Annotated in this window: 52 protein-coding genes (1 of these 52 only partly in view); 26 read left to right on the top strand and 26 right to left on the bottom strand. The window is 62.2% G+C overall.

Features of this window, described 5'->3' with window-relative positions:
* Nucleotides 1-261: 261 nt before the first annotated feature.
* From K7H91_RS04520 to K7H91_RS04480, 9 genes are all read right to left on the bottom strand, one after another.
* Nucleotides 262-1,323 (bottom strand): ABC transporter ATP-binding protein, encoded by a 1,062-nt coding sequence (locus K7H91_RS04520; protein ID WP_230719006.1) that lies wholly within the window; start codon nt 1,321-1,323, stop codon nt 262-264.
* Between the two features lie 46 nt (nt 1,324-1,369).
* Nucleotides 1,370-2,686, bottom strand: coding sequence for a D-tagatose-bisphosphate aldolase, class II, non-catalytic subunit (locus tag K7H91_RS04515; protein ID WP_230719005.1), 1,317 nt, complete (start codon nt 2,684-2,686; stop codon nt 1,370-1,372).
* Nucleotides 2,683-3,633: an SIS domain-containing protein gene (locus K7H91_RS04510; RefSeq protein ID WP_230719004.1), complete on the bottom strand. Its 951-nt coding sequence runs from the start codon at nt 3,631-3,633 to the stop codon at nt 2,683-2,685. Before K7H91_RS04510 ends, K7H91_RS04515 begins: the two co-directional genes overlap by 4 nt.
* 12 nt (nt 3,634-3,645) lie before the next feature.
* Entirely contained in the window at nt 3,646-4,479 is an 834-nt protein-coding gene (locus K7H91_RS04505; protein WP_230719023.1) for a carbohydrate ABC transporter permease, read from the bottom strand.
* A gap of 23 nt (nt 4,480-4,502) precedes the next feature.
* Nucleotides 4,503-5,417 (bottom strand): carbohydrate ABC transporter permease, encoded by a 915-nt coding sequence (locus K7H91_RS04500; RefSeq protein WP_230719003.1) that lies wholly within the window; start codon nt 5,415-5,417, stop codon nt 4,503-4,505.
* Nucleotides 5,414-6,670, bottom strand: coding sequence for an ABC transporter substrate-binding protein (locus tag K7H91_RS04495; protein WP_230719002.1), 1,257 nt, complete (start codon nt 6,668-6,670; stop codon nt 5,414-5,416). The genes K7H91_RS04500 and K7H91_RS04495 overlap by 4 nt, the downstream gene beginning before the upstream one ends.
* Nucleotides 6,671-6,699: 29 nt before the next feature.
* Complete coding sequence (locus tag K7H91_RS04490) at nt 6,700-7,647, bottom strand: N-acetylglucosamine kinase (RefSeq protein WP_230719001.1); 948 nt, start codon at nt 7,645-7,647, stop codon at nt 6,700-6,702.
* Nucleotides 7,644-8,438 carry a DeoR/GlpR family DNA-binding transcription regulator gene (locus tag K7H91_RS04485; RefSeq protein ID WP_230719000.1) on the bottom strand — a complete coding sequence of 265 codons (795 nt, stop codon included), beginning with the start codon at nt 8,436-8,438 and terminating at the stop codon, nt 7,644-7,646. The genes K7H91_RS04490 and K7H91_RS04485 overlap by 4 nt, the downstream gene beginning before the upstream one ends.
* 137 nt (nt 8,439-8,575) lie before the next feature.
* Entirely contained in the window at nt 8,576-9,892 is a 1,317-nt protein-coding gene (locus tag K7H91_RS04480; protein ID WP_230718999.1) for an alpha-glucosidase/alpha-galactosidase, read from the bottom strand.
* 94 nt (nt 9,893-9,986) lie between these two features.
* Between K7H91_RS04480 and K7H91_RS04475 the strand changes: the two genes are divergently transcribed.
* On the top strand, nt 9,987-10,844 hold the full coding sequence (locus K7H91_RS04475) for a helix-turn-helix domain-containing protein (RefSeq protein ID WP_230718998.1): 858 nt from the start codon (nt 9,987-9,989) through the stop codon (nt 10,842-10,844).
* Nucleotides 10,845-10,919: 75 nt separating this feature from the next.
* Here K7H91_RS04475 and K7H91_RS04470 read toward each other — a convergent pair whose 3' ends face one another.
* On the bottom strand, nt 10,920-12,167 hold the full coding sequence (locus K7H91_RS04470; protein ID WP_230718997.1) for a hypothetical protein: 1,248 nt from the start codon (nt 12,165-12,167) through the stop codon (nt 10,920-10,922).
* A 169-nt stretch (nt 12,168-12,336) separates the two neighbouring features.
* Between K7H91_RS04470 and parC the strand changes: the two genes are divergently transcribed.
* Nucleotides 12,337-14,616: a DNA topoisomerase IV subunit A gene (gene parC, locus K7H91_RS04465; RefSeq protein WP_230718996.1), complete on the top strand. Its 2,280-nt coding sequence runs from the start codon at nt 12,337-12,339 to the stop codon at nt 14,614-14,616.
* Between the two features lie 138 nt (nt 14,617-14,754).
* Here parC and K7H91_RS04460 read toward each other — a convergent pair whose 3' ends face one another.
* From K7H91_RS04460 to hemB, 7 genes are all read right to left on the bottom strand, one after another.
* Complete coding sequence (locus K7H91_RS04460) at nt 14,755-15,384, bottom strand: LysE family translocator (protein ID WP_230718995.1); 630 nt, start codon at nt 15,382-15,384, stop codon at nt 14,755-14,757.
* 97 nt (nt 15,385-15,481) lie between these two features.
* Nucleotides 15,482-16,549, bottom strand: a complete 1,068-nt coding sequence (locus K7H91_RS04455; protein WP_230718994.1) for a hypothetical protein — start codon at nt 16,547-16,549, stop codon at nt 15,482-15,484.
* Complete coding sequence (locus tag K7H91_RS04450) at nt 16,539-17,087, bottom strand: ImmA/IrrE family metallo-endopeptidase (protein ID WP_230718993.1); 549 nt, start codon at nt 17,085-17,087, stop codon at nt 16,539-16,541. Before K7H91_RS04450 ends, K7H91_RS04455 begins: the two co-directional genes overlap by 11 nt.
* 297 nt (nt 17,088-17,384) lie before the next feature.
* The gene (gene mscL, locus K7H91_RS04445) at nt 17,385-17,852 is read right to left on the bottom strand and encodes a large conductance mechanosensitive channel protein MscL (RefSeq protein ID WP_230718992.1); all 468 of its coding nucleotides are present in this window, start codon (nt 17,850-17,852) and stop codon (nt 17,385-17,387) included.
* A gap of 124 nt (nt 17,853-17,976) precedes the next feature.
* Nucleotides 17,977-18,729, bottom strand: a complete 753-nt coding sequence (locus K7H91_RS04440) for an arginyltransferase (protein ID WP_230718991.1) — start codon at nt 18,727-18,729, stop codon at nt 17,977-17,979.
* Nucleotides 18,730-18,824: 95 nt separating this feature from the next.
* Complete coding sequence (locus K7H91_RS04435; protein WP_018067659.1) at nt 18,825-19,292, bottom strand: RDD family protein; 468 nt, start codon at nt 19,290-19,292, stop codon at nt 18,825-18,827.
* An 80-nt stretch (nt 19,293-19,372) separates the two neighbouring features.
* Nucleotides 19,373-20,395 (bottom strand): porphobilinogen synthase, encoded by a 1,023-nt coding sequence (gene hemB / locus K7H91_RS04430; protein ID WP_230719022.1) that lies wholly within the window; start codon nt 20,393-20,395, stop codon nt 19,373-19,375.
* A gap of 40 nt (nt 20,396-20,435) precedes the next feature.
* Between hemB and K7H91_RS04425 the strand changes: the two genes are divergently transcribed.
* The 5 genes from K7H91_RS04425 (at nt 20,436) to nusB (ending at nt 24,833) form a co-directional block, all read left to right on the top strand.
* Nucleotides 20,436-20,909 (top strand): DUF6163 family protein, encoded by a 474-nt coding sequence (locus K7H91_RS04425; protein ID WP_230718990.1) that lies wholly within the window; start codon nt 20,436-20,438, stop codon nt 20,907-20,909.
* Nucleotides 20,910-21,031: 122 nt separating this feature from the next.
* Nucleotides 21,032-22,318, top strand: coding sequence for a L,D-transpeptidase family protein (locus tag K7H91_RS04420; protein WP_018067662.1), 1,287 nt, complete (start codon nt 21,032-21,034; stop codon nt 22,316-22,318).
* Between the two features lie 153 nt (nt 22,319-22,471).
* Nucleotides 22,472-23,776 (top strand): serine hydroxymethyltransferase, encoded by a 1,305-nt coding sequence (gene glyA / locus K7H91_RS04415; protein WP_230718989.1) that lies wholly within the window; start codon nt 22,472-22,474, stop codon nt 23,774-23,776.
* The gene (gene nrdR / locus K7H91_RS04410) at nt 23,776-24,258 is read left to right on the top strand and encodes a transcriptional regulator NrdR (RefSeq protein ID WP_018067664.1); all 483 of its coding nucleotides are present in this window, start codon (nt 23,776-23,778) and stop codon (nt 24,256-24,258) included. The genes glyA and nrdR overlap by 1 nt, the downstream gene beginning before the upstream one ends.
* A gap of 107 nt (nt 24,259-24,365) precedes the next feature.
* Complete coding sequence (gene nusB, locus K7H91_RS04405) at nt 24,366-24,833, top strand: transcription antitermination factor NusB (protein ID WP_230718988.1); 468 nt, start codon at nt 24,366-24,368, stop codon at nt 24,831-24,833.
* A 248-nt stretch (nt 24,834-25,081) separates the two neighbouring features.
* Here nusB and ggt read toward each other — a convergent pair whose 3' ends face one another.
* A complete protein-coding gene (gene ggt / locus K7H91_RS04400; RefSeq protein ID WP_230718987.1) occupies nt 25,082-26,884 on the bottom strand; it encodes a gamma-glutamyltransferase in 1,803 nt (600 codons plus the stop codon).
* Between the two features lie 155 nt (nt 26,885-27,039).
* Here ggt and K7H91_RS04395 point away from each other — a divergent pair, with 155 nt between their 5' ends.
* On the top strand, nt 27,040-28,698 hold the full coding sequence (locus tag K7H91_RS04395; RefSeq protein WP_230718986.1) for an FAD/NAD(P)-binding protein: 1,659 nt from the start codon (nt 27,040-27,042) through the stop codon (nt 28,696-28,698).
* A gap of 4 nt (nt 28,699-28,702) precedes the next feature.
* On the opposite strand, the gene K7H91_RS04390 is transcribed toward K7H91_RS04395, so the two are convergent.
* Together K7H91_RS04390 and K7H91_RS04385 are read right to left on the bottom strand one after the other, a co-directional pair.
* Complete coding sequence (locus tag K7H91_RS04390; protein WP_230718985.1) at nt 28,703-29,488, bottom strand: MOSC domain-containing protein; 786 nt, start codon at nt 29,486-29,488, stop codon at nt 28,703-28,705.
* A gap of 3 nt (nt 29,489-29,491) precedes the next feature.
* A complete protein-coding gene (locus tag K7H91_RS04385) occupies nt 29,492-30,970 on the bottom strand; it encodes a PLP-dependent aminotransferase family protein (RefSeq protein ID WP_230718984.1) in 1,479 nt (492 codons plus the stop codon).
* Nucleotides 30,971-31,093: 123 nt separating this feature from the next.
* Between K7H91_RS04385 and K7H91_RS04380 the strand changes: the two genes are divergently transcribed.
* The 6 genes from K7H91_RS04380 to xsc all read left to right on the top strand — a co-directional run bounded on the left by K7H91_RS04380 (nt 31,094) and on the right by xsc (nt 37,828).
* On the top strand, nt 31,094-32,095 hold the full coding sequence (locus tag K7H91_RS04380) for a TRAP transporter substrate-binding protein (protein WP_230718983.1): 1,002 nt from the start codon (nt 31,094-31,096) through the stop codon (nt 32,093-32,095).
* Nucleotides 32,096-32,311: 216 nt separating this feature from the next.
* Nucleotides 32,312-32,869, top strand: a complete 558-nt coding sequence (locus tag K7H91_RS04375; RefSeq protein WP_230718982.1) for a TRAP transporter small permease — start codon at nt 32,312-32,314, stop codon at nt 32,867-32,869.
* A complete protein-coding gene (locus K7H91_RS04370) occupies nt 32,869-34,209 on the top strand; it encodes a TRAP transporter large permease (RefSeq protein ID WP_230718981.1) in 1,341 nt (446 codons plus the stop codon). Before K7H91_RS04375 ends, K7H91_RS04370 begins: the two co-directional genes overlap by 1 nt.
* Before the next feature lie 16 nt (nt 34,210-34,225).
* Nucleotides 34,226-34,630, top strand: coding sequence for a nuclear transport factor 2 family protein (locus K7H91_RS04365; RefSeq protein WP_230718980.1), 405 nt, complete (start codon nt 34,226-34,228; stop codon nt 34,628-34,630).
* 12 nt (nt 34,631-34,642) lie between these two features.
* Complete coding sequence (locus K7H91_RS04360) at nt 34,643-36,034, top strand: NAD(P)/FAD-dependent oxidoreductase (RefSeq protein ID WP_230718979.1); 1,392 nt, start codon at nt 34,643-34,645, stop codon at nt 36,032-36,034.
* A gap of 12 nt (nt 36,035-36,046) precedes the next feature.
* Nucleotides 36,047-37,828 carry a sulfoacetaldehyde acetyltransferase gene (gene xsc, locus K7H91_RS04355; RefSeq protein ID WP_230718978.1) on the top strand — a complete coding sequence of 594 codons (1,782 nt, stop codon included), beginning with the start codon at nt 36,047-36,049 and terminating at the stop codon, nt 37,826-37,828.
* Nucleotides 37,829-38,293: 465 nt separating this feature from the next.
* Here xsc and K7H91_RS04350 read toward each other — a convergent pair whose 3' ends face one another.
* The 3 genes from K7H91_RS04350 to K7H91_RS04340 all read right to left on the bottom strand — a co-directional run bounded on the left by K7H91_RS04350 (nt 38,294) and on the right by K7H91_RS04340 (nt 40,620).
* A complete protein-coding gene (locus K7H91_RS04350; RefSeq protein WP_230718977.1) occupies nt 38,294-39,604 on the bottom strand; it encodes a DNA polymerase IV in 1,311 nt (436 codons plus the stop codon).
* A 69-nt stretch (nt 39,605-39,673) separates the two neighbouring features.
* Nucleotides 39,674-40,327 carry a hypothetical protein gene (locus K7H91_RS04345; protein ID WP_230718976.1) on the bottom strand — a complete coding sequence of 218 codons (654 nt, stop codon included), beginning with the start codon at nt 40,325-40,327 and terminating at the stop codon, nt 39,674-39,676.
* Nucleotides 40,324-40,620 carry a DUF3572 domain-containing protein gene (locus tag K7H91_RS04340; RefSeq protein WP_230718975.1) on the bottom strand — a complete coding sequence of 99 codons (297 nt, stop codon included), beginning with the start codon at nt 40,618-40,620 and terminating at the stop codon, nt 40,324-40,326. Before K7H91_RS04340 ends, K7H91_RS04345 begins: the two co-directional genes overlap by 4 nt.
* Nucleotides 40,621-40,754: 134 nt before the next feature.
* Between K7H91_RS04340 and K7H91_RS04335 the strand changes: the two genes are divergently transcribed.
* Both K7H91_RS04335 and K7H91_RS04330 read left to right on the top strand, forming a co-directional pair.
* Nucleotides 40,755-41,126 carry a response regulator gene (locus tag K7H91_RS04335; protein WP_018066640.1) on the top strand — a complete coding sequence of 124 codons (372 nt, stop codon included), beginning with the start codon at nt 40,755-40,757 and terminating at the stop codon, nt 41,124-41,126.
* Nucleotides 41,127-41,136: 10 nt separating this feature from the next.
* Nucleotides 41,137-42,411 carry a hypothetical protein gene (locus tag K7H91_RS04330; protein WP_230718974.1) on the top strand — a complete coding sequence of 425 codons (1,275 nt, stop codon included), beginning with the start codon at nt 41,137-41,139 and terminating at the stop codon, nt 42,409-42,411.
* 462 nt (nt 42,412-42,873) lie between these two features.
* Here the strand turns inward: K7H91_RS04330 and msrB are convergent, their stop codons facing one another.
* A complete protein-coding gene (gene msrB, locus K7H91_RS04325; RefSeq protein WP_230719021.1) occupies nt 42,874-43,287 on the bottom strand; it encodes a peptide-methionine (R)-S-oxide reductase MsrB in 414 nt (137 codons plus the stop codon).
* Nucleotides 43,288-43,510: 223 nt separating this feature from the next.
* Between msrB and K7H91_RS04320 the strand changes: the two genes are divergently transcribed.
* The 10 genes from K7H91_RS04320 (at nt 43,511) to K7H91_RS04275 (ending at nt 51,434) form a co-directional block, all read left to right on the top strand.
* Nucleotides 43,511-45,874 (top strand): putative monovalent cation/H+ antiporter subunit A, encoded by a 2,364-nt coding sequence (locus K7H91_RS04320; protein ID WP_230718973.1) that lies wholly within the window; start codon nt 43,511-43,513, stop codon nt 45,872-45,874.
* Nucleotides 45,871-46,290, top strand: a complete 420-nt coding sequence (locus K7H91_RS04315) for a Na(+)/H(+) antiporter subunit B (RefSeq protein ID WP_018066636.1) — start codon at nt 45,871-45,873, stop codon at nt 46,288-46,290. The genes K7H91_RS04320 and K7H91_RS04315 overlap by 4 nt, the downstream gene beginning before the upstream one ends.
* Entirely contained in the window at nt 46,290-46,667 is a 378-nt protein-coding gene (locus tag K7H91_RS04310; RefSeq protein ID WP_230718972.1) for a Na+/H+ antiporter subunit C, read from the top strand. The genes K7H91_RS04315 and K7H91_RS04310 overlap by 1 nt, the downstream gene beginning before the upstream one ends.
* Before the next feature lie 23 nt (nt 46,668-46,690).
* Nucleotides 46,691-48,244: a Na+/H+ antiporter subunit D gene (locus K7H91_RS04305; RefSeq protein ID WP_230718971.1), complete on the top strand. Its 1,554-nt coding sequence runs from the start codon at nt 46,691-46,693 to the stop codon at nt 48,242-48,244.
* Nucleotides 48,241-48,714, top strand: a complete 474-nt coding sequence (locus K7H91_RS04300; RefSeq protein WP_230718970.1) for a Na+/H+ antiporter subunit E — start codon at nt 48,241-48,243, stop codon at nt 48,712-48,714. The genes K7H91_RS04305 and K7H91_RS04300 overlap by 4 nt, the downstream gene beginning before the upstream one ends.
* A complete protein-coding gene (locus K7H91_RS04295; protein WP_330165986.1) occupies nt 48,714-49,106 on the top strand; it encodes a cation:proton antiporter in 393 nt (130 codons plus the stop codon). Before K7H91_RS04300 ends, K7H91_RS04295 begins: the two co-directional genes overlap by 1 nt.
* A gap of 4 nt (nt 49,107-49,110) precedes the next feature.
* A complete protein-coding gene (mnhG, locus tag K7H91_RS04290; RefSeq protein ID WP_230718969.1) occupies nt 49,111-49,452 on the top strand; it encodes a monovalent cation/H(+) antiporter subunit G in 342 nt (113 codons plus the stop codon).
* Between the two features lie 352 nt (nt 49,453-49,804).
* Nucleotides 49,805-50,227 carry a MucR family transcriptional regulator gene (locus K7H91_RS04285; protein WP_230718968.1) on the top strand — a complete coding sequence of 141 codons (423 nt, stop codon included), beginning with the start codon at nt 49,805-49,807 and terminating at the stop codon, nt 50,225-50,227.
* A gap of 297 nt (nt 50,228-50,524) precedes the next feature.
* Nucleotides 50,525-50,947: a helix-turn-helix domain-containing protein gene (locus K7H91_RS04280; RefSeq protein WP_230718967.1), complete on the top strand. Its 423-nt coding sequence runs from the start codon at nt 50,525-50,527 to the stop codon at nt 50,945-50,947.
* Nucleotides 50,937-51,434: a DUF6456 domain-containing protein gene (locus tag K7H91_RS04275; protein WP_230718966.1), complete on the top strand. Its 498-nt coding sequence runs from the start codon at nt 50,937-50,939 to the stop codon at nt 51,432-51,434. Before K7H91_RS04280 ends, K7H91_RS04275 begins: the two co-directional genes overlap by 11 nt.
* A gap of 6 nt (nt 51,435-51,440) precedes the next feature.
* Here the strand turns inward: K7H91_RS04275 and K7H91_RS04270 are convergent, their stop codons facing one another.
* Nucleotides 51,441-51,866 (bottom strand): SufE family protein, encoded by a 426-nt coding sequence (locus K7H91_RS04270; protein WP_230718965.1) that lies wholly within the window; start codon nt 51,864-51,866, stop codon nt 51,441-51,443.
* Nucleotides 51,867-51,956: 90 nt separating this feature from the next.
* On the bottom strand, nt 51,957-52,106 hold the end of the coding sequence (locus tag K7H91_RS04265) for a DUF5330 domain-containing protein (protein WP_230718964.1). The gene runs 360 nt beyond the window's last position; only the last 150 of its 510 coding nucleotides appear in the window; the start codon falls outside the window, past its right edge; the stop codon is at nt 51,957-51,959.

Genomic DNA, 52,106 nt, shown 5'->3' with positions numbered 1-52,106 from the left:
GTGACGTAACGGCGACGCATCAATCGTGCCCGGTTCGTCGCCGCATAGCCCCCCAATCTTCTCGCCCCGGAGGGGAGAGATGTCGCGAAAGCGACAGTGAGGGGGGAGACTATCCCCGCGAACGCCCTCACGAGTTGAGTTGCCGCGCCACCCTCACTGCCCCTGTCGGGGCATCTCTCCCGCCAGCGGGAGAGAGTATTGGGGGCTATGCGGCGAGGCCATGCACGATGGCCTTGCCCGTAATGTTCCAACCTGAAGCCGTCAGATACGCTCGCCGGTCTCCGCGTCGAACAGGTGGATCTTGTCGATATCCGGCTTGATGGTGAGGCGGTCGTGGGCATCGACCGTCAGCCATTCGCGCTGGGCGACCATGATGTCGTCCTCGCCGATGCGGCAGATGATCTGGGTTTCGGCCCCGGTCGGCTCGACCACCACAACCTCGACATCCACGCCGCTGTCGTCGAGCGCGATGTGCTCCGGACGGATGCCGTAGATCACCTTCCGGCCGGGCGCGGCCGCGCAAGCGGGCGGAAGCGGCAGCCGCCCGCCGCCATTAGCGATAAATTCCGGCTGCCCGTCCGTGCTGACGCGGCCTTCGATCAGGTTCATGCCCGGCGAGCCGATGAAGCCCGCGACGAACACGTTTCTCGGCGTCGCGTAAAGCTCGAGCGGCGTGCCGAACTGCTCCACATGGCCATCACGCATCACCACGATCCGGTCGGCCATGGTCATGGCCTCGATCTGGTCGTGGGTCACGTAGACGATGGTGGTCTTGAGCCGCTGGTGGAGCTGCTTGATCTCTGAGCGCATCTGCACGCGCAGCTTGGCGTCGAGATTGGACAGCGGCTCGTCGAACAGGAACACCTGCGGCTGGCGCACGATCGCGCGGCCCATGGCGACACGCTGGCGCTGGCCGCCGGAGAGGTTGCGGGGATAGCGGTCGAGCAGCTTTTCCAACCCGAGGATCTGGGCGGCCTCGCCGACGCGGCGCTTGATCTCGTCCTTCGGCGCTTTTGCCAATCGCAGCGAGAAGCCCATATTGGCCTCCACCGTCATGTGCGGATAGAGCGCGTAGGACTGGAACACCATGGCGATGTCACGCAGCTTCGGCGCGACATCATTGACGACCTTGCCGCCGATCGCGACCTCGCCGCCGCTGATCTCCTCAAGTCCCGCGATCATGCGCAGGAGCGTCGATTTTCCGCAGCCGGACGGGCCGACCAGAATGACGAACTCGCCCTCCTGAATGTCGATATCCACGCCATGCAGGACTTCCACATGTCCGTAGCTCTTGCGGACCTTTCTTACGTCTACTGAAGCCATATCGGTTTCTCACTTGCCAGATTGCGGCGCGTAGCACCTGTCATGTTCATGCGGCCTGCCTCGTCCTTGAGCCGGTGGCGTGGGCATAGGGCAGAAGGGCCGCGTCGATCGCGGCAAGGCACAGATCGCGCGCGTGCGGCGCGACCCTGCCGGCGACCACGTCCGGATAGATCCGCGCCATATGCTGGCTGATCAGCGTTTCGGGAATATCGCCCTCAAGGCGCGCAAACAGCGCATCGATCGCGGTGGCGGCTTCCTTTTCCGGCCAGTAATAGCGGATCCGGTCGCTGTAGCTGAAATGGCGCTGCAGCCGCTGTTCGGCATCCGAGCCGGTGTAGTGGGAGCGCCAGTGGCCGGGTTTTTCCAGCATCAGGCTCTCCATGGCCGAAAACAGTGTCCCGTGGCCATCTTTGCCATCAAGCGTGGCGGCTATGGCATCAAGCCCGTACAGCGCCTCGCGCAAGGCGAAGGTCAGGCCGGGCCCGACCTTGAGGATCGCGAAGCCGTCATCGACGAGCTGAGCCAGCGCCTCCATCGGCTGGTAGTCGGTGGAATGGGCCTCGTAGATCAGGCCGGGCAGACCATCCAGTGCGCCGACCAGCGCACGGGCCCGCTCGGGCTTATAGATTGCAACATTGGCATTGCCGAATTCGACGCCCGGCTGAACCACGATCCCGACGACCCGATCAAGCGCCGTGGCAATGCCGGCATCGGTGAACGCATCGCGGTGGACCGCATAGGTGTTCTTCACGGCGTCGGCATCGGTTGGCTCGATGTCGTCAAGGGCGTGGGTCGCCCCGCCCGGCGGCGGCACCTCGGTGCCGATGATGTAGACCGGCGGGCGGTGGCCTGCGTCTTGCGCCGCCTGTTCGGCGACCTTCGCGAGCCTTGCTGCGCGTTCCGCCGTCAGGTCGTCGGCAAGGGCCGCCGGTTCCCCGGCGCAGCCCATCGAGGTGTCGAGATGGAGCTTCTCGAAGCCCGCCGCGGCATAGGCGGCGATCATGGTTTCGGCGCGGGCCATCGCCTCGTCCGCGGCAAGGCTTTTCCACGGATTGGGGCCGAGATGATCTCCGCCGAAGATGATGCGCTCGGTTGGAAAACCGATCGCGCCGGCGATCTTTTCGATGAAGGCGCGGAAATCCCGCGGCGTCATGCCGGTATAGCCGCCGTACTGGTTGACTTGGTTGCAGGTGGCCTCGATCAGCGCGACCGCGCCATCGGCCGCAGCGCGCCTGAGCGCTGCCTCGATCACCAGCGCATGGGCGGAGCAGACCGAGGTGATGCCGCGCGGGAGCGCGCCGCTGCGCCCGCCGAAAAGGCGGGCGAGCGCGTCGTGGCGGTTGTGTTCAAGCGGTGCCGTCATGCGAGCTTCACCACCTTGGTCAGATGGCGCGGCGCGACGGTGTCGAGACCTTTCATCTGTGCCACCCGCTCGCCGAGGATCTGCAGTGCCGGCAGCATGGCAAGCCCCGCAAGCGAAAGGCCGGTTTCGAGATCGAGGGCGAGGTCGCCCGGCCCGCCGAGGCCGATCACCACCGCGCCCTTGTCCTGAAGCTCCCTCACAACCTTGGCTTCCTCTGCCTTCTGGTCGGAATAGAGCATGACCACGGCGGTTTCCTCGCTGACGAGGCTGATCGGGCCATGGCGGTATTCCAGCGGGTGGAAGGCCTGGGTCACGGTCTGGCTCATCTCCATCAGCTTCAGCGCGCCCTCAAGCGCGATGCCGTAGAGCGGGCCGCCGCCGAGGAAGACGAAATGCGAGCGGTTCTCGATGAGCTGCGGAAGGGCGGCGTCGAGATCGTCCATCAGCCTGCGGGCGGTATCGATGATCGCGGTCGTCATATCCTGGCCGATCATGCGCTGGCCGAGCAGCAGCATCAGGCTTGCCGACACCGACATCACGATGCCTTCGTCGGGATGGGAGGGCGAGACCACCAGCGTATCGCAGTTTTTCGCAAGCGGGCTTTCCGGCTCGACGGTAATGGCGGTCACATGGGCGCCGGCGGCGCGGCTCGCCTTGGCGGCGGCGACCGTTTCGGTGCTTTCGCCGCTGCGCGACAGCGCGATGACATGGGTATTCTTCCAGTCCGGGAAGAAGGCCTCCGGCCGGCTCAGCCATTCGGCGCCTGGCACCGCGATCGCGGCGCGGCCTGCGAGATTGAAATAGGCCGCAAGCGACAGCGCAAGGTTATAGGATGTGCCGCAGCCGACGATGACGGTCAGCGCCGCGTCATGCGAACCGGGTTTCCAAGTGATCGCCTTTTCCCAATAGGGGAATTGCTCGAAAATCACTTTTTCAGTCGTGTTCATGTTGTCTCCGGTTTATTTGACCGAGCCTGCCAGCAGACCGCTGACGAGGTACCGGTTCAGGAAAATGACGACGAGGGCGGGGATGATGATGGCAACGGAACCGCTTGCCGTTATCAGGCCGTAGTCGACGAAGTTTTTGGTGACGAATTCGGGGATCAGCACCGTCAGCGGCTTGGTTTGCGCCGGCGAGAAGATCAACGGAATGAGGTACTGGCCCCAGGCGCCGAGGAAGGTGAGGATGGCGGTCGCCGTCAGTCCAGGCCCCGCCAGCGGCAGCACGATGTTGAAGAAGATGAAGAGCCGTCCGGCGCCATCGAGCTGGGCCGCTTCCTCGAGCGCGATCGGAAGCGACTCGAACACGCTTCTGAGCAGCCAGAGCGACAGCGGCAGATAGGCCGAGACGTAGATCAGCGCGATGCCCGTATAGGTGTCGATCATGTGCAGGCTGATCAGGATCCGGTAAAGCGGGATCAGCACGGCGTAGGCCGGGATCGCGAGCGTCGCTACCACCAGGATGAACAGGGTCTTGCGGCCCGGAAAATCGAGCCGGGTGAAGGCATAGGCCCCGAGCGCGGAGATCGCCACGCACAGCACCGTCGCCAGCGCCGAGGTCACGATGGAGTTGAACAGCGCCGCGCGGAACTGCGCCCAGACCTCGACCCCGCCGATGCGGTCGATGCCGATGCCGAAAATGCGGGCGAAGTGATCGAAGGTGATGTTCTGCGGGAAGAAATGGATCGGGCGGGCCGAGAAATCCTCGGTCGGCGTCAGCGCGCTGGCGAAGGTCCAGTAGACCGGTCCCAGCGACCAGATCAGCAGCACGGCAAGGCCGGCCCAGATCATCATGCGATAGGCAAGAGACTGTTTCATCAATCATACCGAGTGTTGCGATAGACGCGGAGCACATAGACCAGCGACACCAGAAGCGAGACGAAGGTGATCGTCAGCGACAGCGCCATGCCGTAGGAAAAGCGCAGGTTCTGGAAGGTCTCGAGATAGATCTGCACCAGCACGGGCCGGGTTTCGAGGCTCGCCCCGGCAAGCACCCATGCCTCATCGAAAAGGTTGAAGGCCTGCACGGTAGCGTTGGTCATGGAAACCGCGATCGCGCTGCGCACCAATGGAAGCGTCACCAGCGTCAGCATCTGAAAATTGGTCGCGCCGTCGATGCGAGCGGCCTGATAGAGATGGTCGGGAATGCTCTGCATGGCGGCAAGCACGATGACGATGGTAAGCGGCATCATCCGCCAGACATGGACCACGGTGACGGCCATGATCGCGCTGGTGCGGTCGTTGAACCAGATGTGGTTTTCGAAGGGCAGTCCGAGGGCGGTGAGGATGCCGTTCAGAAGGCCGGCGCCGGGCTGGTAGATCCACAGCCAGATCACAGCGTTGACCACGCCGGGCAGCGCCCAGGGCAGGATCACGGCGGCGAGGATCCACTGGCGTCCGACCTTGACCTGGTTGATCAGGGCGGCGGCCAGCACGCCGAAAACGGTCTCGGCGAGAACGGCGAGGATCACATAGGAAAATGTGTTCATCCAGCTCATGCCGAGCTGTTTGTCGGAGAGCATGCGGGTGTAGTTGGCAAGGCCGACGAAGGGCGTGCCCGGTTGCATCGGATTGACGCGGTGCAGGCTGTCCCAACTCGTGACGAGCATTGGATAGAAGACCAGCGACGCCATGGTAATCAGGATCGGCGCGGCCAGAAGCAGGCCGAGCATGGTATCGGCATTGAAGCCGATACCGCGCTTGCCCCGCATTGTGGAGGCGGCAGATGTCATTGGGCCATGGCCTGTTCGGCGGCGTCGGCAATGTTCTGCATCGCCTGTTCAACCGTGATCTGGCCCTTGGCGGCGCTGTTGATCGAGGTATTCACGGCGCTCGAAAACTCCGGATACCACTGCGGCGTGCCCTGCTGGAACAGCGGCTCGACCGTGGTCGACTGTTCAACGAGAACGTCGCCGGAATGCATCACGCCGGTCTCGTTGACGGCCGAAAGCACCGATGTGCGGGTCGGCAGGAAGCCGTTCTTGTAGTTCTCCTCCTGGAAGTCCTTGGAGGTGAACCACTTGATGAACTCAACCGCGGCTTCCTTGTTCTGCGAACTGTTGGGAATGCCGAGCGCTTCCGGCAGGCCGAAGCTGCGGGTCTCGCCGCTTGCCGTCGGCACCAGAATGGCCTCGACATCGCCGGCGACCTTGGACTGATCCGGATCGTTCATCTGGCCGAGCCGGCCCGGTTCGCCCGAGATCATGACGCTGGTCTGGCCCTGGGAGAACATGCTGTCATTGATCTGGCTGTCGGTCAGGCTGACTGCGGCCGGGTCGACGAGGCCTTCGTCCAGCAGCATCAGTTCGAATTCCAGCGCCTTGTAACCGGCGGAATCCGGCGATGTGAACAGCGGCTTGAAATCGGCGTCGAACAGTTCGCCGCCAAAGGCCTTGGTCAGCAGATACCAGCTCGTGGATGCGCCTTCGGTTGCCGAAAGCGGCAGGCCGATCGGATATTCGACGATGCCGGCTTCCTTGATCTTCTTGGCGTCGGCAACGAGCTCGTCGAGCGTCTTCGGCGGCTCGGTGATGCCGGCTTCCTCAAATTGCGCCTTGTTGATCAGCATGACGCGGAAGTCGTTGGTGTAGGGGATGCCGAGGATATCGCCATCGACGGTGAAGATCTTGGTAACGCCGATATCTTCGACGGTCGCGGGGTCGATCACGTCGTTGAGCGGCATGTACCAGCCGGCGGCGGCAAACTGGCCGGTCCAGGACCAGTCGAATTCGGTCACATCGGCGGGCGCGGTGCCGGCGACGAGGCCGGTGACGAGCTTGAGGCGGATATCGTCCCACGAAAGCGTCTGGAGGTCGACATGGATGCCGGTGTCTTCCTCGAAATCGGCGGCGATATTGGCGCCTTGCGGGGAGGGCAGAAGCACCGTGATGGATTCGCCGGCCAGCGGCTTGGCATCATCGGCAAGCGCCGGGATGGCGAGCAGCATGGCTGTCGAGGTGGCGAGTGATAAAAGCAGTCTGTTCATGTTCCCGTCCTGTCTGGTTTTTGGAGAGTTCAATCCGTCCCGTTTCGGGCGGAGGCGATTTGCCCGACAAAGCCCTCTTCGAGCGGCCAGTCGAGACATTGGGCGGCCGCCAGCAGCGCGCCGCCAATGGGGGAAAGTCGGGGCGGAACCGGCGCACGGCCGATCCGGCGCGTCAGCGCTTCAAGCAGCACCGGGCTTGCGAATGCGCCGCCGGCATAGGTCCAGTCGGCATCGCTCGCGCAGTGTGGGGCGATGGCCATGACGTGTCGGGCCAGATCGTCGGCTGCCTCTTCCATCAGCGCGTTTGCGCCGGCATCGCCGGTGCGGGCCACGCGGTCGACCACTTCGGCAAGCGCCGCGATGCCCGCGCGGGGCCGCTCAAGGCCGGTCACCCAGTCGCCGAGCGCGTTCATCGGGTCGGCTCTGTCGAGGGAAAGGGCGTCAAAAACTGCGTCGGTCAGCGCGGTCGGTTGCCGGCGACCGTCGATCGCCTGGCTGATCAGGCTGAGCGCGGCGCGACCGATCGCATAGGCGCTGCCCTCATCCCCGATCATATCGCCCCAGCCGCCGACGCGGGCGGAGCGGCCGTCCTCATCGCGCGCCCAGGCCATGGAGCCGGTGCCGGAGAGGATCAGGATGCCGGGCCGGCCGGACAGCGCGCCGAAATGGGCGGCCTCGACATCGTTCAGCACATGTCGTTTCGCCGCCGGAAAGGTCTCGGCGATCGCCTGTTCCTGAAGAGCGGAGAGGCGGGTCACCTCGCCATAGGCCGGCAGTGCGGCCGCCACCGCCTGGATTTCGGCGGCCCCGGCAAAGGGGCGCAGCACCGTATCGAGGACTTCGCGCCATCCGGGATTGTCCATCGGATTGACGCCGCCGCCGCGGGCCGTCTTCACGATCCGCCCCATCCTGTCGGCAAGCGCCGCCAGCACCTTGCTGCCGCCGCCGTCGATGCCGAGGATCAGGCCGTCGGTCATCCGTTCGCTCCCGCCTCGACGATCGTGTTATCGATCCCGTTGTCGTCGAGATGCGCGCGCCATTTCTGTGAAATGGCGGAATCGGTGATGACGTGCGCTTCGGTGAGGGGCGCAACCTTGTAGGTCGCCATCGTGTCAAACTTGGTGGCATCGGCCAGCACGAAACAATGCGCCGAGCGGGTCAGCATGCGCCGGTTGAGGTGGGCCTCGCCATTGTCGATGCTGTAGATCGCGCCATCGGAACCGATCGCGCTCGCGCCCAGGAAAAGCTGATCGAACCAGATCAGGTCCAGCATGGCTTCCGCCTGCGGGCCGACCAGCGAGGCGTTTTCGCTGCGCAACTGGCCGCCGAGCAGCGTGACCTCGAGATTCGGAATGTTCAGGAATTCCTGCGCGACGATCAGGCCGTTGGTGAAGATGCGCAGCGGGATCGGGCTGATCCGGATCAGCCGGGCAAGCTGCAGAACCGTGGTGCCGGCATCGAGGAAGATCGCGGAACGCGGCTGCAGGGTTTCATAGGCCGCCGTGGCAATCGCCCGCTTGGCGGCAAGATTGCGCTTCTCGCGGGCCTGGAACGCCATTTCCACCGAGGAGCCCTCGGCAATGCGCGCGCCGCCATGGACCCTGACGATCGAGCCCTCCTGCTCGAGAATCTGCAGATCGCGGCGGACGGTGGCGAGCGAGGCGCCGATCGCGTCGGCCAGATCCTGGATCGCGGAAAACCCGTTCACATAAAGATGGCTGCGTATCGCTTCGAGACGATCGACCTTGACGCCCTGTGGCTGAGACATCCGCATTCCCCTGTTATTTTCGATCACAATGCTGATTGAAACGATCATTGTCAATCAGTTTTATGATTTATTATGATCGAAAACGCCGGCGACATTGCTGTCGCCGGCTTCGGGAGCGGAGGAAAAGGGCGCAAACTCTAGTGATAAGCGGGCAGCAGGTCCCCGTGCCGCTCAATCAGCCCATCCACCAGTTTCCAGATTTCGTCCGGGGAAAGCTCGGCCGATGTGTGCGGGTCGAGCAGGGCGGCCTGGTAGATGCGGTCGCGGCTTTTGGTCAGCGCGGCCTCGACCGTCAGTTCCTGCACCGAAATGCTGAGCTTCATCACCGCGGCGAGCTGGGTCGGAACCCGGCCGATCCGGATCGGCTGAATGCCGTTATGGTCGACATGGCAGGGCACTTCGACGATGCATTCGTCCGGCAGGTTGGAGATCAACCCGTTATTGGGCACGTTGCCGTAGATCAGCGCCGGCTTGCCGGTGACGCCGGCATGGATGATGCCGGCGGCATATTCATTGCTGCGGCACACCTCGATCGGCCTGTCGCCTTCCAGCTCCTTGCGAAGCGCATGCCATTCGGCGATCTGCTCCTTGCAGCGGCGGATATATTCGTCCAGCGGAATGTTGAAACGGTCGATCAGGTCGTCGCGGCCGTCCTTGATGTACCAGGAGGTATACTCCGAAAAATGCTCGCTGGATTCGGTGACGAAATGGCCGAGCCGTTTCAGCGCGTCGAAGCGCACCCGGTCGTCGTCCGGCACCTTGCCGTCGGCGAGAAGCTGGCGCAGGCGCGGATAGAGATCCTCGCGCGAACCATCGGCATGCAGCTTTTCATATTTCAGGAAAAACGCGATGTGGTTGATGCCGGCCGAGAGGTAATTGATGTTCGCCACATCCTCGCCGAGATAGGAGGCGAGCTGGCCGGCGGTGTGCTGCACGCTGTGGCACAGACCGACGGTGCGGATTTCCGGCGCGATTTCCTTGATCGCCCAGCAATTGATTGCCATCGGGTTCACATATTGCATCAGCAGCGCGTTCGGGCAGACATCCTCCATGTCGCGGCAGGTCGCCTCCAGCACGGGGATGGTGCGCAGCCCGCGGAAGATGCCGCCGATGCCGAGCGTGTCGGCGATCGTCTGGCGCAGGCCGAACTGTTTCGGCACGTCGAAATCGGTGACGGTGGCCGGCTCATAGCCGCCGACCTGCATCATCAGGATCACGAAATCGGACCCTTTCAGCGCCTCGCGCCGGTCCAGCGTCGCGTCGACGCGGATATCGTCAAGGCCGAGCGCCGCGCAGATGCGGCGGGTGACGATTTCGGAGGTTTTCAGCCGTTCGGGATCGATGTCGAACAGGCTGATGGCGATTTCGCCGGGGAGATCGGAGGACAGTACATCGCCGAGAATGTTCTGGGCGAACACGGTGCTGCCGGCGCCGACAAGGCAGATTTTGGTCATGATGGGTTCCTTTCTTTTCGGCGAAGCTATATCTCCAAAACAAGATTTTCCTCCGGCGCTCATATCGATTAGTCCGGGATTGGAGTGGTGAGCGATGGCAGCAGGCAATTATGAAGTGGACGACCTGACGCTGGCGCGCGGCGATTTCCTGATCGAGCGCCATATCGCGACCGCCATGCCGGCGGCCCACTGGCACGATCACGTCGAGCTCAACCTGCTGCTTGAAGGCGAGATGACCTATCTCTTCAACGGTCGGCGCGAGGAGGTCGAGGCGGGGAGGCTGGTGCTGTTCTGGGCCGCGATCCCGCACCAGACCATTGCGGTCACCGACAACGCCGCCCTGATCGTCATTTACCTGCCGCTCGCCGATTTCCTGGCGCTGCCGATCGATCGCGAGGCCCGGCGCTTCACCATGCAGGGCGGGTTTTTGACCGACCCGGCCGCCACCGGCCATGACGGCTTCGTCACCGCGCGCTGGGTGGAGGAGTGGAACAAGAGCGGGCCGCAGCGCCGGAGCCTGCTGCGCGAGGAAATCGCGCTGAGAGTGCGCCGCTTCATTCTCGATTGCGTCGAAACCGGCCGGCTTTCAGGCGGGGAGGCGGGGACGGCAGCGGTCGCCGCCGCCGTGCGTCATGTCGAGGCGCTGACCGATCTGGTCAACAGCCATTACGGCGAGCCCGTTTCGATGCCGGATCTCGCCGCCCGCGCCGGCATTCATCCGAGCACCGCCAACAAGGCCTTCCGCGATGTGCTGGGCCTTTCCGTCAACGAATATCTCACCCGCTACCGGGTGGCGCGCGCCATGCAGAGGCTGGTCGACACCGAAGACCCGATCCTCACGATCGCCTATGATTGCGGGTTCGGATCGAGCAGCCGGTTCTACGAATTGTTCAAGGCGCGCACCGGCCAGACCCCGCTTGCCTTCCGCAGGGCTCTGTCTCGCAAGGGGTGAGACAGGCGTTGAGACCGGCCCTAATGCAAAAACCCCGGCAGATATTCTGCCGGGGGCAACTGCGAAGACCTTGTCTTACTGATTGGCCTTGATCTCGAGATTGAGAAGCTGGGGGATGGCCTTGGGCGCGGCGGCACCCGCCATCACCACGGCCAGCACAGGCATCTGCATCTGCGGCTTGATGCTGACGGAGAAGCTCTGCGGATCGGCCAGGTAACTGTCGACCGCGGACGAGATAGAGGCGGCAAGGTCAGGCATTTCCAGCCCGGCGAGGCCCGCCGTCATCTGCCCCTTCCACTCGGCGATCAGCGCATCGGTGGAAATATTCTTTTCCTTCGCGATCGTCTGGATCAGACGGTTGGTGATGCTGTCATCGGTAAACCGGATCGACAGGCCGCTGACGCCGATGGTCTGGCCGAGCTGCATCAATTCGGCCTGATAGGGATTTTCCTCTTCCGACGAGGCACCGTCCGAAGGGGCGTCCTCCATCTCTTCGCTCTGGGCGATCTCCGAAATCTTCTGAAGCGTTTCCAGCGTTTCAAACGTGACGCCGGTCAGTCCCATGCCGAAGTCGAGCGTGCCGACATTCTCCGTGGCGAGGCTGTAGGTGGCGACGTTGAGATCGCCCGTTTCCAGATCCCAGTTGCCGCTGATCGTGAATGTCGACGTGGTCTGCAGGAGATCGAGTTCCTCCAACCTCGCGCGGGCTTCGGGCTCCAGATCGTCGACCTGCGAAAGGTCGAGCGAAATCCCGGTAACATCCGCGAGATAATCGGCCTTGGTCCGCGCCTCGTTGAAGTTCTGCTTGGCGGAAGCATCGTCGATCGTCAGGAGCTTGTCGCCTTCGACGGTGACGCTGATGTTCTTGACCTCCGTGCTTTCGCCATAGCCCCAGCCGGAAAGAACCGCGAGGTCGGCGCTGGCGGGAACATGGATATTGGTCTCGGTGTACGAGGCGATGGCGATCTCAGCGTCTTCCATCGTGAAGGCCATGTCGGACGCCGTCGACTTGCCGATCATGTAGCTGCCGTCGGCATTTTCCTGAACGTCCTGAAGGTCGAGCGTGATCGGCGCCTTCTGCTTGAATTCGTCCATCTCCTCGCCCGCTTCCGCCAGGGGCGAAAACTCCATGCCGGAGATCGTCACGCTGCCGTTCGAGCCTTCCTCGACGCTGTCATAGGTGAAGGTCATGTGCGACTGTTTTTCGGTGACGGCTTTCAGTTTGGCCATCAGATCGTCGGTGTCGAGGGCAAACGCGGGAGCGCCCGATGCGGCCAGAAAACTGCCTGCGAGAAGAAGCTGCGTGAGACGTGATGTGGGCATGAAGTGCTCCCTGAAAATTAGATGTTGCGCTACGGTTTATTGGCCATATAAGGCCGAATTGCAATTTTGCTATGAATGCCCGGTAAATGGGGCGCGTTTTCCCTTGTTTTCAGGGGATTGCGGGCGGCCCCGCCTTGCGGGCAAGGGTTGTATCCTCTAACAGAAACCCATGGGAAAAGAAATCACGCCACCGGAAGACGGCGACGGACACACGGACGCCGTGGACCTGCGCAAGGCCCTTGAGGAACGCTACCTCGCCTATGCGCTTTCGACGATCATGCACCGGGCGCTGCCGGATGTGCGCGACGGGCTGAAGCCCGTGCACCGCCGCATCATTCACGGCATGAGCGAGATCGGTGTGCGCCCGAACGCCGCCTACAAGAAATGCGCGCGCATCGTCGGCGACGTCATGGGTAAGTTCCATCCCCATGGCGACGGCTCGATCTATGATGCGCTGGTGCGCCTCTCGCAGGATTTCGCCCAGCGTTATCCGATGGTCGACGGCCAGGGCAATTTCGGCAATATCGACGGCGATAGCGCGGCCGCCATGCGCTACACCGAGGCGCGCATGACCGATGTCGCCGCGCTGATGCTGGAAGGCATCGGCGAGGATGCCGTCGATTTCCGGCCGACCTATAACGAGGAGGACGAGGAGCCGGTGGTGATGCCCGGCGCCTTCCCGAACCTGCTCGCCAACGGCTCTACCGGCATCGCCGTCGGCATGGCGACCTCGATCCCGCCGCACAACGCCCATGAGCTGTGCGAGGCGGCGATCTACCTGATCAAGCATCCCGACGCCACCGTCGAGGACATCATGACGCTGCCGGACGCCGACGGGCCGAAGGCGAACATGATCCAGGGCCCGGACTTTCCGACCGGCGGGATCATCGTCGAGGATTTCGCCTCGATGGTCGAAACCTATAAGACCGGCCGCGGCGGCTTCCGGCTGCGTTCGCGCTGGGAAAAGGAAGACCTCGGGCGCGGCAACTACCAGATCGTCGTCACCGAAATTCCCTATGGCGTGCAGAAATCTCGGCTGATCGAGAAGATCGCCGAACTCCTGATCGCCCGCCGCCTGCCGCTCCTGGAGGATATCCAGGACGAATCGGCCGAAGACATCCGCGTCGTTCTGGTGCCGAAATCGCGCGCCGTCGATCCAGCGCTGCTGATGGAATCGCTGTTCAAGCTCACCGATCTCGAACAGCGCTTCTCGATGAACATGAATGTGCTGTCGCAGGGCAAGGTGCCGAAGGTTATGGGCCTTGTCGATGTGCTGAAGGAATGGCTCGGCCACCGCCGTGAGGTGCTGCAGCGCCGCTCGCGCCACCGTCTGGCCGCCATCGACCGCCGGCTTGAAATCCTCGGCGGCCTGCTCGTCGCCTATCTCAACCTCGACGAGGTGATCAAGATCATCCGCGAGGAGGATGAGCCGAAGGCGGTGATGATCGCCCGGTTCGAGATCACCGATGTCCAGGCCGAGGCGATCCTCAACATGCGGCTGCGCGCTCTGCGCAAGCTGGAGGAAATCGAAATCCGAAAGGATTTCGATGCGCTGACGGCGGAAAAGGCCGATATCGAGGCGCTTCTGGCATCAGAGGAACAGCAATGGAAGACCGTCGCCTGGGAAATCGGCGAGGTCAAGAAAACCTTCGCCAAGGCGACCGAGCTCGGCAAACGTCGCTCGACCTTCGACATTGCGCCTGATACCGATGTCGAGGCGATCCAGCAGGCGATGATCGAGAAGGAGCCGATCACTGTCGTCATCTCCGAAAAGGGCTGGATCCGGGCGCTGAAGGGCCATGTCGACACCTCCGGCGTGTCGTTCAAGGAGGGCGACAGCCTGAAGCTCGCCTTCCCGGCGCAGACGACCGACAAGCTTTTGATCGTCACCACCGGCGGACGTGCCTTCACGCTTGGCGCGGACAAGCTGCCCGGCGGGCGCGGCCATGGCGAGCCGCTGCGCATCATAGTCGATATCGATGCCGACCAGGATGTCGTCACCGCCTTCGTGCATGAGGCCGGTCGCAAGCAGTTGATCGCGTCGACCGCCGGCAACGGCTTCATCATCGATGAAGACCAGATGGTTGCCAACACCCGCAAGGGCAAGCAGGTGATGAATGTTTCGGCCAAGGACGAAGTCAAGCTTTTGACGCCTGCGGTCGGCGACCACATCGCCGTGATCGGCGAAAACCGCAAACTGATCGTCTTCCCGATGTCGCAGGTCGCCGAGATGGCCCGCGGCAAGGGCGTGCGCCTGCAGCGCTACAAGGATGGCGGCCTGTCGGACGCCAAATGCTTCGCCATCGCCGACGGCCTTAGCTGGACTGACAGCGCCGGCCGCACCCATATGCGCACCGCCGAAGAACTGCTCGAATGGCGCGGCGACCGCGCCATGGCCGGCCGTATCGCGCCCAAGGGGTTCCCGAGGAACGGCAAGTTCAGGGGGTAGGGGCGGCGGAGCGCTGCGGCGAAAGGTGCTTGCAGGACAATGGGCCGCAATGCGGTTATTCACCGGAGCTGCGGCCCTGGTCATCAACCCTTTCGACATCTCCGCCCAACGCCACGGCGCTTTGCGAAGCTCCCTGGTTTACACCTTCGCCGTCAGCAGTTTCACGCCGGCGAACACGAAGAAGCCGCCCAGCGCCGCCTCCACCACGCGGCGGAAGCGGGTGAGGCCGGCGCGGACCATGGCGCTGGAGAGCAGCAACGCATAGGCGCCGTGGCCGGTGAAGGACATCAGGAACGATCCGGCGACGAACAACAGGACGATAGGGGCGGGGGCATCGCCAACGCCGCCGACGCCGGCGATTGCCAGCCAGAACATGATCGCCTTGGGGTTCGAGACCTGCAGCAGATAGCCGCCGGCGACCTGCCGCCGGAACGAGCGCAGCCCGGGCACAAGCGGCGAAAGCGGCGGCGGATTGAGCATCTTGCCGAAGGATTTGAACGCCAGGAAGAACAGATAACCTGCACCCGCGAAGCGCACCATCTCCATAGCATGGGCAACCTCTGCGAAAATGATCGAGAGCCCGAGCACGGTGGCGATCGAAAGGGTCATGCTGCCGCAGGCGACCCCCAGCGCGGTTGCCACCGCAGCCCCACGCCCCTGACCCATCGCCACGCCCAGGATCAGCATCACGCTCGGCCCGGGCGACAACACGCCCACCAGCAAGATCGACCACGCGAGCATGAGTTGCGGGAGGTAGTAGGTGAGCATGGTAGTGCCTTTATTTCCGTTCAGGCGAATTGTTCGATGTAAGGTAAGCTCAGAGCTACACTTCGTCACGATCGAGTGCATCGCGCCGAGGAGTTATTCAGTCGTCATTATTATCTTCGAGTGGTTCTAGCTCATCCCCGATATCGGAGTCCTCTTCAGACGGACCATCGTCGTTTCCATTGCCGCTGTTTTGTGGTTCTCTTCCTTTCTCTTGGTCAAAGTGTGTTGCGATCAAATCTCTAAGCTTTTGGTAGCTCGTTGGAGGGGGAATGGTCTCGCTTTCGTTGTTTTCTGGTAGTACGATTTCATCCGTTCCAACTACTTCACAGTAGGCTTGAAGATATTCAGAAATACTTTCATTGCTAATGTTGCTAGAAAGTTGAAGTATTTCTCGCTCTTTCGTTCTAAATTTTTTTGTAGTCAAATGATTCATTGTGTCTATATAGATCATAGGGTAGGGTATGCCCTTGTTTACTCCTTTTAGTTCAGTTGGAAGGTCTATTCGTATTTGATAAGAGAGTCTTGAGCCTTCAGGTATGCTAGTAAATAGTCTTGCCAGCTGTACGCTCAGCGTAAAACGTTCGCGCGTCGCGGTGCTGGCGACACGAAACCCGGTGTCTATGGCTTTTCCTAGGAAATCGTAATCAAATGGTCGGGTGTCGGCTGCATTTTCGAGGGCTTCTGATGCTGAAAAAAACTCTTCATCACTTTCTGTTTTTTTCAGCTGAACAGCCCGGTTCGGTTCCGGAAATGCGGCGAGCCAAGCAGAGCCTTTGACGTTAAGATCAATTCCTTCGTCAACCAGGTGCTTGCGATAATCATGCAGTGTATCGATGAAAGCGCTAACCGCAGTTACTACAGCCTTTTTGTTTTTCACGCGAGAACAGAAAACAAGTTCGTCTCCGACCGCTTTCCATATCACTGGACACTCATGGTCGCCGTCGAGTTCATTAGCTTGCTTCTGGTAATTTCCGCGGTAGCGGCTAGGGAAATCGCCATAAAACTGCTGAAAAACCGTCACCCACTTAGGTGTGATACCTTCTTCTCGATCCTCGCCAGCTGTTGAATTTTTGAACGCTGTGGAGCCGCTCAAATCGACAGACAGGAATAACCGAACGCGATACTCAGCAGGGTCGTACCGCTTCGGAGAAGACTCAGATTCCAAGAGCTTTGGCCCTTACTTTCACGGCCGCTTGTGTGACGCCAAACGTGTCGCTCGCGACCCCTAAGGCGTATGCCTCTCTAAATTCTTGTTCCGGCATCAAGAATGCTGACGCAAACCAGTTTGCTTCCCATTCGCATCTGACGAGGTCAGAATCGCTTTCATCAACGCTTCGGGTTGCCTTCATGCCTTGTCCAGGAAAGGTGCTCCGGACTTTAGGCCAATGGACTAATTTATGGCCAAGCTCGTGGGCCAGAGTAAAATTATCTCTTAATGAACTAGTATGCGAGGACAGGCGGATCAGGAATTTACCATCCGGCTCGACCACTACCGCGTCGGTCTGGTCTTCATCAAACGCACTTATATATTCGATCTCGCCGCCATTTCTGCGAATCAAATCGGGTAGGTCAAACCCGTTCGATATTTTAGCAATTTTTCGCTGCTTTTCAGCGAATGCAAACATGTTGGCTTTACTGACCCGAGAAGGTATGGGGGGGTGGTAGGTCACAAGTTTATTCTCAATATCCATACTGGCAGTCATCGCTCTCTCTCCCTCTTCGAGTGACGATGCAGGGGATGTTCCTAATTCGTTCCTTTATTCTATATATAGGAAGAGATTCGGTAAAGTTGAGATTAATGGGGTTTTAGTTTAAAGAATAATCGATTTCAATGGTGTCTGAACTGCCCCGAACGTATCAAATCCGTTCGAATTGGCCCGGCACGCCACAGACCGCAAATCGTTTGACCTCAAGCGCATCGGCTTTGCCGTCATCGCCAGGGGAAAATGGACGGCGAACCTGCGCCGATCATAGCCGTGCTCTTCCCGCGATACCGGGTTTCACGATGCGGCGTTGGCGTCCCGCTTTCTCAACTCGTCGCGGATTTCGAGCAGGACCTGAAGTTCGCTCGGGCCGGGCGGCGGATCGGCCACGGCGGCCTGCTCCTCGGCGGCCTTCCTGTGGGCCTCGGCGGCCGCGCGCATGCGGTTGATCGCCTTGACCAGCATAAACACCACGAAGGCGATGATCATGAAGTTGATGACCGCGGTGATGAAGGCGCCATAGGCAAAGATCGCGGCTCCTTCCTCGCGCGCGGCCGCAAGGCTCGCGCCATCCGGCACGCTGCCGCTGAGGACCACATACATGTCCGAGAAATCGATGCCGCCGATAATCAGGCCGATGACCGGGTCGATCAGGTCGGAGACCACAGAGCGGACGATCGCGGTAAAGGCGGCCCCCACGATAATGCCGACCGCCATATCGACGACATTGCCTCTTGCGATGAAATCACGGAATTCTTTCAGCATGCGCTCTGACCCCTTCTTTCGGCGATGCGCTGGCGCACCGCATTGATAATCGTCAGGAAACTTAGCGCAGGGATGCGCCGGCTTCTACATGGGGCGGGCGAAAAATACGGAACGGCGGGACGGGCTAGGCTTCGAAATCGCCCGGGTCGGCGCGTTCCCAGCCTTGGCCGGTCAGATGCTCCTGGGGCTGGAAGCGCTTCTTGTAGTCCATCTTCCGCGAGCCCTTCACCCAATAGCCGAGATAGACGTAAGGAAGGCCCATCGTCTGGGCGCGTTCCACATGGTCGATGATCATGAAACTGCCGAGCGAGCGCTTCACATAGGCCGGGTTGAAGAAGGAATAGACCATGGACAGGCCGTCGACCATGAAATCGGACAGCGCGACCGCAACCAGTTCGCCTTCCTCCTCCAGCAGGCCGGTCGCCACGCGATACTCGATCAGGCGGGTCTCCACATGGGTTTCCTCCACCATCACCTTGTAATCGTCGAGGCTCATATCGGCCATGCCGCCGCGCTGGTGGCGGCTGTCGAGATAGGTGCGGAAAAGGTCGAATTGTTCGGCGGTGGCATAGGCCGGGCGTTCAACGCCGACGAGATCGGCGTTCCTGGCCTGGGTCTTGCGCAGCGAGCGGGTGGGCGCGAATTCACCGGCGACGATGCGTACGGAAACGCAGGCGCGACAGTGTTCGCAAGCCGGGCGATAGGCGATGTTCTGCGAGCGCCGGAACCCGCCCTGGGTCAAAAGGTCGTTCATCTCGCCGGCGCGGGGGCCGACGAGATGGGTGAACACCTTGCGCTCGCGCTCCGCCTCAAGATAGGGGCATTGCGCCGGCGCGGTCAGATAGAACTGTGGCGACTGAGTGGTCTGCGTATTCATGCCCGGCGCACCATGCAACGAAACTTAATCACAGGATGGCGCAATTCACGGGAACGTCAACCTTTCTGATTTGCGGGATGCGCGTTTCCCGCAGTTCAGTAGCGCGCTTCCTCGCGCACCACGACGGCGCCGATCAGGAAATCATGCAGCAGGCGCTTGCGGTCGGTGAACAGGCCGACCAGCAGGATCAGCGGCGTCAGGAGCGAGTTGAACAGCCAGAACAGCGCCAGATGCACCAGCGCGGTCAGGAAATCGATCCTGAGGCCATCGGTGCGCAGCATTCTGAGGCCCATCGCCCGCATGCCGGGGGAGGCCTGGGCGGAGCCGCCGAGGCTGAAGCCGAAATAAAGCGCCGCCACGATGAAATAAAGCACCGGATAAAGAAAGAAGGCGAGGCCGAGCGTGGCGATGCCAACGAAGAACAGCAGCACCGCCGCCGGCACCCAGAGAATGGCGATCACGATATAATCGAAGATGAACGCCAGAACGCGCCGCGACAGCACGCCGGAATAGGCGTCACTGGCCGGCGGGGCCGAATAGGTCATGTTGCGTTCGAGGCTCATCGTTGTCTCCGTTGTCAATCGTGGTTCCAAACCCGATGTGGGTATTGGCTGGGGGAATGCAATAATTCAGCCCCTCGAGACTATGATTTCGCCAGCTTTTGCGCGACCTCGATCGCGAAATAGGTCAAAATTCCGTCGCAGCCGGCGCGCTTGAACGACAGCAGCGTTTCCATCATCACCCTCTCGCCGTCGATCGCGCCGCGCTCGGCGGCCATCTTGATCATCGCGTATTCGCCGGAGACCTGATAGGCGAATACCGGCAGACCGAAGGCTTCCTTGATGCGCCAGCAGATGTCGAGATAGGGCAGGCCGGGCTTGACCATCAGCATGTCCGCGCCTTCCTCGACGTCAAGTGCTGCATCGCGCAGCGCCTCGGTGCCGTTGGCGGTGTCGATGTAATAGCTCGCCTTGTCGCCCTTTAAGAGGCCCTTGGTCGAGATCGCCTCGCGGTAGGGGCCGTAGAAGCCGGAGGAGAATTTGGTGGCGTAGGACATGATCCCGACATCCTGGAAGCCCGCCGTGTCGAGGCGCTCGCGGATCGCGCCGATGCGGCCGTCCATCATTTCCGAAGGCGCGATGATATCGGCGCCGGCTTCCGCCTGGGCCACCGCCGCCTCGCAGATATGGTCGACGGTCGCGTCGTTGACGATTTCGTCGCCGGTGAGAATCCCGTCATGGCCGTGGCTTGTGAACGGGTCGAGCGCGACATCGGTGATCACGCCAAGCGAAGGGGCGGCGTTCTTCAGCGCCCGCGTCGCGCGGTTGATGAGATTGTCGGGGTTGAGGATTTCCGACCCCGACATGTCGCGCTTTTCGAGTTCGATATTGGGGAAGGTGGCGATCGCGGGAATGCCGAGATCGGCAGCCTTCTTCGCCGCCTCCGCCAGCCGGTCGACGCTCATGCGGCTGACGCCGGGCATGGCCGGGATCGGCTCCTCGATATTGTCACCGGGAATCACGAAGACCGGCCAGATCAGATCATCCACCGTGAGCCTGTTTTCGCGCACCAGACGGCGGGTCCATTCGGCCTTGCGGATGCGGCGCATGCGGCGATGACCGGTGATCCTGTCCACGAGGTGGGTCTTGTCGTTCGGCTCGCTCATCGTCTTCTCCGGCGCTGCTTCGTTCAGGTCGGCTTGTAGCATGTCGCACCGCCCGGACAAACACGCCGTTTTGTCGCTTTGGCGCGTTGCGTCAGGGTTTGTAACTTCGATTTTTGCAGCGTATAAGGCGGCGATGAATTCCGAGCAGTCACGTCCGCCACAACCCAGTTTTTCGCAGATGGCCTTCATGGTCTTCAAGCGCTGCGTGGCCGCGTTCTTGATGGCGATCGCGCTTTACAACTGGGCGGAGTTGATCGGCCTTGCCGGCACGGGGAGGTTCGATCTCGTCAGTTCCAACGAGCGCATCGTCGAGGTCGTGCTCGCGGTCGCCTATCCCGCCGCCGCGGCCGGTCTGTGGTTCGGCGTCGGCTGGGGGCTCGTGCTCTGGGCCATCGGGGCGGCCGTCGAAATGTTCCTGGTCGGGGCCGCCGCCGCGCTCGTGGGCATTCACGTTTTGTTGTTTGGCCTCTACGCCGCTTTCTGGATTTACCTTGCCTTCATTCGTCGGCGTTAGAATCTGCCGAAAAATGCCGTCGGTATCGATTTGAAACCCGACAACAATTGGCCATATTGATGTGCAAGGCACATCCATAGAGGCGTCCTCGACGCCCGCGGGACAGAAGAGAACTGGATTCTATGACAAAAGACCTGAACAAGACCGTCAGGACCGTGTCGCGACGCGGTTTCATCGCCGCCGCTGCGGGCGCTGTGGCGCTGCCAAAGCTTGCCGCCGCGCAATCGGCCGTCGACGCTTTGATCAACACGCCCGGCCGCGGCAAATGGGACGAGCAGTTTGACGCCGTAACCTCGCGCGCGCAGGCCGCCGTCAGCTCCAACCAGCCGATCCTCAGCCCCAACGCGCCGATGAACATCATGCAGGCGATGGCGGAGTACCAGCGGATCAATGCCAATGGCGGCTGGCCGGAAGTGCATCCCAACGTGCCGCTCCAGTTCGGCGTCTACGATCCGTCGGTGCGCCAGTTGCGCCAGCGCCTGATCGTCTCCGGCGACCTGCCGCAGGAAGCGGGCATCTCCGATTCCTACGATTCCTATGTCCAGGGCGCGGTGAGGCGGTTCCAGGCCCGTCACGGCCTCGCCGAAACCGGTTATATCGATGAATACACGCTGAAGGCGCTCAATGTCAGCGCCGCCGTACGTCTGGCCCAGCTCGAAACCAATCTGACGCGCGTCGAGGATCTCGGTTCCGATCTCGGTCAGCGTTACGTTCTGGTCAACATTCCGGCAGCCTATTGCGAAGCGGTGGAAGACAATGCCGTGGCGCTGCGCAATGTCGCCATTGTCGGTCGCCCCTCGCGGCCCACGCCGCTGTTGAATTCGAAGATCTTCGAGATCATCTTCAATCCGCCCTGGACCGTGCCGCGCTCGATCATCCAGAAGGATATCATGCCGCTGATGCGCGAGGACCCGAACTATCTGGTCGACAACAAGATCCGGCTCTATGACAACAAGGGCCAGGAAGTCGATCCGCTGACGGTGGACTGGAACGCCGAGAAGGCGCCCAACCTGACCTTCCGTCAGGATCCGGGCCCGAACAGCGCCATGGCCTCGACCAAAATCAACTTCCACAACAAGCATGCCGTCTACATGCACGACACGCCCAGCCAGTCGCTGTTCAACGACATTTTGCGCTTCGAATCATCGGGCTGCGTGCGTATCGAGAACGTTCGCGACCTCGATGTCTGGCTGTTGAAGAACACACCCGGCTGGAACCGCCAGAAGATCGAGGAGACGATCCATGCCGGCATTTCCACGCCGGTGAACCTCGCCGATCCGGTGCCGAACCACTTCGTCTACATCACCGCATGGTCGACCAAGGACGGGATCGTGCAGTTCCGCGACGACATCTACAATCTCGACGGCGCGCCGGAACTGGCGCTGCAGACTACCACCGGCATCGAATAGGCGTTTCCGCCCGTCCGACGTTTTCGGCTTCCAAAATGCCGCCGCTGAGCAATGCTTGGCGGCGGCATTCGTCTATTGCACGTTTTGAAGGCCGGCGTTAGAACGCAAGCGCCTTTACGGAATGCTTCCGCGATAAACCCTGAGGAGCCCGCGATGACCAGTCAGACCGCGTTTACCGAGAACTTCTTCAACCGTTCGCTTGCCGACACCGATCCCGATATCTTCGATGCGATCGGCAAGGAACTCGGTCGTCAGCGTCACGAGATCGAGCTGATCGCGTCGGAAAACATCGTTTCGCGCGCCGTGCTCGAGGCTCAGGGCTCGATCATGACCAACAAATATGCCGAGGGCTATCCGGGCAAGCGCTATTACGGCGGCTGCCAGTTCGTCGATATCGCCGAGGAACTGGCGATCGAGCGCGCCAAGAAGCTGTTCGGCGTCGAATATGTCAACGTTCAGCCGAATTCCGGCTCGCAGATGAACCAGGCCGTGTTCCTGGCGCTGTTGCAGCCGGGTGATACCTTCATGGGTCTCGACCTCAATTCGGGCGGGCACCTGACCCATGGTTCGCCGGTCAACATGTCGGGCAAATGGTTCAACGTGGTCTCCTACGGCGTTTCCAGGGAAGACAACCGCATCGACATGGATGAGGTCGCGGCGAAGGCCGAGGAGCATCGTCCGAAGCTGATCATCGCAGGCGGCACGGCCTATTCGCGCATCTGGGACTGGAAGCGCTTCCGCGAGATCGCCGATTCGATCGGCGCCTATCTGATGGTCGACATGGCCCATATCGCCGGTCTCGTCGCCGGCGGCGTGCATCCGTCCCCGTGTCCGCATGCCCATGTGGTCACCACCACCACCCACAAGTCCTTGCGCGGCCCGCGCGGCGGCGTGGTCATGACCAATGACGCCGACATCGCCAAGAAGGTCAATTCGGCCGTATTCCCCGGCCTTCAGGGCGGACCGCTGATGCACATCATCGCCGCCAAGGCGGTTGCCTTTGGCGAGGCGCTGCAGCCTGAGTTCAAACAGTATGCCGAGCAGGTGGTGAAGAACGCCCGCGCGTTGGCCGCCTCGCTGATGGAAGGCGGGCTCGATGTCGTCTCCGGCGGCACCGACAACCATTCCATGCTGGTCGACCTGCGCAAGAAGAACGCCACCGGCAAGCGCGCGGAGGCCGCCCTTGGCCGCGCCTATATCACCTGCAACAAGAACGGCATTCCCTTCGATCCGGAAAAGCCGTTCGTGACCTCGGGCGTCCGTCTCGGCACACCGGCCGGCACCACGCGCGGCTTCACCGAGAAGGAATTCGCCGAGATCGGTTCGCTGATCGTCGAGGTGCTCGACGGGCTGAAGCAGGTCAATTCCGACGAGGGCAATGCCGCCGTCGAGGCCGCGGTGCGCAACAAGGTGGTGAACCTCACCGAGCGCTTCCCGATGTATGGCTATATGGGCTGATGCGCTGCCCGTTCTGCAATTCGCCTGATACCCAGGTCAAGGATTCGCGCCCGGCGGAGGACAATACGTCCATCCGCCGCAGGCGCGTCTGTCCGGATTGCGGCGGGCGCTTCACCACGTTCGAGCGCGTGCAGCTGCGCGAGCTCGTCGTGGTCAAGAAGAACGGCCGCAAGGTGCCGTTCGACCGCGACAAGCTGGTGCGCTCCTTCGAGATCGCGCTGCGCAAACGCCCGGTCGAGCGCGAGCGCATCGAGCGGGCCGTCTCCGGCATCGTCCGGCGCCTGGAAAGCTCGGGCGAGCCGGAGGTGCAGTCGGAGGAAATCGGCCTTCTGGTGCTGGAAGCGCTCAAGAACCTCGATGATGTGGCCTTCGTCCGGTTTGCCTCGGTCTATCGCGATTTCTCCACCACGGAGGATTTCGAGGAGATCATTACCGAGTTCTCGGCCAAGATCGCCCGCGAAACCGGCGTCCAGCACGATTGAATTTCAGCAAAACACTTGCAAGCCGCTCGCCCGCATGGTTTAGCGGCACCACGAGCGCTGTCGCGCAAGATTACTGACCGCATCCTGACCGGATTGCGAGGAGCATCATGACCACGGAAAAGACCGCCAACCAGCGGGGCGCAGCACGCCTCGCCGCCGTTCAGGCCCTTTATCAGATGGATATCGGCGGAACCGCGCTTGCCGATGTGCTGGCAGAATACGAGGTCTACCGCCTCGGCAAGGAGGTTGACGGCGACACCTATCTGAAGGCAGATCCGGCCTGGTTCCGCTCGATCGTCACCGGCGTCGTGAAGGACCAGAAGACCCTCGACCCGATGATCGCCGGCGCGATCTCCGAGGGCTGGACGCTGTCGCGGCTCGATTCGACGCTGCGCGCCATCCTGCGCGCCGGCGTTCTGGAAATCGTCTCCAAGCCCGATGTGCCCACCGCCGTGATCGTCACCGAATATGTCGAGATCGCCACCGCCTTTTTCGACGGCGAGGAGGGCAAGCTCGTTCACGCGGTGCTCGACCGCATCGCCCGGCGCGAACGCGGCCAGCCCAAGGGCAACTGATTCTCCCGGTCGGCGTATCTGAGAACGCCGCATAGCCCCCCAATCTTCTCGCCCCGGAGGGGAGAGATGTCGCGAAAGCGACAGTGAGGGGGGAGAGTGTCCCCGCGAACGCCCTTACGATTTTGAAATGCCGCGCCACCCTCACTGCCCCTTTCGGGGCATCTCTCCCGCCAGCGGGAGAGAGTATTGGGAGCAAGGCTCAGCCCCTCTATGCAATCATCGGCGGCAGCCGGTGGGCGAAGTCGGCCCTATTCCCCAAGCGCGATCCCCTCGCGCCTCGGATCGGCTCCGCCGTAGAGCATGCCGTCCTTGATGGCGATCGCCTGTAACCCGGACGTTTGCGGACCGATCTTCACCTTGAACCCCATCGCTTCCAGCGGCGCTGCCATGGCTTCCGCACTGGTTCCCGCCTCGATATCATAAGTGCCGAAGCGGTTGAGGAGATGCGGCATGGCGACGGCTTGCTGCACATTCATGTCCCAGTCGAGATAGGCGATCACGGCTTGCGCCACATAGCCGATGATCGAGCTGCCGCCCGGCGAGCCGATGACCAGCGCCGGCTTGCCGTCCTTCATCACGATGGTCGGCGCCATGGACGAGCGCGGCCGCTTGCCGGGTTCGACGCGGTTGGCGATCGGATAGCCGGCCTCGTCGTGTGTGGCGAAGGAGAAGTCGGTGAGCTCGTTGTTCAGCAGAAAGCCGGACTTCGTCATCAGCCGGCTGCCAAAGCCGTTTTCGATGGTCGACGTCATCGAAAGCGCGTTGCCATCGGCATCGACGATGACGATCTGGGTGGTGGAGGGGAGTTCGATGGCCGTCCCGTCGCCATAGCGGATCATGGCGTGATCCCAGGCGGGAAGGCCGGGTTCCGCCGTCTCCAGCGCCTTGTCGCCATCGAGCAGTTTCGCGCGCATCCTCAGATAGTCCGGCGCGACCAGTCCCTTCAGCGGCATCGGCACGAAATCGGTGTCGGCCATATAGCGGCCGCGATCGGCAAAGGCGAGGCGTGAGGCGTCGCCGATCAGCCGCCAGCTTTCCGGGTTGTCCGGTCCGAGCGCGGCAAGGTCCTTGTCGGCGGTAAGGCCGAGGATCTGGCCGACGGTGAGCGCGCCGGAGGAGGGCGGGCCCATGCCGCAGACGTCATAGCCATGATAGGCCACGCAAACCGGGTCGCGGTCGATCACGCGATAAGCGGCGAGATCCTCCAGCGCCAGCAGCCCCGGATTGCCTTCGGCCTGTTGTACGGTCTCGACGATATCGGCGGCAATCGCGCCGGAATAGAAAGCCTCGGCGCCATCTGCCGCGAGTGCCGTCAGCGTCTCGGCATAGGCCGGGTTCTGGAGTTGATCGCCGGCGGCAAGCGGCTCGCCGCCCGGCAGGAAATAATCGGCGGTGGTGGTGAACCGGCCAAGCCGTTCGCTGTCGTCGGCGATCTGACCGGCAAGGCGGGGCGAAACGGCAAAGCCATCCGAGGCAAGCGCGATCGCATCATCGAACAGGCCCTGCCATTCGAGCCTGCCCCAGCGCTCATGCGCCGCCTCCATCAGCATCGGCGTTCCGGGCGTGCCGACCGAGCGGCCGCCGACAACGGCATCGTAAAACTGCAGCGGTTCGCCATTGTCGTCGAGAAACAGTTTCGGGGTTGCCGCGCGCGGCGCGGTCTCGCGGCCGTCCAGCGTCGTCAGACGGTTTTCCGCGGCATCGTACCAGACCAGAAACGCCCCGCCGCCCATGCCGGAGGATTGCGGCTCGACGAGGCCCAGAACCGCCTGCACCGCCACCATGGCGTCGGCGGCGCTGCCGCCCTCGGCAAGCACCCGCGCGCCGGCTTCCACGGCCAGCGGATTGGCGGCGGCGACCATCCATCTCTCGGCCTCGACGGGCCGGCCTTCGGCCTTGGCGGCAAGGGCCGCTTCGACCTCGGGCGAGGCGGTGGAAAAGCCGGCTTCGACCGTGCCTGCTTCCGGGGCCACGGCGTCGGCGGCCTGCTGGGCTGCGACCGGAACAGTCAACAGCGCCACGAAAGCGCTGCCCGCGATCAATCTCATCATGTCCCCTGTCTCCTCTTTCTGCGCTTGATGCGCGCAAGCTTGAGCAGAGTGCGCCAGAAATAGTCGGCCGCGTCAAGGAAAGGCAGCGGCAAAGCGGGAACTTATGGCGCCGCTCGACGGTTATGAAGACGATAGCTCTCCAGAGGTCTTCCTCCATGTCTTCCAAAATCGCGATCATCGGCTCCGGCCCAACCGGGATCTACACGCTCAAGGGGCTGATCGGCGAGCATGCGCCGCTCGAGATCACGATTTTCGAGCGCGAGGACATGCCGGGCAAGGGCATGCCATACCAGCCGCACATCAATGACCGGGCGATGCTCTCCAACATCGCCAGTATCGAAATCCCACCGATCTGCGAAAGCCTGACCGCGTGGCTGCGCCGGCAGGACGACGCGACGTTGCAGGAATTCGGTATCGCCCGCGATGCAATTGCCGAACGCACCTTCTACACCCGCGTGGTGCTCGGCGAATATCTCCAGGCGCAGTTTTACGGGCTCGTTCAGCAGGGGCGCGAAAACGGTCACCGGATCGCGGTGAAGGCCGCGCATCGGGTGGCCGACATCGCGCTGATGCGCGACGATATCGAACTGACGGTGGAAACGCCGGCAGGCGAGTACGAAAAAGCGGTCTTCGATCATGTGGTTCTGGCAACGGGCCATGACTGGCCGGAGGCGACCGAAACCCGCCCGGGCTATTTCGTCTCGCCCTGGCCCGCGTCGGCGCTGAAGTCGATCCCGGCCTCGAAGGTCGACATACTTGGCACCTCGCTCAGCGGCATCGATGCGCTGATCACGGTCGCGACCGCCCATGGCGGTTTTCTTCTGGATGACCAGGGCGATCTGCAGTACCAGCCGCATGCCGATACGGAAGGCTTCAACGCGACGATGATGTCGCGCAAGGGCATTCTGCCGGAGGCGGATTTCTACTGCGAAATTCCCTATCGGCCGCTGGTCTTCTGCACCGAGGAGGCGATCGAACGGCTGATCGCCACCCATGAACACGGGCTGCTGGACGCCATTTTCGCGCTTTTCAGGCAGGAACTGGCGCTGGCCGATCCCGATTACGCCGCCCGCATCGGCCTTTCCATGCTGTCGGTCGAAACGTTGGCGTCGGCCTATTTCAATGAACGTCAATCCGCCGATCCGTTTGCCTTTGCCGCGCGCAATCTCGCCGAGGCGGAGATGAACCAGAAGCGCCGGCACACGGTCGAATGGCGCTATGCGATCCTGCGCATGCATGAGGTGATCGCCCGCGCGATCCCGCATCTGGACGCCGCTGATCTCGAGCGTTTTCACAAGCATTTCAAGACCGTGTTCGTCGACGACTATGCCACAGTACCGCATGATTCGATCCGCCGGCTGCTGGCGCTGCACCGCGCCGGAAAGCTCGCGGTCTGCGCCATCGGCGACGATGCCGAGATCGACAATGAGAGCGTTCAGAGCGGCGCCGTCGTGCGTTTTGCGGGGCAGGAACTGCGCTTCGACGCCTTCATCGATGCGACCGGCCAGAGCTCGCTTTCGGCCCGCGATCTGCCGTTCCCGACGTTGGTCGGGCAGGGCGTGGTCAGCTCGGCTTCGACGCGGGGCAGTCTTATGGCTGACGGGATGGTGCGCACCGGCGGCGTCGATCTTGATGCGGCCTTCCGGCCGATCTTCACCGAAAATCTTTCCCGCAACCTCTACTGCGGCTCGATCTCCTTCCTGCTGCACAAGCTGCCCTTCGTGCAGGGCATCACGTCCGCGCGCGACATCGGCGACGTGATTTCAGCCGCGATCCTCGAAAGCGAGGCCGAAGGCGCGCTGACGGCCGCCTGACGGCTCAGGCGGCGCGGCTGGCGATATCGCCGGTGGCGATGAAGCCGGGCTCCTCAATGGTGCAGTAGATGCCGAAATTGCGCCGGTTGTGGCGCAGGAGCGAGCGCAGGATATCGGCGTTTTCGGAGATCTCCGGCTGCGGCGCGATGGTCATGCCGCAGCGGCGGGTCTCCTCGAAGCCGACGATCAGCGCCTTTCCGAGCTGCAGCCTTCGCGTAACCCATTCCTTCTCCGGAAATCCCGCAAGACCGGGCGTCTTCAGCACCACATTCGGGCGGAACCGCCGGCTTGAGACTTCGTCAGTCCCGGCGAGGGTGGCAAGGTGTTTCAGACCGTCGGTGGTGACAAGATGGATCGGCGAGGGGAGGTAGCGGTTGAGGGCAACCGGGCCGGTATCGTCGGCATTTCGGGCGTAGGGACGCACGTCGACGGCGAAACCGAAATGATTGGCGAGCCTTTCCGCAAGACCCGCGTCGTCCACGCCCGTCCATCCGCCATCGGGAAAGCCGATCTCCGGCCGGTTGTCCTCGCCAAGTCGGGCGCCGAGGAACAGCGCCGGCCGCCAGCGCAATTCCTTTTCGGGGGCCGCGGGCGCGCCGGTTTCGGCATCGCAGATGCACCAGGCGCGATCGAAGGCAATGCCGTCGCTGCCGAGCACGGCGGAGGTCAATCGCTCCCCGCCGAGCGAACTGACGGGATAGCGCCAGATTTCAATGATTTCGCCGAGCGGCTCCATGTCGACCTCCTGACCATATTGCGGAATCTGTTCGATTCCGATCGGTTCGTCCATGCCTCAAATCTTCAGCGCCCGCTTTACCGCCGCATCGATCAGTTCGATCCCGCGCGGTATATCGGACGAATCGATCGAGCCGTAGCCGAGCCGGAACAGCGGACAGGGCTCTGGCGGGTTTTCGAAGAACACCGCGCCGGGTTCGATCAGCACGCCGTCGGCCTTCAATTCCTCGGCGAGCCTTGCGCTGTCAAGCCCGTCCGGGCCTCTGAGCCAGACACTCGCCCCGCCGGCCACTGCCGCGCTTTCAAGCGTCAGGCAGCTTTTCGCCAGCGCCTGATCCAGCACCGCGCGCCGCTTCACCATCGCGCCACGCAGCCGCACGATGTGGGCGTCATAATGGCCGAGCGCCAGAAAATAGGCTGTGATGCGCTGCAGGTGGCCGGGCGGGTGGCGCAAAAGCATCGTCCTCAGCTCGCGCGCCTTTGCGATCAGCGGCGCCGGGGCCACCAGATAGCCGATCCTGAGACCCGGAAACAGCGATTTTGAGAAACTGCCGATATAGAGAACGCGGCCCTCGGTATCGAGCGATTTCAGCGCCGGGGCTGAGGGCCCGAGATAGGACATCTCGAAATCGTAATCATCCTCGACGATCACGAAATCCTGGGCGACTGCGCGGTTCAGCAGCGCCTGTCGGCGACCGAGCGGCATGGTCGAGCCGGTGGGAATGTGATGGCTGGGCGTGATCATCACCAGTCGCGTATCGTCCGGCAGCGTTTCCGGGTTCAGCCCCAGCCCGTCGACCGGCAGAAACGTGACCGGGCTTTGCGAGCGGCGCAGCGTCTCGGCGATATCGGGATAGCCCGGCTCCTCGGTGACGGCCGGCCGGTCGGCGCGGCACAGAAGCTCCACCGCGATATAGAGCGCGTTCTGCGCGCCGAGCGTGACCAGCACCTCATCCGGTCGGGCATGGATGCCGCGTCGGGGAAGGGTGTTGGAGCAGATATAGTCGATCAGTAGCGGATCGTCGCTGCCGTAGCGATCGGTCGAAAGATCGCCGAAATCGCGGCTGCCGAGGGCCCGGCGGGCGCAATCGCGCCAGGCGTAGTGATCGAAAAGGCGTGGGTCGGGCTGGCCATAGATGAAGGGATAGCGATAGCTGCGCCAATCCGCCGGCTTGCGGATCACCCGTCTGGGCGGCGGATGGTCGGCAAGCCATTGCGACCAGTCGAGCGAAGCGTCGCCCGCTGTCGCGCCGGCGACTTTCAATCCGCGATGAGGCGCGGTGGCGGCGACCGCGACGCCCGAGCGCGGCAGGGTTTCGAGATAACCCTGGCCGACCAGTTCCTGATAGACCAGCGTCACTGTCATGCGCGACAGGCCGAGCGCTTCGGCAAGTTTGCGGCTTGACGGCAGACGGGTGCCGGGCCGCGCGCCGCTTTCCAGGATCGCGCGCACAAGGGCGGCCGCGAGCCGCCCCTGCAGGGTCGACGCGTCGGCGGCGCGCAGGAAAATGCTCTCGGCTGCAATCGTGTTTTTCATCTGGACCTAACGAAGCTGCAAACTGGACATATCGCGGAACCGCGCTTGCTGCAATCTTGACGGCCGTCAAGCGACCGCGATCTCAATCAAGCGGCGTACCAATCCAAAAGTAGGGGACTACAAATGACCATTCTCACCCGTTTTGTGACCGGCGCCGTGGCCGCGCTCGCGCTGAGCCTGCCGGCTGCCGCAACCGAATACCGCATCGCCGTCGGCGACGGCGCGGGCGGCACCCAGGAAGCGCTCGGCCTAGCGTTCATCGAAGCGCTGGAGCAGGAATCCGGCGGCGAAATGACCGGCAAGCTGTTCCTGAACGGTCAGCTCGGCGACGAGCAGGACACCGTGACCGCGGCCGCCACCGGCACGCTCGATTTCTCGATCCTCGCGATCAACAACATCACACCGTTCTCGCCGTCCGTCGGCACGCTGACGCTGCCTTACGTGATCCTCAGCCAGGACGATGCCGAACAGCTCACCCAGGGCGAGATCGGCCAGCAGATGATCGAGCAGACCATCGAGGATGCCGGCGTGCGCATCATCGGCTGGGCCTATTCCGGCTTCCGCGTGCTGACCAACTCCAAGCGGCCGGTCTCCACCGTGGAGGATTTGCAGGGCCTGGTGATCCGCGTTCCCAAGAACGAGATCATGATCGAGACCTACAAGAGCTGGGGCGTCAACCCGACGCCGATGGCCTGGGGTGAAACCTTCGCCGCCCTTCAGCAGAAGGTCGTTGACGGCCAGGACAACCCCTACATGACCGTCTATGCGATGAAGTTCGACGAGGTGCAGAAATATATCACCAACCTGCACTACATCTTCTCGATCGAGCCGCTGATCATCTCCGAAGCGCTGTTTGAAAGCCTGTCGGAAGAAGAGCAGCAGCAGGTGCTGGCGGCAGGCGAAGCCGCGACCCAGGCCTCATCGGAATTCCTGCGGGCGGAAGAGTCCAAGATCAAGGAGGAACTCGTCAGCCGCGGCATGGAGATCACCGATCCGGCCAATGACGAGCAGGAATTCATCGACCTCGCCACCACGGCCGTCTGGCCGAAATTCTACGACCAGATCGGCGGCAAGGACGTGCTGGACAACGTGCTGACCTCGCTCGGCCGCGAACCGGCGAAGTAATGGGTGAGGGGCGCTGACTCGAACGGTTGCGCTCCGCCCGTCCTCTCTCTCATGCGTCACCCTCGGGCTTGACCCGAGGGTCCAGACAGCCTGTTCCGTGTCGCCTGGATGCTCGGGTCAAGCCCGAGCATGACACGAGAGGAGGGGGCAGGCCGTAACCGACAGCGTTGCATCCCTCCCGCCATCGCCGTCCACGCCAATCCTCCCGAGGTTGCCATGTCCGCATTCTGGTCATTTGTCGACAAGTTCGAAAGCCATGTGTGCCGTGTGCTGCTGGCCGTGTTCGTGACGCTTCTGTTCGTGCAGATCGTCGCCCGCCAGTTGTTCGGTTTCTCGATCACCTGGATCGAGGAACTGTCGGTCATCCTGTTTGTCTGGTTCGCCTATTTCGGCGCGTCCTATGCCGCGCGGATTGCGGCGCATAACCGCGTCACCTTCCAGCTGAACGCGATGTCGCGCAAGAAGGCGCGTATCATCGAGGCGATCGGCGATGCGTTCTGGATCGCCTTCAACATCGTTTTCATAATCGAATCAATCGATTTCATCGGCCGCCTGAAGCCGTTCGTGAAGGCGCAGACGCTTGGCTGGGAGATGCGCTACATCTATCTGGCGCTGCCGATCGCGTTCACGCTGATGACGATCCGCATCCTGCAGGTCAATTACATGAAACTGGTGATGGGCATCGATCCGGCCGATCCCGACAAGGCGAGCGTCGAGGCCGCGATGGAATTCGCCGCCGACGAACAGCGCGCCTATGAGCGGAGGCACCCCTGATGGACGGCCTTCTGATTGAAATCCTGTTCGGCTCGTTCTTCGGCCTGCTGATCCTCGGCGCGCCGATCACGGTGGCGCTCGGCGTCGCCTCGCTGATCGCCATGCTCTATCTTGGCGACAACCCGATCAAGATGGTGCAGATGGCATGGTCGTCGGTGGGTTCCTTCCCGCTGATGGCGCTGCCCGCCTTCATCCTCGCCGGCGCGCTGATGGAAGCCGCAGGTCTTTCCCGTCGGCTGATCGCCTTCGCCGAAAGCCTTGCCGGTCCGTTTACCGGCGGGCTCGGCGCGGCCACCGTGATGGCCTGTCTGTTCTTCGGCGCGATTTCGGGCTCGGGGCCCGCGACGACGGCCGCCGTCGGCATGTTGATGATCCCGGCCATGGCGCGCCAGGGCTACGGACCGGGCTATGCGGCCTCCGTCACGGCGGCGGCGGGCGGTCTCGGCATCATCATTCCGCCCTCGATCCCGATGGTGATCTTCGGCATCTCGGCCATGGGCATGCAGCCTCCGCCGGAAGCGATCGAAGCGCATGGCGTGTTCCAGTCGGTGTCGATCTCCAAGCTTTTCATCGCCGGCGTCCTACCGGGCGTGGTGATGGCGGGCGGTCTTTTGACCATGAACTATATCCGCTGCCGGATTCGCGGCTTTCACGGTTCCGACGAGCCGTTCTCGCTGCGGCGCGTCGCCAGCGCCGGCTATCACGGCTTCTGGGCCTTGCTTGCCCCGGTCGTGATCCTCGGCGGCATCTATTCCGGCTATTTCACGCCGACCGAGGCCGCGATCGTCGCGATCTTCTACACGCTGTTCGTCGGCGCGGTGATCTATCGCGAACTCGATGTCCGGCAGGTCATCAAGGCGCTCGACACCACCACCTGGCTTGCGGGCCGCGTGTTGCTGGTGCTGTTCGCGGCCACGATCTTTGGCCGGCTTCTGGTCGAAAACGACGTGCCGGGCGTGATTGCCGGCGGCATCCTGTCGCTGACCGACAATCTCTATGTGATCTGGGCCATGGTCATCGGCCTGCTGCTGATCATCGGCATGTTCATGGAAACGCTCGCGGCGATCATGATCCTGGTGCCGGTGATGCTGCCGGTCGCCTACATGATGGGCATCGATCCGGTCCATTTTGGCATCGTGATGATCTGCACGCTGTCTGTCGGCTTCCAGACGCCGCCGCTTGGCGAGAACCTGTTCATCGCATCCGGCATTTCCGGGATTTCGATCGAGCGGATCAGCCTGCGCGCAATTCCGTTCGCGATCGCCTCGGTCATCGCAATCTTCATCATCGCCAGCTTCCCGGCAATCTCTCTCTGGCTGCCGCGAATGATGGGCTACTAGGGCAAGGAAAACTCCCATGACTGCACATAATAAAAAACTCTCCGCAGACGACCTGAAGGCCACCTTCGACGCCTTCAACCGCCACGATATCGACGGTGTGATGACCCATTTCGCTGATGACTGTGTGTTCTTCACCGTCGCCGGCGATCACGAATACGGCAACCGGATCGAGGGCAAGGAGGCGATCGCCAAGGCCTTCGTCGGCGTCTGGACCGCGATGCCGGACGTGGTGTGGGCCGATCACAGCCATTTCATGTCCGAGGACGGATCGCGCGGCGTCAGCCAGTGGACCTTCCGCGCCACCAATCCCGACGGCACCCGCACCGAGGTTCAGGGCGTTGACCTGTTCCGGATCCGGGACGGCCAGATTGTCGAAAAGCAGGCGATCCGCAAACAGCGCCCTGCCATACCCGCAAAGTGATGTGAGACGATCATGCAGGTCAATGCAAAACGCCTGGGATCGAAGCCGTTCGATCCGCATTATGATCCCCTGACCGACCGCACGCTCGGCCCGGGCAGCGACTACGCGCCGACCTACTGGATCGGCACGGCCGACGAAACGCCCGAGGATGACGGCCCCGTGACCTCCGACATGGATGTCGACGCGGTGGTGATCGGCTCCGGCTATACCGGGCTTTCGACCGCGATCCACCTTGCCAAGATGCACGGCATCAAGGCGACGGTGCTGGAGGCCAACGGCGTGGCCTATGGCTGCTCCACCCGCAATGGCGGTCAGGCGCAGATCAGCGCCGGCCGGCTGAAGCGCAGCCAGTGGATCGAGCGCTGGGACCTTCCAACGGCGCGCGCGCTGCACGACGAGATGGTCGAGGCCTTCGATCTGTTTCGCGGGCTTGTGCGCGACCACGCCATTGCCTGCGAACCGCAGGATGGCGGGCATTACTACATCGCCCACAAGGCATCCGCCATGCCGTCGCTGGAGGCCGAGACGCGGCTTCTGAACGACAAGTTCGGCTATGGCGCGCGGATGCTGACCCGCGAGGAACTACATGAAACCGTCGCCCGCGACATGGAGGCCCATGGCGCGATGTGGGAGCCGGATGGCACCGGCATCCACGCCGCCAAACTCGCCTTCGGCTATCTGCGCGTCGCCCGTGAACTGGGCGCGAAGGTGCATACCGACAGCCCGGTTCAGGGTTGGGAATACAAGGACGGCGTCCACCATCTGAAGACCCCGCGCGGCACGGTGCGGACGAAGCGCGTGGCGGTCGCCACGGCCGCCTATGCGCCGCGCGGGCTGCATCCACGGGTGAAAGACCGGTTGCTGCCGATCATGTCGAACAGCGTCGTCACCCGCGTTCTGACCGAAGACGAACTGCAGTCCGTCGGCATCAAAAAATTCTCCCCACTGACCGACACCCGCACGCTGCGTAACTACTACCGCCTGCTGCCCGACAACCGGCTGCAGATCGGTTCGCGCGCGGCGATCACCGGGCGCGATGCCTCGAACCCGGCGCATCTCAAGGGGCTCTGCGATGCGATTACCCGCAAGTTCCCGGCGCTCGCGGGCGTCGAGCTCGACTATAGCTGGTGGGGCTGGGTCGATGTCTCCCACGACATGATGCCGCGCATCACCGGCATGCCGGACCTGCCGGGTGCCTATTATTCGCTGGGCTATGGCGGCAACGGGGTGATGTATTCGGCCATGGCCGGACGCCGCATGGCCCAGCTTGTCGCCGGCGAGCCGATCCCCGACCTGCCGATCTACGGCAATGAACTGAAACACGAGGGCTGGAAGACGCCCTTCCGCCGGCTCGGCCAATGGGGCCTCTATCAACTCTATCATTACCGTGACGAGCGGAAGTAAGGAAAAACAACGATGAAAATGACCACCGAGGAAGCATTCGTCAAAGTTCTGCAGATGCATGGCATCGAGCATGCCTTCGGCATTATCGGCTCGGCGATGATGCCCGTCAGCGACCTGTTTCCGAAAGCCGGCATCACCTTCTGGGACTGCGCGCATGAAACCAATGCCGGGCTGATGGCCGACGGCTTCACCCGCTCCACCGGCAAGATGTCGATGGCGATCGCCCAGAACGGCCCCGGCGTCACCGGCTTCGTGACCCCGGTCAAGACTGCCTACTGGAACCATACGCCGCTGCTGCTGGTAACCCCGCAGGCTGCCAACAAGACGATCGGGCAGGGCGGTTTCCAGGAAATGGAGCAGATGCGGCTGTTCGCCGATTGCGTCAGCTATCAGGAAGAGGTCCGCGACCCCTCGCGCATTCCCGAAGTGCTGAACCGGGTGATCATGGAAGCCTGGCGCAACTCCGCGCCGGCGCAGATGAACATTCCGCGCGATATGTGGACCCAGGTGATCGATGTCGAGCTGCCGCAGGTTGTCGCCTTCGAGCGTCCGGCGGGTGGCGAACTGGCCGTCGCGGAAGCCGCGAAGCTGCTCTCGGAAGCGAAGTTCCCGGTGATTCTGTCGGGCGCGGGCGTTGTGCTGTCCGGCGCGATCCCGGATCTGATCCAGCTTGCCGAGCGGCTCGATGCGCCGGTCTGCAGCAATTACCAGCACAATGACAGCTTTCCGGGTTCGCATCCGCTGGCCATGGGGCCGCTCGGCTATAACGGTTCCAAGGCCGGCATGGAGATCATCGCCAAGGCCGATGTGGTGCTGGCGCTCGGCACCCGCCTCAATCCGTTCTCGACCCTGCCGGGCTACGGCATCGATTACTGGCCGAAGGACGCCAAGATCATCCAGGTCGACATCAACGCTTCGCGTATCGGCCTCACCAAGAAGGTGACGGTCGGCATTCAGGGCGACGCCGGCAAGGTGGCGCGCGGCATTCTGGCGCAGCTTTCCGAAACCGCCGGCGATGCCGGGCGCGCGGACCGCAAGCATCTCGTATCCCAGACCAAGTCGCGCTGGGCGCAGGAACTGACGAGCCTCGATCACGAGGATGACGATCCGGGCACGGAATGGAATGCCGGCGCGCGCACCCGCGACGCGGATCTGATGTCGCCGCGTCAGGCGTGGCGGGCGATCATGCAGGCTGTGCCGCAGGAGGCGATCGTTTCCTCCGACATCGGCAATAACTGCGCGATCGGCAATGCCTATCCGACCTTCGAAAAGGGCCGGAAATATCTGGCGCCCGGGCTGTTCGGCCCCTGCGGTTACGGTTTCCCCGCGATCCTCGGCGCCAAGATCGGCAATCCCGATACGCCGGTGATCGGCTTTGCGGGCGATGGCGCGTTCGGCATCTCTATGAACGAGATGACCGCCTGCGGGCGCGATCCCTGGCCGGCGATCACCATGGTGATCTTCCGCAACTATCAGTGGGGCGCGGAAAAGCGCAACACGACGCTGTGGTACGACAACAACTTCGTCGGCACCGAGCTTGACCGCGACACCTCCTATGCCGCGATCGCCAAGGCCTGCGGCGCGCACGGCGCCCAGGTCCGCAGCCAGCAGGAACTGACCGAGGCGCTGACGGCCGCGGTGGAGCGGCAGCTCGCCAACAAGGAAACCACCTTCATTGAGGTGCTGCTCAACCAGGAACTGGGCGAACCCTTCCGCCGCGACGCGATGAAGAAGCCCGTTGTCGTCGCCGGCATCGACGCCAACGACATGCGCCCGCAGAAGGGCGCTGCTTGAGCGGGGCTGAGGCCGTGCAGCAAACAATCTCCCCCCTTGAGGGGGAGATGCCCCGACAGGGGCAGAGAGGGGTGAACCCTTTCCTCAAATTCGGAGGTTGCGGTTTGTGCCCGATACCCCTCTCTGTCGCCATCTCCCGCTCAGGGCAGGGTTATCGTATATGGCGTAGCAGCTTGCTCCCAATACTCTCTCCCGCTTGCGGGAGAGATGCCCCGAAAGCGACAGTGAGGGTGGCGCAGCATCCCAAAGCTGTGAAGGCGTTCGCGGTGATAGGCTCCCCCCTCACTGTCGCTTTCGCGACATCTCTCCCCTCCGGGGCGAGAAGATTGGGGGGCTATGCGACAAAGTCATGTGCGATAACCCTGCCCTCAAGGGGGTAGATCGGGGCTGAGGGGCTCTCTATTGGCGGCGGGTCGGAAACGGACGTCGAGGCTGTTTCAGCCACAAAGCTCCGTTGAGTTTGTCTCACTCATCTCGGCCCGACTTCCCCCGGTCCGGCCGAAACGTATAGCCCGTCTCCACCGCCGCCAGTCCGTATTTACCGCGCAGGCGGTCGATCGCGCCCTCTGCGGCGGCGCGTTTGGCGGCGCCGGGGTCGACGAGGTCCGGTGGGTCGGCGGTGGCGGGGTCGCAGAGGTCGGAAATGCCGATGCCGATCAGGCGGTATTTTGTGCCGTCGGTCTCGTTCTTCAGCAGGGAGAGCCCGTTGGAGAAGATCCGGTCGGCAAGCTGGGTGGGGGCGCTCAGATGGCGGTTGCGGGTGCGGATCTTGAAGTCGGCGGTCTTCAGCTTCAGCACCACCGTATGCCCGGCAAAGCCGGCCGCCTTGGCGCGGCGGGCGGTCTTTTCGCTCAAGCGCCGGAGGATGGCGCTTAGCTCCTCGAGATCAGAAATGTCGGTGTTGAAGGTGGTCTCGTTGGAGATGCTCTTGGTTCCCCGTTCCGGCTTGACGGAGCGCGTATCCTCGCCGCGGGCGAGGTGGTAGAGCCTCGGGCCGATCACCCCGTAGCGGCGCAGCAGCTCATTCTTCTCCATGGTCTGGAACTGGCCGATCGTGGTGATGCCGTCGCGCTTCAGCGTTTCGGTGAACGCCTTGCCGACGCCCCAGATCATCCCGACCGGCTTGTCGGCGAGGAAGCTCTTGGCTTCCGCCTCGCCGATGACCGAAAAGCCGCGCGGCTTGTTGAGGTCGGAGGCGATCTTGGCGAGGAATTTGCAATAGGACAGGCCGATGGAAATGGTGATGCCGAGTTCCGCCTCCACGCGCTTGGCAAACCGTGCGAGCGTGACGGCGGGGCTTGCCCGATGCAGCCTGCCTGTGCCGGTAAGATCGAGAAAGGCCTCATCGATCGAGAGCGGTTCGACCAGCGGCGTCAGTTCCAGCATCATCGCCCGCAACTGGCGACCGACGGCGACGTATTTCTCCATGTTCGGGCGGATCACCACCGCATCCGGACAGGCCTCCAGCGCCTTGAACATCGGCATCGCCGATTTCACGCCGCTGATTCGGGCGATATAGCAGGCGGTGGAGACCACGCCGCGCTTGCCGCCGCCGATGATCAGCGGCTTGTCGGCAAGCTCGGGATTGTCGCGCTTTTCAATCGCGGCATAGAACGCGTCGCAATCGATATGGGCGATCGACAACGTATGCAGTTCGGTGTGACGCAACAGCCGGGGACTGCCGCAATGGCGGCAGCGACGCGCCTCGCCCACGGTCGCCTTCAGGCAATCGCGGCACAAGGCTTCCGGAGTGGGCGTCGTCTCGGCCATGACCATCAGAACAAAGGTTGAACACCCGAAATTACCGCCGTGACCGCCGCAAGGCAAGCAGCGTTGCGATGGCGATCAACCGTTTTCGGCGATGTGGCGGCGGATCAGCCGGTCGGCGTGGTCCCAACCGGTCGCGACCACGGACGGGGCTTCGGTCTTCGGCGCCATCGCGCGATAATCGTCATTGATCAGCAGGTTGATCGTCAGCGCGTCGGGCAGGGACTCGGCAACCGATCGGCAATTGTAGAGCATGTCGTCCACGAAGATCAGAACCGGCGGGTCCTTGCTGCAAAGCGCGCTCAGCACCGCGCCCTTCGGCTCCTCCGAGGCAATCAGCGGAAAGCCGAATCCGAAACGGGACAGCAGGCGGCGGCGGGCCTCGCGGTGGCGCGGCGGCATGGCGGTGAGCAGCAGGACGTCGGCGATTTCGCTGAGGCCAGTGAGCGTTTCGCGCGCGGCGTCGAACGGCTCCTGCCATTCCTCCTGGGCGTCGTAGAACGCCGTTAGAAAGGCGCCGACATCGGCATCGGGAATCTTTTCGCCGGTCGCAAGGCTGGTCACATTGCCGTTCAGGCTGAAGGTCTCCAGCACCAGTTCATGGTCATGGGCCCTGAGGAAGGCCTTGAATGGCTCGAGGAATTGCAGCACGACCTCGTCGACATCGACAACCACCAGGGGACGGTCGCCGATCTGCAGGCCGGAAAGCTCCTCGTGTTCAACCGTTTTCAATCGACCTGTCCGCCATATTCAAGCTTCTGCCAGGCATAGGAAACCGTTTCCGGCTTCACCTTGCAGTCATGGCAAAACGCCATCAGCGTGGGTTCATGCCCGGCGATGAAACCGATCATGGCGCTTTCGAAGCCGGGACTTTGCGAGAGCGCGCGCAATTCGCCGATATTGATTCCGGTCAGCGCTGAAAACCGGTTCAAAAGCTCCGGTTCGCCGGAAAGCCAGACCAGAATTTCGACGGCCAGCGCATGTTCGCGCGAGGGATTTTCAGATGGATCGGCAAAATTTTGCACGCGGATTTCCGTTTCTTAACCAAATCGGCCTAAACTTGGTCGATGATGCGCTCATAATTCGGTGAGAGCGATTCTAGCGTTTCACCGGCGCGTTGCAAGCCGGACCATGGGCCGGTGCCAGGGGATTGCGTCAGATGGCGAAACAGGTTCTGATTGTAGAAGATAACGATTTGAATATGAAACTGTTTCGCGATCTGGTGGAAGCCTCTGGATATGAGGCGGTGGAAAGCCGCACGGGCGCCGATGCGGTGGAACTGGCACGGCTGTTTCGGCCGGGGCTTATTCTGATGGATATCCAGTTGCCGGAGCGTTCCGGCATCGATATTGCCCGCAGCTTGAAAGCCGACGCCGAATTGGCGACAATACCGATCGTCGCGATCACGGCGTTCGCCATGCGCGGCGACGAGGAGCGCATCCGCGAGGCCGGATGCGACGCCTATCTTTCCAAACCCGTTTCGGTGCCGAACTTCATCAAGACCGTGAGAACCTATCTGGGCGATGCCTGAGGAAACGACCGTGAATAGCTTCGGCGAAGAAAGCATCGTTCTGATCGGCGGCGAGGGGGCTGTGGCCCAGACGCTCGCCGCGATGCTCAGTTCGTGGCCGGTCGGTTTCTACCAGGCCGATTTTTCCGACAGCGACGGCATGATGGCGGCGGTCAACGCCGCAAGCCTGATCCTCGTCGCCGTCGATGACGAGGATCCCGCGCCGGCGCTCTCCTGCTGCGGGATTTTGAAGGAGCATGATTCGGGCATTGCCGCGCCGGTCGCGATCATAACGCCGGAAAAGGCCGATGCCGGCCTCAGGCTGGCAGCGCTTCGCGCCGGCGCCGACGACGTGATCGGGCTGGAGCACAATCTGAATGCCGCCGCTGCGCGGATTTCGGCGCTGCTGCGCTACAATGCGCTGCAGAGGGAGGCGGGGACGTGGGAGCGCGCCGCGGTGCGCACCCAGGCCGATCCCGTGCCCGATGACAATGTGAAGGTGCTTGTGGTCGCCGAGGACGCGGCGCTTCGGCAGGATATCCTCAAATCCATGCTGTCGCTGACCACGACGATCGCCACCGGCGATCTGCCGGAGGCGCTTTATCTGGCCGCAAGTCACCGTTTCGATCTCGTGCTCGTTCACGGCGGGCCTCAGCTTTCCGATGCCATGCGGATCTGCGGCCAGCTTCGCTGCGTGCCGGGCATGCGCTTCGTGCCGCTGTTCGCGCTGTCGGAGCCGGGCGGGCTGTCGGTCGTCTCCAGCGACGCCGCCCGCAGCGCGGATGATTGCATGGACTGGCCAGGCGAAACCGGCGAACTGGTGCTGCGGGCGCTGCTGCATCTGCGCCGCAAGCGTTTCATCGCGACCATGGGCGCCGGCATGACGGATGCGGCCGAGGACGCGCCGCCGACTGAAGCGGGCGAGGGGCTGCTGGCGCCGGATGGTTTTGCCCGCGCGCTCAACACGCTGAAGCGCGAGGCGAGCGAGGCCGGAGAACCGCTTTACATGGGCGTACTCAGGGTTCCCGAAAGCGTGGCCGACGAAAGTGCCGCGGCCGTGGCGTCGCTGATCCGCTACCACCTGCGGGGCCGCGAGGCGGCGAGCCATGTCGAGGCCGGACTGTTTGCCATCCTCTATCCGGATCGGGGCAGGGATGATGCAGAACACGCGATCCATGCGCTGCATACCATGCTGGATGCAAGCTGGCGGCAGATCGCCGATGAGCGCGCCCGCGCGGGTGTGCTTGGCTCGGCGGAGGGCGACGATATCCCGGTGTTCAAATCGGCGTTGATGGAAGTGGGCTGAAGCCCCTCGAGCATTGCCGGGTGAAGTGAACCGCGCTGTTGGGCACGCTGCCTGACATGAAAAGCGAACTTCACTTTCCCGTTCGATAATCTAATCGAATAGAGCTCACGTAATTAACCATAAAATAGACTGAATTGAGCGCGAACTGTTAAAAACGGTTGATTATTTTCTGTGTGCGTTCAACTTTACTTTAGCTGCTTTAAGCAGTTGCCCCATGATGCTCAGGTCCGCCGCATCTCCTGGTCTCGTGGGGTCGACCGGCTGACGGTAACCGGCTTCCTCGTGCCGCTGCCGTTAGCCGGTCGCTCTCGTGTTAGCGCTGTCTAATATACAAGAAAGCGGCGCGAAAGCCGGTCGCGGTTTCGCGGTAAAACCCTGAAAAAACATAAAGTTACGCCCTCAATCGTCCATCACACGGGATCGAGGGCGCAGAGGCTCGCCGTCAAGTACGGCGGCTTGGGGCTACTTCTCGTCAGGCACGAAATGCATTGCGTGGCCGTTCATGCAATAGCGCAGGCCGGTGGGCTTGGGGCCATCGGGGAAGACGTGGCCGAGGTGGCCGCCGCAGGTGGCGCAGCGGATCTCGGTGCGCACCATGCCGAGAGAATCATCGCGCAGTTCGATCACGGCGTCCTTCCTGACCGGTTCGAAGAAGCTCGGCCAGCCGCAGCCGGCATCGAACTTGGTATCCGAGCGGAACAGCGGAGTCTCACAGCCGGCGCAGTAATAGGTGCCGATTTCGAAACTATCCCAGTACGGGCCGGTAAAGGGGCGTTCGGTGCCATGTTCGCGCAGGATGTGAAACTGCTCCGGCGTCAATTTGTCGCGCCATTCTTCTTCGCTTGCGGGATTTTTCTGTTTATTGATGTCTGTCAAAGTCGCGCTCCAACGGTTTTTCACGTTTAATGGCTGTCTGTAGCGATAGATGTGTCGTAGGCTCAGAAAAAGCAATGCCTTGGCAGGAAAGCTGGCCATGGAGGGCGTTTGCGGTTTTGCGCTTGTGAAAAAGACTTGGACGCGGTTGAGCGCATGCTAAACTTAACGTAACTGATCAGGTTCAGTTGCGTGGATGCCCGGCAGACTAATTTTTGGAGATGCTATGTCGCCCAGTGAGACGACACTTATATTTCTGGCCCTTCTTCTGCCCTTCATCGGGGCGGTTTTATCTCCGATCCTCTACCGCATCTTCAAATCCCTCGCGCCCTGGCTTCTGGCGCTGCTGCCGCTGTTTTCGCTGGTCCAGTTCGCCCGCCTCGTGCCGCGCGTTGCTGACGGCGAGGCGCTGACCGGCGGTTATGACTGGGTGCCGAGCCTGGGCCTTCGCTTTTCCTTCCTGATCGACGGTCTTTCGCTGACCTTCGCGCTGCTGATTACCGGCATCGGAACGCTGATCGTGCTTTATGCCGGGGGCTATATGAAGGGCCACCCGCAGCAGGCGCGGTTCCTGTCCTTCATGTTCATGTTCATGGGGGCCATGCTCGGCGTGGTGATCTCCGATGGGCTGCTGATGCTGTTCATCTTCTGGGAGCTGACCTCGATCACCTCGTTCCTGCTCATCGGCTTCGACCATGAAAAGGATGCCTCGCGTCGCGCCGCGATCCAGGCGCTGGTGGTGACCGGCGGCGGCGGGCTGGCTTTGCTCGCCGGCGTGCTGACGATCCAGTATATCACCGGCGCGAACGGGCTTTCGGAACTGCTGGCAAGCGGCGATGTGCTGCGGCAGAGCCCGCTTTATATTGCCGCGTTCATTCTGGTGCTCGGCGGCGCGTTCACCAAATCGGCGCAGTTTCCGTTCCATTTCTGGCTGCCGAACGCCATGGAGGCGCCGACGCCGGTTTCGGCCTATCTGCACTCCGCCACCATGGTGAAGGCGGGCGTCTATCTGCTGATGCGGCTCAACCCGGTCATGGGCGATACCGCGGCGTGGATGACCGTGCTGCCGGTGTTCGGCGGCGTCACGCTGCTGGTTGGCACGGTGCTGGCCGTGCGCCAGACCGACCTGAAGCTGATGCTCGCCTACACCACCGTCGCCTCGCTCGGGCTGATGGTGATGATGACCGGCATGGGCATCGAACACGCGGTCGAGGGCGCGGTGCTCTATCTGATCGCCCACGCGCTGTTCAAGGGCGGGCTGTTCATGGTCGCCGGGCTGATCGACCACGAAACCGGCACCCGCGACCTGACGAAACTTGGTGGCCTGGCGAAGGCGATGCCGATCACCTTTGCGGCCGGGCTTGCCGGCGCGATATCGATGGGCGGCCTGCCGCCATTCGTGGGCTTCCTCGCCAAGGAAGGGATCTACGAATCGCTCGATGCCGGAACAACGTTCGCGACCATCTTTCTGATCGTCGCGATCATCGGCAACGCGCTGATGTTCGCCGTCGGCTTCGGCGTCGGGCTGAAGCCGTTTATCGGCGCGAAGACCGAGACGCCGAAACACGCCCACGAGGGACCGGCGCTGATGTGGCTCGGGCCGATCACGCTCGGCCTTGCCGGCCTGCTTTCCGCCGTGTTCGCGCACTACTTCAATACCCATTTTTCGGGTCCGATGGCGAGCGCCGTCGCGGGCGAGGAGATCAGCATCCATCTGTCGCTGATCCCGCATATCGGCCTGCCGCTGGTGCTGTCGGTGCTGACCGTCGCGATCGCGCTGGTGATCTACTGGCGGCTTGACGCGTTGAGGGGGGCGATGGCCGGCATGCTGACGCGGCTTGGCCCCGGGCCGGATCTCTGGTTTGACAGTTTCATGCGCGGTCTCGTGAGACTGTCATTCAGGGTGACGCAGACGATCCAGCCGGGACGGCTCGAATTCTACATCACCGCGACCTTCGTGCTTGTCGCGGCCGTGCTGATGGCCTCGCTGTTCTCGTTCGGCGAATTGCCGGTATGGCAGGGCCTGCCGGAGGATCTCCACCTCGCGCACTGGGTGATCCTGCTGCTTGCCGTGATCGGGCTTGGCGCGGTGATCGGGGCGCATAACCGGCTGACGGCGATCGTGACGCTCGGCATCCAGGGCTTTTCGGTGGCCGTTCTGTTTCTGCTGCTCGGCGCGCCCGACCTGTCCTTCACGCAGTTCATGGTCGAAACCCTGTCGGTGGTCATTCTGACGCTGGTCATGACCCGCCTCAACCTGACGCCATCCGACCACCGCGCGATGGGGCAAAGGCTGTTCGACGGCGCGCTTGCCGTCATTTGCGGGCTCGGTTTCACGCTGCTCTTGATGCGCGTCACCCAGGTGCCGTTCAATGACCGGCTGTCGGAGTTCTTCAACAGCTATTCGAAGGTGATCGCCCACGGGCACAACGTCGTCAACGTTATCATCGTCGACTTCCGCGGAACGGATACGCTCGGCGAGATTGCCGTGGTGATGATCACCGGGCTTGCCATTCTGGCCCTGATCCGGCTGCGCAACACAAGGACCGGCACCACCCCCAAGGAACCGACAGAAAGCGAGGTCCGATGAACACGCTGATCTTCAGAACGGCGGCGCCATTCCTGTCGGCGTTGATGATGCTGTTTTCGATCTACGTTCTGCTGCGCGGCCACAATGCGCCTGGCGGCGGCTTTATCGGCGGTCTGATCGCGGCCTCGGCAATCGCCATTTTCGGTATTGCCATGGGGGTCTCGGCGGTGCGCCGGGCGATCCATTTCCATCCGCTGGCCTATGCCGGAGCGGGGCTTCTGCTCGCGGCGCTCTCGGGCTTGATCTCGATCTTCGCGCATACCCCATTCATGACGGCGCACTGGATCTATCCGGTGATCTACGGCGTGGAAGTGCCGATCTCGACGGTCACCACCTTCGATATCGGCGTCTATCTCGTGGTTTTCGGAGCGATATCGTCGATCTTCCTGGCCCTTGAAGAAAGGGACCATGTCTGATGGAGTTCGTGCTCTCGTGCCTTGTCGGCATCTTCTTTACCGCCGCGATCTACCTGATGCTGTCGCGCCACAGCGTGCGCATCATGCTGGGCATCGCCATTCTCAGCAATGCGGTCAATCTGCTGATCTTTACCGCCGGGCGGGTCAGCGGCTTCGTGCCGCCGATCATTCCGAAAAGCATGGACACGCTGCCCTCGGGAACGGCAAACCCGCTGCCGCAGGCGCTGATCCTGACGGCGATCGTGATCGCCTTTTCCTTCTTTGCCTTCCTTCTGGTTTTGACCTACCGCGCCTATCAGGATCTCAATACCGATGATACCGACGATATGCGGGCGGCGGAGCCCAAGGACCAGCCCATGCCGCCGCTCGGCTATTGAACGGGGATATCAAGACTGAACCCATGGCAGCTTCCGCTTACCAAATCGATCCTTCCGCCGCGCTGACAATGGCGCCGACGTCGCTGACGGACTGGCTCGTCATCCTGCCGGTGGCGACCTGTATCGCCGTCGGCGCGCTGCTGCTGATGATCCGCAAGCACACCGTCTGGCATCCCGTGATCGCCATTGCCGCCCTTGCCTTTCTGGTCGTCATCGACAGTCTGCTGCTCTATACCGTATGGGAAAACGGCCCGCTCACCATGGTGGCGGGCCGCTGGCTGCCGCCCTTCGGCATTGCCTTCACCGCGGACATTATGAGCGCGCTGTTCGCGCTGGCCGCCGCCATTGCGGGGCTCGCAGGCGCTGTGTTCGCGCTTGGCAGCATCGACGCGAGTGGGCGGCGTTACGGGTTCTATCCGTTTTTGCTGCTGCTGATCGCCGGCGTTTCCGGCGCGTTCCTGACCGGCGATATCTTCAACCTCTATGTCTGGTTCGAGGTTCTGCTGATCTCGTCCTTCGGCCTGCTGATCCTGGGTTCCACCCATGAGCAGCTTGACGGTGCGATGAAATATGCGGTGCTCAACCTGATCGGCACCACGCTGTTCCTGATCGCGGTTGCCTATACCTACGCCGTGTTCGGCACGCTCAACATGGCCGATATCGCAATCAGGGCGCGCGAAACCCCGACGCTGCCGACCGCGACGATCGGGGCGCTGTTCGTGCTGGCCTTCGGCATGAAGGCGGCGGCCTTTCCGGTCAATTTCTGGCTGCCGGCTTCCTATCACACGCCGCGCACCGTGGTTTCGGCGCTGTTCGGCGGGCTTTTGACCAAGGTCGGCGTTTATGCGCTGCTCAGGGTCATGGTGATGATCCTGCCGGCCGATCTTGCATCGCTTTCTTCCGTCGTCGGTCTTGCCGCCTTCCTCACCATGGTGCTGGCCGGTCTCGGCGCGATCGCCCAGCATGATATCCGCCGCGCTGTCGGCTATATCGTGATCGTCGGCATCGGCAACTGCCTTGCGGGCGTTGCGATCGGCGGCATGGACGGGCTGCAGGGCGCGCTGTTCTACGCGCTGCATTCGATGATACTGATGACGCTGCTCTATCTGATCACCGGCCTTGCCGGCCGGCTCGCCGGCGGCTTCTCGCTCAACCAGATCGGCGGCATCTACAAGCGCTATCCGGTCTTTGCCGGCCTCAGCCTCGGCGCGTTTTTCGCAGCCGCCGGACTGCCGCCGTTTTCAGGCTTCTGGCCGAAGGCGATATTGGTGCGCGCCGGCGTCGAAACCGGATCGTGGTGGCTCGCCGCCGGCATCCTGTTTGCCGGGTTCTGTTCGACGATCGCGCTTGGCAGGATATTTCTGCTGGCCTATTGGCGGCCCGCAGAGGGTGAGGTTTCCGAGACGCTCAGGATACCTTTTTCCGAGTGGCTGCCGATTATCGGCCTTTCCGCCATCATTGTCGTCTTCGGGCTCTATCCGGAGCCGGTGTTGGACCTGACGGCTAAGGCGATTGGCGGGATTCTTTCGCCGGAGGGGTATTTCCTGTCGGTCTTCCCGGGAGGAAGCGTGCAATGAAGATACTGCTTTCCAATCTCGTTCTGGCGATCTTCTGGGTTGCCGTAACCGGCAGCGCCTCGCTGCACAATCTGTTCTTCGGCATCATCATCGGTGCGATCGCGGTCGGACTGGTGCGCCATCAGATCGGCGGAACAGGCTATTTCTCGCGCGTGAAGCGGCTGTTCAAGCTGCTGATGCTGTTTCTGTACGAGCTCATGGCCTCGGCCTGGTCGGTCGCGAAACTCGTCTGCTCGCCGCGCATGAACGTCAAGCCCGGCATATTCCGCTACGAACTGACGCTGGAAAAGGATTTCGAGATCGTTCTGCTTGCCAACATGATCACGCTGACGCCCGGAACGCTGTCCGTCGACGTTTCGGATGACAATAAGTATCTCTATATCCACGCGATTGACTGCGCCGATCCCGACGCGATCAGGAAGAGCATCGCCGAGGGCTTCGAAACCAAGATCAGGGAGGCTTTTGCCTGATGACGCCTGAGGAGATCGTACAGCATGCCGCAGATATGTCCCTCGTTCTGCTTTCGATTGCGCTGCTCTTGACAGTCTATCGGGTGGTGAAGGGGCCGACGCTGCCGGACCGGGTTCTGGCGCTCGATATGATCGTTGCCGTGGGCGTGGGGTTCATCATCGTGATCGCGGTGCGGACCGGGTTCACGCTTTACATCGACATCGCCATCGCGCTCGGCCTGGTCGGTTTTCTGGCGACCGTCGCCTTCGCGCGCTTCATTCGCTCCAGCGCGATGCGGGCCGATACCGAGACGGGTTTCAAGGTGAAACCGCATCCAATGGCCTACGATTCCGGGCCATCGGGCGAAGACGTGCCGGTGGTTTCGGCCGATGCGGAAAAGAGCGGGGAGTAGGTAAATGGCGCAATATCTTCTGGCCGGGCTGGTTTCCCTCCTGATGCTTGCGGGCGCGGCCTTCACGCTCACGGCTGCAATCGGCATCATCAGGCTGCCTGATCTCTATTCGCGCATGCATGCGGCCTCAAAGGCCGGCACGGTCGGCGCAGGGCTGATCTTTCTGGCAATCGGCATTCATGCCGGCGAGATATCCACTTTCGTGCGGGCCTGCGCCGGCATCGTATTCTTCATCATAACGGCGCCGATCTCGGCTCACCTACTGGCGCGAGCCTCTCATGAAGTTGGCTACCCGCTATACGAGAATACGGTCAGAGATAAATTACAAAGTAGAGACAGTGACTAGCAGCACGGTTTTTGTGACTTTGGAATGTTTTTAAGTATTATGCCATGGGCAGACCCGAAATCGCGTGGTCGCGCTTCGCTGCTTTCAATAAAGACGTTAAAACGACGATTTAAACTTTACATTTGTCATTGAAGTGGTATTCCGTCCAAGAGCGCGTGAATATTTCACGCGTTGATGAAAATAATCAGGCCCTATCCGTGAGGCTGTGCTACCGGTTTTCCGTGCAGCGCGGCTTTAATTTCTACGCAGAAACGACGACGACCAACGGCGCTGCTTGAAGAGATTTTCTGAAGGCGTCCTTGCACAGAGTAACTGCGGGCGCGGGCAGGCAAAGAAAGAACAGGAGTGAAGAATGACGGATGCAACGATCGAGCAGGACAACCAGGCCCTCGTGGAACTGACCGCCGATATCGTGGCCGCTTATGTGAGCAACCATGTGATCCAGACCGGCGATCTGCCGGGGCTCATTCACGAGGTGCACGCCGCGCTGAGCAACACCGCGAAGCCGCAGGCCGCCGCCCAGGCGCAGGAAAAGCAGAAGCCGGCGGTTTCGGTTCGCAAGTCGATCAGCGGCGACCATCTCGTTTGTCTGGAATGCGGCGGCAGCTTCAAGTCGCTGAAGCGTCACCTGATGACCCATCATGACCTGACCCCGAATGCCTATCGCGAAAAGTGGGACCTGCCGGCGGATTATCCGATGGTGGCGCCGTCCTATGCCGAGGCGCGTTCCCGCCTTGCCAAGGAAATGGGTCTCGGACAGCGCCGCGGGCGCTAACCGCGACAAAACGATTTCGCTCCGAATCTGGATGCCGGCGGTCGAGAGACTGCTGGCATTTTTTTGTGTGCGAGCGCTAGCAAATGCCGGCATCCTATCGTGGGCTTTTGCCCTAAGGTTGTGTTTACCTTCATGCAATGCCCGCATAGGTAAACGGTTGAAGAGAGTAGGAAAATAATCCTATTATGGAGGAAAATAAGTAAACAAAAACAACAGGCGGTTTCGAGGGTACCCCTCTTTATGTCCCCGCTTCCGGCGCCGATGTAAGAATAAAATCCTATTTCTCAGGGAGCTGACATGAACGAGCAACGCGTAGCATCGCCGGTCGCGACGACCTTCCATCAACGCCTGAACCATCAGCCAGCCTGGTGCATCGAGAGGGCAAGCCAGATGTCGGATATCCGCAAGGCTTGCCGCATTGTTCTGCTGATCACCAAGGAAATGGCGCTTGTCGCCGGCGAACGGATTTCGATCCGCGCCGAAAGGCGGCGTTCCGTCTCGCATTATCGCCAGATCGCAATGTATGTCTGCCACGTATCGCTGCAGTTGTCGCTCAGCGAGATCGGACTTGCGTTCGGGCGCGATCGCACAACGGTGGCCTATTCCTGCCGCGTGATCGAGGACCGGCGCGACGACCGGTCTTTCGACGAATTCATCGCCGCCGTCGAGCGGCTGGCCTATAACGTGGTCATTGCCGCCGAGGTGCGCCATGACGGCTGAGTTGGGCGAGAAGACGCCACTGGACAAGCTGGCGCGGCTGAAGGCACGCGATGGCTCTCCATTCCTGACGCCCGACGCGTTTGCGGCTGGCGAGCGGCTGGCGGAGGATTTCAACCGCGCGCTGATGCAGCCGCGAATTTCGGCTTCGCTGGAGCCGCGGCTTGAGACGCGCGGGCGCGGTCGCTTTGCCGCCCCCTCAGCAATGTCGGATACGGCGATCGACGCGCGCAGCCGCGTGGCGCGGGCGCTGAAGGCGGTTGGCCCGGAGCTTGCCGATATCGCGCTCGATTTCTGTTGTTTCATGAAAGGGCTTGAACAGATCGAGCGCGAGCGGCAATGGCCGGTCCGCTCCGCCAAGTTGATGGTGCGCACGGCATTGCTGGCGCTTGCCCGCCACTACGCGCCGCCGCCGGCCAAGACCGGTATTCGCGGTTGGGGCGCGGAGGGCTACCGGCCCGAAATCTCGGCATTTTTCGCGGAGGAATAAACCCGTTCAGGCGGCGAGCTTGCGCGCCGCCGTTTCGCGGATCTTGGTGACCATGGCGTTCAGCCCGTTGGCGCGCTGGGCGGAGAGGTGATCGACCAGGCCGATCTTGCGGAAGGTTTCGATGGCGTCCGTCTTCGCGATTTCCGACGCGGTGTGGCCCGAATAGACGGTGAGCACGATTGATACGAGGCCCCGCACAATGAAGGCATCCGAGTCGCCTCTGAATTCCATCACCGGGTCCTCGCCTTCGCCCGTCTTCGACACCAGCCAGACCTGGCTGGCGCAGCCATGCACGCGATTGTCCTCGATCTTCTCGTCCTCTGGCAGGTCCGGCAGGGCCTTGCCGAGCTCGATGACGTAGCGGTAGCGGTCTTCCCAGTCATCGAGAAAGGAAAAGTCGTCGATAATTTGCTTGAGTTTGTCGCTCATCATCCGGCCTTTCGATTGCTCTCGCCCCGATATAGTTCGATGTGGCGGGAATTGAAATGCGCGGGGCGCAGGAAGAATAAATTAGCCGGTGTTTCAGCGCGGACGCGGGGTCGGCACGGGGACGTTGTCGGGCAGGCCGGGGATGCGGACAGGAGTCTCGATCTTGGCCGGCTGGCCGATGATCGCGCCGGTCTGGATGAGATCGGGCGTATTGCCGGCAACCACTGCGGGCGGCGTTTCGAC

It is taken from the genome of Martelella mediterranea (genome assembly GCF_021021415.1).
GTDB classification, from domain to species: Bacteria; Pseudomonadota; Alphaproteobacteria; order Rhizobiales; family Rhizobiaceae; genus Martelella; species Martelella mediterranea_C.
Note: the sequence above shows the minus strand (reverse complement) of the source record. Positions and strands in the feature narration are given on the sequence as shown.

Coding starts and splice junctions, on each gene's coding strand:
- K7H91_RS04520 (WP_230719006.1), bottom strand. CDS start 1,323: ATGGCTTCAGTAGACGTAAGAAAGGTCCGCAAGAGCTACGGACATGTG.
- K7H91_RS04515 (WP_230719005.1), bottom strand. CDS start 2,686: ATGACGGCACCGCTTGAACACAACCGCCACGACGCGCTCGCCCGCCTT.
- K7H91_RS04510 (WP_230719004.1), bottom strand. CDS start 3,633: ATGAACACGACTGAAAAAGTGATTTTCGAGCAATTCCCCTATTGGGAA.
- K7H91_RS04505 (WP_230719023.1), bottom strand. CDS start 4,479: ATGATGATCTGGGCCGGCCTTGCCGTGCTGCTGATCTGGTCGCTGGGA.
- K7H91_RS04500 (WP_230719003.1), bottom strand. CDS start 5,417: ATGACATCTGCCGCCTCCACAATGCGGGGCAAGCGCGGTATCGGCTTC.
- K7H91_RS04495 (WP_230719002.1), bottom strand. CDS start 6,670: ATGAACAGACTGCTTTTATCACTCGCCACCTCGACAGCCATGCTGCTC.
- K7H91_RS04490 (WP_230719001.1), bottom strand. CDS start 7,647: ATGACCGACGGCCTGATCCTCGGCATCGACGGCGGCGGCAGCAAGGTG.
- K7H91_RS04485 (WP_230719000.1), bottom strand. CDS start 8,438: ATGTCTCAGCCACAGGGCGTCAAGGTCGATCGTCTCGAAGCGATACGC.
- K7H91_RS04480 (WP_230718999.1), bottom strand. CDS start 9,892: ATGACCAAAATCTGCCTTGTCGGCGCCGGCAGCACCGTGTTCGCCCAG.
- K7H91_RS04475 (WP_230718998.1), top strand. CDS start 9,987: ATGGCAGCAGGCAATTATGAAGTGGACGACCTGACGCTGGCGCGCGGC.
- K7H91_RS04470 (WP_230718997.1), bottom strand. CDS start 12,167: ATGCCCACATCACGTCTCACGCAGCTTCTTCTCGCAGGCAGTTTTCTG.
- parC (WP_230718996.1), top strand. CDS start 12,337: ATGGGAAAAGAAATCACGCCACCGGAAGACGGCGACGGACACACGGAC.
- K7H91_RS04460 (WP_230718995.1), bottom strand. CDS start 15,384: ATGCTCACCTACTACCTCCCGCAACTCATGCTCGCGTGGTCGATCTTG.
- K7H91_RS04450 (WP_230718993.1), bottom strand. CDS start 17,087: ATGACTGCCAGTATGGATATTGAGAATAAACTTGTGACCTACCACCCC.
- mscL (WP_230718992.1), bottom strand. CDS start 17,852: ATGCTGAAAGAATTCCGTGATTTCATCGCAAGAGGCAATGTCGTCGAT.
- K7H91_RS04440 (WP_230718991.1), bottom strand. CDS start 18,729: ATGAATACGCAGACCACTCAGTCGCCACAGTTCTATCTGACCGCGCCG.
- K7H91_RS04435 (WP_018067659.1), bottom strand. CDS start 19,292: ATGAGCCTCGAACGCAACATGACCTATTCGGCCCCGCCGGCCAGTGAC.
- hemB (WP_230719022.1), bottom strand. CDS start 20,395: ATGAGCGAGCCGAACGACAAGACCCACCTCGTGGACAGGATCACCGGT.
- K7H91_RS04425 (WP_230718990.1), top strand. CDS start 20,436: ATGTCGCACCGCCCGGACAAACACGCCGTTTTGTCGCTTTGGCGCGTT.
- K7H91_RS04420 (WP_018067662.1), top strand. CDS start 21,032: ATGACAAAAGACCTGAACAAGACCGTCAGGACCGTGTCGCGACGCGGT.
- glyA (WP_230718989.1), top strand. CDS start 22,472: ATGACCAGTCAGACCGCGTTTACCGAGAACTTCTTCAACCGTTCGCTT.
- nrdR (WP_018067664.1), top strand. CDS start 23,776: ATGCGCTGCCCGTTCTGCAATTCGCCTGATACCCAGGTCAAGGATTCG.
- nusB (WP_230718988.1), top strand. CDS start 24,366: ATGACCACGGAAAAGACCGCCAACCAGCGGGGCGCAGCACGCCTCGCC.
- ggt (WP_230718987.1), bottom strand. CDS start 26,884: ATGATGAGATTGATCGCGGGCAGCGCTTTCGTGGCGCTGTTGACTGTT.
- K7H91_RS04395 (WP_230718986.1), top strand. CDS start 27,040: ATGTCTTCCAAAATCGCGATCATCGGCTCCGGCCCAACCGGGATCTAC.
- K7H91_RS04390 (WP_230718985.1), bottom strand. CDS start 29,488: ATGGACGAACCGATCGGAATCGAACAGATTCCGCAATATGGTCAGGAG.
- K7H91_RS04385 (WP_230718984.1), bottom strand. CDS start 30,970: ATGAAAAACACGATTGCAGCCGAGAGCATTTTCCTGCGCGCCGCCGAC.
- K7H91_RS04380 (WP_230718983.1), top strand. CDS start 31,094: ATGACCATTCTCACCCGTTTTGTGACCGGCGCCGTGGCCGCGCTCGCG.
- K7H91_RS04375 (WP_230718982.1), top strand. CDS start 32,312: ATGTCCGCATTCTGGTCATTTGTCGACAAGTTCGAAAGCCATGTGTGC.
- K7H91_RS04370 (WP_230718981.1), top strand. CDS start 32,869: ATGGACGGCCTTCTGATTGAAATCCTGTTCGGCTCGTTCTTCGGCCTG.
- K7H91_RS04365 (WP_230718980.1), top strand. CDS start 34,226: ATGACTGCACATAATAAAAAACTCTCCGCAGACGACCTGAAGGCCACC.
- K7H91_RS04360 (WP_230718979.1), top strand. CDS start 34,643: ATGCAGGTCAATGCAAAACGCCTGGGATCGAAGCCGTTCGATCCGCAT.
- xsc (WP_230718978.1), top strand. CDS start 36,047: ATGAAAATGACCACCGAGGAAGCATTCGTCAAAGTTCTGCAGATGCAT.
- K7H91_RS04350 (WP_230718977.1), bottom strand. CDS start 39,604: ATGGTCATGGCCGAGACGACGCCCACTCCGGAAGCCTTGTGCCGCGAT.
- K7H91_RS04335 (WP_018066640.1), top strand. CDS start 40,755: ATGGCGAAACAGGTTCTGATTGTAGAAGATAACGATTTGAATATGAAA.
- K7H91_RS04320 (WP_230718973.1), top strand. CDS start 43,511: ATGTCGCCCAGTGAGACGACACTTATATTTCTGGCCCTTCTTCTGCCC.
- K7H91_RS04315 (WP_018066636.1), top strand. CDS start 45,871: ATGAACACGCTGATCTTCAGAACGGCGGCGCCATTCCTGTCGGCGTTG.
- K7H91_RS04310 (WP_230718972.1), top strand. CDS start 46,290: ATGGAGTTCGTGCTCTCGTGCCTTGTCGGCATCTTCTTTACCGCCGCG.
- K7H91_RS04305 (WP_230718971.1), top strand. CDS start 46,691: ATGGCAGCTTCCGCTTACCAAATCGATCCTTCCGCCGCGCTGACAATG.
- K7H91_RS04300 (WP_230718970.1), top strand. CDS start 48,241: ATGAAGATACTGCTTTCCAATCTCGTTCTGGCGATCTTCTGGGTTGCC.
- K7H91_RS04295 (WP_330165986.1), top strand. CDS start 48,714: ATGACGCCTGAGGAGATCGTACAGCATGCCGCAGATATGTCCCTCGTT.
- mnhG (WP_230718969.1), top strand. CDS start 49,111: ATGGCGCAATATCTTCTGGCCGGGCTGGTTTCCCTCCTGATGCTTGCG.
- K7H91_RS04285 (WP_230718968.1), top strand. CDS start 49,805: ATGACGGATGCAACGATCGAGCAGGACAACCAGGCCCTCGTGGAACTG.
- K7H91_RS04280 (WP_230718967.1), top strand. CDS start 50,525: ATGAACGAGCAACGCGTAGCATCGCCGGTCGCGACGACCTTCCATCAA.
- K7H91_RS04275 (WP_230718966.1), top strand. CDS start 50,937: ATGACGGCTGAGTTGGGCGAGAAGACGCCACTGGACAAGCTGGCGCGG.
- K7H91_RS04270 (WP_230718965.1), bottom strand. CDS start 51,866: ATGATGAGCGACAAACTCAAGCAAATTATCGACGACTTTTCCTTTCTC.